Raw genomic sequence first — 57,671 nt, forward strand, 5'->3', positions numbered from 1 at the left:
CATCGTTCGCAGGTACTTGCGTCGTTCATCAATGGTCATCTGTTCGTCGCTGGACATGGTTCCCTCGGTAACATTATCTTTTGAGTGAACCATACCCCCTCGGTAACATTTTGCGTGAAAGAATACGAAGACTTGCCTGCGCTGCTGCCTGTGCTACACTGCGTGGGCAGATTCTGGCAGGGGGATGGTGAGAGCATGTGGCGACAGTTGACGATGCGGCGACTGACGACGGCGATCCTGTTCCTGCTCCTGCTGGCGATGGCTGTCCGCACGCCGGTCGATACCGACATCTGGTGGCATCTCCGCAGCGGTGAATACCAGATCGAGCATCAGACGGTGGTACGAGCTGATCTATTCTCCCACACGCGAGCGGGCGCACCATGGATCAACCACAGCTGGGCTTCTCAGAATGTGCTGTATCTGGTCTACCGCCTGTTCGGGATGGGTGACAGCGGCAGTGCCGGGTTGGCCCTGCTCGCCGGCCTGCTGGCCGTGGGCGGCATGGCCTTCGTCTATGCTGCCAGCGACGCCAGCGTGTACGTGCGCGCGCTGGCGATCGTGCTGGGTGCCGCGACAGCGGCGGTTTTCTGGTCGCCCAGGCCGCAGATGTTCACCTTTTTCTTCAGCACGGTGGTCTACTACCTGCTGTGGCTCTACAAATGGCGGCGCATAGACCGGCTGTGGCTGATTCCAGTGGTTGTGCTCATCTGGGGTAACATGCACGCCGGTTTTGCCACAGCGTTTATCCTGCTCGCTGGCTTCATCGCCGGAGAGGTGGCAGGCAATCTTTTCGGCCCCCGGACAGAAACAGTCGTGGGCTGGCGAGGGATCGGTCGGTTGCTGCTGATCGGACTGATCTCAGCAGCGGCGCTGGTGATCAACCCCTTTGGGTTGGAAATACTCAAAGTGCCCTTTTCTACTGTCAACATCGGCGTGCTGCAGGATTTCATTCAGGAATGGGCCTCGCCGGACTTTCACCAACGGCACACCTGGCCGTTCGTCTGGCTGCTGATCGGCGCACTGGGTTTTGCCGGTCTGAGCAGCGAACATCTCGACTGGACTGATCTGGCGCTCGTCAGCGGAACAGGCTTCATGGCCCTGCTGGCAGGACGTAATATCGCCCTGTTCGCCGTGGTGGCGACACCGGTGCTGGCTCGTCACGCCGATGTCTGGCTGGTCGATCGCGGCTGGCGGATCAGGCTATCAGAGCGGGCTACGCCGGCGATGGCCCGCCTGAACTGGTTGCTGCTGGTGCTGATCGCGCTGGCCGTCGCCGGCAAGATCGCCTATGCGCTCAACCCGACCATGATCCGCGAGGCTCAGAACGCCGTACTGCCCGTCCGCGCCGCCGAGCACATTAACGCCACCCGACCGCAAGGGCTGATGTTCAACAGTTACAACTGGGGCGGCTACCTGATGTTCGCCGCACCGGGTTATCCGGTCTATGTCGATGGCCGTACCGATCTGTATGGCGACGATTTCCTGCGCGAGTATCTGAACATCACCTTTCTGCAGGGCGACTGGCAGGCGGCCCTGGAGCGGCACAACATCAGCTGGATCGTGATCGAAGCGCACAGTGTGCTGGCCAGCGCCCTGCGGCAGGAACCGGGCTGGCGGCTGGACTACGAGGATGACGTAGCAGCCATCTTCGTACGGGAGGATGTGTCATGAGCAACGACAGAGATGCGCCGACAACACTGCTGGGCGACTTCCGCCTGCTACTGTACCTGTTCATCGGCCTGCGGTTGCTACTGCTTATTGTGTACCAGCCGCTGGTTGTAGGGGGCGTGGAGCGCGGTGTGACCGCTGGTGGAGATATGCTCTACTACTACAGCCTGGCCCAGCTCAGTGATGAGGGCCTGTACCCTTATCGCGATTACTGGAGCGAGTTTCCACCGCTCTGGCCCTGGCTTTACGTCAGCCTGTATCGCCTGCTGGCCACCGGTGAGCCATCCTATACCGCCTTTGCCAGCGTGCTGGGCTTAATCCTGCTGGTCTTTGATACCGGCAACTTGATCCTGCTGAACCGCATTGGCAGCCATCTGTATGGGCGCAACACCGGGCTGGCCCTGGCGTGGATCTACGCTGCGCTACTGGCCCCCGCCGTCTTCATCTGGTGGAATTTCGAAGCCATCGTGGCCTTTGCCCTGTTGCTCGGCCTATGGTGGCTACTGATCGGTAGCGATGATCGCTCATCGCTGGCCGTCGCCGCTGGTGGGCTAGTCAAGTTCGTGCCGCTGATCCTGCTACCTGTCGTCTGGCGGATACGGCCCTGGCGGCAGGCGCTGCGCTACACGCTACTCAGTCTGGGGGTATTCGCCCTGGTCTATGCCGGACTGATCGCCGCGACTGGAGAGATGGGCGCACTGTCCCTCGTCGTGCAATTCAACAAGGCCTCCTATGGCACGATCTGGGCGCTGCTGGACGGCAACTATGGGACCGGCGTGTTTGGCGGGCCGGAAATACGAACTGATCCGGCCACAGCGCTGGCGCTGCGCGGCTATCCGCCGGTAGTCCCGCCGCTATTGCGCCTAGCCGTTTTCGGCGGACTGGGACTGGCCGGACTTCTGCGAACCCGTCGCATCGATGACTGGGGTGTTGTCGCCCTGGCCACCTTCACGCTACTGATATTCTTTCTATGGGCACAGGGCTGGAGTGCGCAGTGGTTGGTGTTACTCATTCCGCTCGTCCTGCTGTGCTTTCCCACACGCCTCGGGGTGTTACTTCTGCTGCTGCTTAGCTTCATCGTCTTCACAGAATATCCGCTGCTATTCATCCGCACTGACAACCCTTTCGGTTTGATCACAGGGGCGCTACGCCCGCCATTCATTGCGCTGGTGATCGGGCGGACGATCATCCTGGTCGGGTTGGCCGCATTCCTTTACACCCAGCTGCGCTTAGCCAGTGACAAAGGAGTAACTGGTGAAGACTAGACGCGGCATGGGGCTGCTGATCCTGGCCGGGCTGCTGGCCTTCGCGGCAGTAACCTGGGGAATCTACACCTTCAAGAGCAGACCCTACCCCGGTGCGAACGACTTCTTCTCACGTTGGTCAGGGGTGAGGTCCTTCTGGATCGACAGGCTGGACCCCTACGGTGAAGAAGCCAGCCTAAGCATTCAGGTCGGCATCTATGGGCGACCGGCCCAGGAGGGCGAAGATCCTGGCTACTACGCCTACCCGATGTACACGACTCTGTTGCTGGCCCCCCTGGCGCCGCTGCCGTATGTCTGGGCGGAGGCGATCTGGCTGGCGCTGCTGATCGCGCTCCAGATCGGTGCGCTGGCCCTACTGATCGCTGTCTTTGGTTGGCAACCAGGGCCGTTCCTGCTAGGACTGTCGGTGCTATGGGCGATCTTCTTCTACCCGGCGGCGCGCGGAATCCTGCTCGGCCAGCCCGGGCTGGTAGTCTACTTCCTGGAAGTGTTGGCACTGTGGGCGCTGGCACGCGGAAGGGATGAGCTGGCCGGCGCGGCGCTGGCACTCTCAACGATCAAACCGCAGATGGGGTTCCTGTTTGTGCCGTTCCTGCTCCTGTGGGGACTGCGGGAACGTCGCTGGCGGCTGATCAGCGCGTTTGTCCTGGTCTGGGGCGGACTGATGGCCTGGTCGTTCATCGTCCTGCCAGGTTGGTTCGGCGAATGGTGGGAGCAACTGGCGCGTTATCCCTCCTACACAGCCATCGGCTCGCCGCTGTGGGTATTGACGCGGGTCTATCTGCCGTTCCTCGGCGCGCCGGGCGAAATCATGATCGGCGGCGCGTTATTCGCCCTGCTACTGTGGGCGTGGTGGCGTGTGATCGTCCGGCGACGGGCGACGGAGTTCGGTTGGACGATTGTCCTGACGCTAACCATCACTCATCTGATCGCGGTGCGCACGGCGACACCGCATTTCGTGGTATTCAACATCCCGCTGTTCTTTTACTTCGCAACGCTAACCACTGCCGATCGACAGCGTGGGCCAAGTGTAGTGGCGCTGGCCCAAGTTGTGTTGATCATCGGCCTATGGGCGTTGTTCCTGTGGACTGTGCAGGGCAAGTTCGAGCATCCGGCAATGTACCTGCCACTGCCCTTCGGGATACTGATCCTGCTGCTGATCTCGCGGCGGTTGTGGCTAGACCAGGCGCCCCTCACGCCACTCGGATTCAAGGAGACGGCGGCATGAGCACGGCGGACAGGACCTACGTCCTGCGCCGGCTGGCGCTGATCCTGCTGCTAGCCTTCGGTCTGCGGCTGGTGAACCTGGGTGGGCGGGCGCTCTGGTACGACGAAGCCTTTGCCGTGCTGTTCGCCGAGAAGGGCCTGAGCGCGATGCTCTACGGCACGCTAACGCCGGTGGAAGGCGGCGCTGCGGACATTCACCCCCTGCTCTACTACATCATCCTAAACGGCTGGATGCGCGTCTTCGGCCAGTCACCGGAGATGGTGCGCTTGCTGAGCGTCTTTGCTGGCCTGCTAACAGTGGCGGTAGTCTATCGTCTGACAGCAGGACTGTTTGACCGGCGGGTGGGCATGGCAGCGGCGCTGATCACGGCCCTGGCGCCGTTCCACATCCAGTACTCTCAAGAAACGCGCATGTACGCGCTGCTGGCCTTGCTGCTTCTGTTGGCGACCTGGGCCTACTGGCGAGCATGGCACTCCGAGCGAGCGGTGTGGTGGATCGGCTTCGGGGTACTGGCGGCGCTGGCGATGTACACGCAGCAACTCGCCGCGTTCTATCTGGCAGCGCTGGGTCTGATCCCGCTGCTGGCGCGCGCCTGGCGCAAAATCCTCCCCACCATGGCGGCGGCGGGGCTGGCCGTATTGCTCTACCTGCCCTGGTTGATCAACCTGCCAGGGCAACTGGGCAAGTTGCAGGCGTACTACTGGATTCCGCGTCCGTCGATCCTGCGCCCGCTGTTGACCCTGCGCTCGTTCATCACGGTCAGCCTCGATTACCCGGCGCCGTGGAGCAGCACCGGCTTCGTCATTAGCGTAATACTGACGGTCTTGCTGATCATGCAGATCCGGCTACACTGGCGGCGGATGCATTCCCCAGAGCGGAGGGCATTGCTTGGCGTGATCTGGTTGCTGGCGGGATCGACCGCCCTGCTCTGGCTGGCCTCGCAGGTGCTCACACCGGTCTACCTGGATCGCGCGCTGGTGGCACAGGGAGTGCTGTTGTACATCGCCCTGGCGTGGTTGCTGGTGCGCGGCGGATTACCACGCCCGATCGCTGCGTTGGTCGTGGCTGCCTGGCTGATCGTGGCCAGCGCGGGGTATGTCTTTCAGGTCACCTGGCGGACTTTTCCTAACCCACCGTTTCAGGAAGCAGTCGCCTACCTGCGGGCCAACGCCGCCCCTGGCGACGCGATTGTGCACAGCAACAAGCTGACCATGCTGCCAATGGTCTACTACGACCGTGCCCTGCCGCAGGCCTACATGGCCGACCGGCCTGGCAGTGGAGAGGATACGCTGGCGCTACCCACGCAGGAAGTACTGGGACTGATCGGTGAACACTGCCTGCCAGCAACGCTGGGTGGGGCCGGGCGAGTCTGGCTGGTGATCTTCGCCCAGGAGGAGGAAGAGTATCTCAGCCTGCCGGGTGTAGAAGCCCATCCCCACTTGAGCTGGCTGCGCACCCACTACAATGAAGGACAGGCGGTCGCCTTTGAGGATTTGTTGCTCATCCCCTTCAGCAGCCCGGACGACTACACCCCGCATTGCCCGGAGGAAGCCCCGTGACTCCCATCCCGCGCCGGGTCTGGGTCGCCATCGGCCTGTTGCTGATCGCTGTCAACATACCGTACCTCGTCGGGTACCTCAATGCGCCGGAGGGAGGCACCTTCACCGGCAACGCGTTCGCCCAGACGCGGGTGGATTACAACAGTCACCTGGCCAAGATTCAGCTTGGCCTGCGCGGCGAATGGCTGTATCACCTGCTGTTCACACCGGAGGAGCACCCCGCCGCCCTGCTGCAGACCTTTTACACGGCACTGGGGCAGATCGCCCGTGTGACCGGACTGTCGCCGGTTGCCGCCTACCAGCTGGCCCGGCTGGCAGTGATGGTTCTGATGTGGGTCATGATCTGGCAGTTTGTGGCCCGCTGGCTGCCGGAAGAGCGCGGGCGGTGGTGGGCGTTCCTGCTAGCGACGGTCACAGGCGGCCTGGGCTGGGTGTTGTATCTGGTCACGCCTGCCCAGGCGGCAGATCTGGCTCCGATCGAATTCTGGCTGCTGGACGCCTACACCCTGCTGACGGCGCTAACCTTCCCCCACATGTGCGCAGCCATCGCCACGCTGCTCGGCTTTACCCTCGTCCTGGATCGCTGGTTGGCCGCGCCGTCGTGGCGCGGGACTGGCTGGCTCGCGCTGCTCAGCCTTATTCTGGGGCTGCTCCAGCCGTTTGACCTGTTGCTAACGGCGTTGCTGTCTCTGACGCTGGCGCTGATCGCCTTCGTCCGCCGCAGGCTGGCATTCCGGCAACTGCTGATGCTCACGCCAGTAGCGCTGGTTCACGGGCTGGTGGTCGCCTACGACTGGGCAGCGTTCAACAGTCACCCGGTCTGGCAGGTGTTCGCTGCGCAAAACATCACTCTCTCGCCGCCACCGATCTACTACCTGCTCGCCTACTTCTGGCTGCTGATCCCGGCCAGTGTCGGGCTGGTAAACCTGTGGCAGGTAAGGGACAGGCACTGGTTGCTGCCGCTGGTCTGGCTGATCCTCGTCGCGCTGCTGCTGTATGCGCCACTGCCGACCCAGCGTCGCTTCCTGATGGGTGTCCAGGCGCCGCTGGCGATACTGGCGGCGTCAGGGCTGGAGGAGTGGCGGCAGCGCTGGCTGGCACGGGGATGGCCGATCGCCCGCTGGAGGCTGCTGTTGATTACCGGGCTATCGTTCAGCACGTTGACCCACGCCCTGTTTATCCTTTCCGCCGCGCTGACAGCGAACCCGGCGGACCATCCCACCCTGTTTCTTGACCGCGACACGTTGGCAGCACAGGACTGGCTGCGTGAGCAGCCGGTGACCAGTGTGGTTTTCAGCACATTCGAGCGTGGGGGGGAAATCCCGGCATTCACCGGGCGACGCGTGTACATCGGCCACTGGATCGAGACCAGGGACTTTGCCGCCAGGCAGGCGCAGGTCAAAGCGTTCTTCGCAGCGGAAGGCATGAGCGATGAAGAGCGACTGGTCCTGCTAGAGACAGCAGGGGCTGACTACGTATGGTACGATCGAGCAGCGGCAAGTGAAGGCGTGTGGGGGCCGGAACACGCTGACTGGTTGCGGCCCGCCTTTACGGCGGGGGCGATAACGATCTACGAGGTAAAACCGTGAGCGGGTACACGCCGATGCGCCGGGACTACACCACCGTAGCCGCCATCGCCCTACTGGTTGGCGCCCTTGTGGCTGCAGGCATCCCCGGTCCGACGTACACCGACGCCTACTACTACTACAATGCCGGGACGCGCTTGGCTGGCGGCCAGGGCCTGACCGACCCGTACATCGCCCTGACCTACCTCAACGCGCCAGAAGCACTGCCCGCTCCGGCGCACACCTACTGGATGCCGCTGGCGTCGCTGGTGGTGGCGCTGGCAGGTGGATCCTTCCGGCTGGCGCAGGTGTTTTTCGTAATGATGTGGGCCGCCCTGGCGCTGTTGGCCTTCCGCCTGGGAGCAGCACTGGGCGGCACAGCGCGCCATGCCTGGGGAGCCGGGCTGCTGACCGTGTTCTGCGGGTTCTATGCGCCTTACCTGGCCATGCCGGAGACATTCACGCCATTCGGGCTGGCCGGAGCGCTGAGCCTGGGAGTGATGGGCCTGGGGCGGCAGCGGTGGCAGGGACGCTCCTTTGCGCTGGCCGGAGCGCTGGCCGGGATCGCGCACCTTACCCGCGCTGATGGGCTGCTGTTCATGATTGTGTTGTTTGCAGTCGCGTTTTGGCCGTCGTATACATCGGACAAGGAAGTGCCGCTAACGCGCCGGAAGTGGGCCGCCCTCGCCGGGCTAGCCGGATACGGGCTGGTCATGCTGCCCTGGTTTATCCGCAACTGGCAGGTCATCGGCACGCCACTACCGCTGGGCGGGACGGCGACGATCTGGCTGCGCGGCTACAATGAGCTGGTCAGCTACCCCCCGTCGATGAGCCTGGCGAACTTTCTGGCCTGGGGCGCGGAGAATATCCTCCGCAGCCGGTGGGAGGCGTTCACCAACAACCTGGATACGTTTGTGGCCGTGGAAGGACAGGTAGTGCTGGCTCCGCTGATCCTGCTGGCACTGGCCCGGCGCTGGCGTGATCCGCGCCTGCTACCGGTCTGGGTCTATGCCGTGCTGCTGCACCTGGCAATGACACTGGTGTTCGCCTATCCTGGCTACCGGGGCGGGCTGTTCCATTCGGCGGCGGCGCTGATCCCGTGGTGGATGGCGCTGGGCCTGCTGGGGCTGGATGACGCCGTGGCGTGGGTAGCTCGCCATCGCCGGACCTGGCGACCGGCCCAGGCGCAGCAGGTCTTCACCGTAGCGGCGCTGGTAGCAGCAATAGTCCTGACTATCACGGCGGTGGCCGGGCGTTGGGGCAAGGACGCTGATAGTGCAGGGCTGTTCGCCGCCGTAAAAGCGGTTCTCCCGCCGGATGCCGTGGTGATGTGCAATGACCCGGCGGCGCTATACTATCACACCGGCCTGATGGGAATCGTGGTACCGGACTCCGGCCCGGAAGCGGTGCGCGAACTGGCGGCACGCTATGGCGTGACACATCTCTTACTGGACGAGAACCGCACAGCACCACTGGACGATCTATACACCGGCCGGGTGCAGGTCGATTTTCTGCATCCCATTCGACTGGAAGATCAGCCCCGTGTCCGGCTGTTTGGCGTGTTGCCCTAAAGCGCGGCCAGCAGCCGCTCGCCAAACGCAGGCGGATCGCTGCGCTCGATGACCAGATTGTTGGCGTTGTGAAAGCGCAGGAAATCGCGCATGGCCGCCGCTACATCTGCAACCAGTTCGTCCCCCAGTTCGATTCCTGGCTCCAGGTAAAGCGTGCGCAGAATCAACGTGCCACTCCTGCGCTCCAGCTTGGGATCGAAGCGCCCGATCAGGCGGTCTCCGTGCAGAATGGGCAGGCAGAAGTAGCCCCAGAGGCGCTGCGGCGCGGGCTTGTAGGCTTCCAACGTCTGCTCGAAGCCCCACAATTGCCGGTCACGGCCCTGCGGCCAGAACAGGCTATCGAACGGGCTGAGGAAGGTGGTGCGGCGGGCGGCCAGCGCCCCATCCAGCGCCGCCTCCAGAATCGGGGCGTTATCCCGGTGGAGAACCATTGTCGTTGTCCGGCCATCTGCCAGTTCGGCATTCACTTCCAGGAGTTCACCCGCCTTCAACAGCGCCTCCACATGAGGGCGAGCAGTGGAACGCTTCATATGCACGTAATTGGCGGCCTGCAGCGGCTCGCACAGGCCAAAGGCGCGCACGGCGCGGGTCATCAAGTAGCGGCGCGTTTCTTCCAGAGTTGGCTCGCTGGTGTCCACCCAGTCCGGCAGGACACGCTCGGTCAGGTCATAGACACGCTGGAAATTGACGCGATCGGCCACCATCAGGGTGCCCTCCGTGAAAAGGATTTCCAGCGCACGCTTGGCCGGTTTCCAGCTCCACCAGCTTCCGCCACGATGCCCATCATGCTCAAAATCGGCGGCCCGTACCGCCCCCTGCTCCTTGATGCGCGTCATCACGTAAGTCAGCACAGTCCGTGCCTCCGGAGTAGCCAGCCAGTGGCTGTGCCAGGAGTCGGGCCTTTCGCGATTGCGGCGCTTGTGTGGCAGCGAGTACCGGTATTCACTCAAGGGAATAAGACACGCGGCGTGGAACCAGTATTCAAAAAGCTGGCGGTCGTCTGGATCCGCTCCGCGACCGTAGGCCAGGGCATCCACATCAGCCGGATCGTAACTCCCCAGCCGGCTCCACAGCGTCAGGTAGTGGCTGCGCTGCACCATCTGCAGTGTATCGATCTGGATGGCGCCAAGCTGTTCCACCACGCCAAGGATATCGCGGCGAGTCGGCGGTGGGGCGTCCTGACGAAGCGGATCGGCGAGGCGCTGGGCGTGGAGCGCGACGGTGCGGGCTACGTGGAGAGGAATAAGGGCGGCAAAGCGAGACATCAGGACCTCCTGAACATTGGCCGGGCGAGCTATTGGCGGTAGACTGCACCCAGAGCAGCCAGACATTCTCAATGATAGCACAGATGTTCGCCATAGCGAGAGGAATCATGGTCCACCTGAGGCCAAACCGTCGGGACAGCGTAATCGTGCTGGCAGCGGTAGTCAGCGTGTTCGGGTATATGTTCATTGCTGCAAGCATGGGCGAGGCAGGCTTCCCGCTAGATGACGCCTGGATTCACCAGGTTTACGCCCGCAACCTGGCCCAGACCGGCGTATGGGCTTTCGTGCCGGGTGAGCCATCGGCGGGCAGCACTTCTCCACTCTACACGCTACTGCTGGCGGTGGGCTACTGGCTGGGCATTCCATACCTGATATGGACAACGCTGATGGGAAGCATGGCACTGGCTGGAGCCGGTCTGATCGCGGCACGGCTAGGGGTGCGGCTTGCTCCCTGGATGCCCGGCGTTGGCCTGTGGAGCGGTATGGCGGTAATTCTGGCCTGGCATATGGTCTGGGCGGGTGCTTCTGGCATGGAGACAATGCTGTTCGGGACGCTGACGCTGGGGATGATGGCGCTGGTCTGGCGCGAACTGGATACCGCCAATTGCTCCGCCAGCGCCCTGCTACGGCGAGGCGGGCTGCTGGGATTGTTGGGCGCGGCAGCGATGCTCACCCGCCCAGAAGGGGCCGGTCTGCTGGGTCTGCTCGGCGTGTTGATGTGGCTTGCCCGCCCACAGGGCCACTGGCGCAGCACCCTGCTCTGGTCGCTGGGGATCGGGCTGGGCTGGTTGGCCGGATTCGTGCCGTATGCCTTCTTCAACCTCAATCTGGGCGGCAGCATTTTCCCAGGCACAGCGTCCGCCAAGCAGGCGGAATACGCCATTTTGCTCCAGCGCCCCTATCTCCAACGCATTGCCGACCTGCTGTTGCCCATCCTGGCCGGGGGGCAGGTGATGCTGCTGCCGGGGGCGATCGTCATGGCGGGGACGCTGGCGCAACGGTTGCGTGAGGATCGAGTTGCTGCGCTACTGCTGGCGCCGCTGGTCTGGGCGCTGGCCCTGATCGGACTGTATGCCGCTCGCCTGCCGGCCGCCTATCAGCACGGGCGCTATGTCATGCCTGCGCTGCCACACCTGATCATCATGGGCGTCGCCGGAACCGGTCTGATCTTGCACCGGGCCAGGCAGCAGCAGATGGCCGGGCGCGTCGCAGGGCGGGCGCTGGCACTGGCGACAGTCGTCCTGTACATCGCCTTCTGGGGAATTGGGGCACAACAGTTCGGGGAGGACGTGCGGATTATCGAGACAGAGATGGTTGCAGCAGCCCGCTGGATTGCGGCCAACATCCCGCCGGAAGATCTGCTGGTGGTGCACGATATCGGCGCAGTTGGTTACTACGCGCCGCGCCCGATCCTCGACCTGGCCGGGCTGGTCAGCCCGGAGGTGATCCCGATCATCCGCAACAGCGAGGCGCTCTGGACGCTGATGCAGGCGCGGCAGGCCCGCTACCTGATGGCCTTCCCCGATCAGGTGCCGGGCGGCGACGCAAGCGACGGGCGGCTGTGCCCGGTCTACAGCACCGGCTCACCCTGGGCGATGGCAGCGGGTGGCAGCAACATGACCGTTTACGCCCTGGTCTGGGAGGGCGACTGTCCCTGATCCGGCGCAGGGCCATCCCAGCGCATGACCAGCAGACGCGGTCCGCCAGCTGGCGCGCCCAGATTCATCAGGCAGGCGATGCGGCGGAAATAGGGCGGCATCTCATCCGGTGTGATCGTCCGGAACCCAAAACGAGCGTAATACGTCTGCAGGCCGGCCCGGCAGGTCAGATAAAGCGGGGCGCTGTTGCGGGCCTGGAGCATCCTGACCATGGCGCTACCGATCCCCTGCCCTTGCCGTGAGGATATGACAGCAAGGGAGGCCAGTTCACGGCTGCCATCGGCGTGAGGCTTAATCTGGCCAATAGCGACAATCCGGCCATCCTCCTCTGCCACCAGGAAGCACCGCCAATCCAACCCCAGCGGATTGATCCTGGCGCGGTAGACTATCTGGCGGATGGTTGGCTGGTCAGCAGCGGTCGCGGGGCGGAAGGTTAGGGCGTTCATCACGGTCGGCGGGCGATCCACTCATGGCGTAGCAGTCCAAATAGCAGCATATCATGGCGCTGCCCATCGCGCTCCAGAAACTCGCGGAAGACACCTTCCAGCTGGAAGCCCAGCCGCTCGCACAGCCGCCGGGAAGCAGTATTGTAGCTGAACACGGTCGCGGTGATACGATGCAGATTTAGCTCCTCAAACGCGAAATCCAACGCCAGGCGGCAGGCCTGCGTCCCGTACCCATGACCGCGATGCTCCGCGCTGCCGATGGCCACCCCCAGCCCACCAATGCGATGCGTCCATAGAATACCATCGATCTCCACCAGGCCGATCAGAGCGCCAGTGTCCACCCGGCGGATGGCGAAACTGAAGTCACAGGGCGACTTTTGCTTCTGCGCGATTTCCTCCCCAATCTGGGTCACCGTGCGGGGCGCGGCAGCGCGAGCGTCAAACAGACGCAGGAACCCTACATCCTGGTACCAGGCAACAATAACCGGCAAATCATCCTCGGCGATCGCATTGAGGTAAACGTCCGAGCCGCGCAATAGCGAACGCGACGCGCTCATATCACCGCTCCCTGAGGACGGCGCACCAGCCCGACCGGGACCATTGTGGCCGATCATGAGTGCAGCGGCAAGTTCGGCCAAGGGGGAAACAAAACGTCCGATCAACACAGACCGGACGTCTCATCAGGCGGGGAGGACAGGATTCGAACCTGCGGTCGGCTTTAACCACCGACAACCGCTTAGCAGGCGGCCCCATTCGACCACTCTGGCACCTCCCCGGATATGAGGTTGTCAAGGCGGAGGGAGAGGGATTCGAACCCCCGGAGACCTTACGGCCTCAACGGTTTTCAAGACCGTCGCAATCGACCACTCTGCCATCCCTCCGGGCGACGAGAGGCTCCCACCGCGTGGGCAGTAGTATAGCATGGCGGTCAGGGTGGGTCAATCCTGTTTCAGCGCCCAACCAGTCGCCAGCCAGCCAGGCTAAAGAAGCGGTCCGCAGGTGTACTCATATAGCTGATTTCAATGCCCTCAAAGCGGGCGCTGACGGCATAGGCGTAAACCGGGTAGTACAGCGGCAGCGCCAGCGTGCGGCTGGCAAACACCTGCTGGAATTCAGCGTAATACTCAGCGCGGTGGATACCGTTTGGGTCGCGGCGGGCGCGTTCCAGCAATTCGCTGCTACGCCGATCGTTGATCCCAGCGTAGTTTTGGCCATCCGGATACTGGCCTTGATGCCAGAAGGCGTAGGGGTCAGGATCGACACGGGGACTCAGGCTCAACTCCACCAGCGCCACATCGAAGTCGCCGTCTTCCAGACGGCGGTAAAACTCCTGCAAAGGAACCGCCTCAAGGCGCACTTCCAGGCCGAGCTGCGACCACTGACTGGCCAGATCGGTCATCACAGCGACATGGAGCGGATCATCACTGCACAACAGGCCAAAATCATAGACTGGTGGTGGCTCGGTTGGGGTAAGCGTTGGCTCCACTGTTTCCTCTGGCGCCAGGGTGAGCGTCGGCTCCGGTGTAGGGGTGGGCCGGGCAAAGGTGATTGCGCCGAGGGACTCCCGCACGGCCACCGGATCATAAGCGGGCCAGGCGTCCACCTGCCGGTAGGCCCACGAGCCGGGGATCAGGGGGCTATCCGCCGCGACAGCTTTACCGCTCAACTGGCGATTGACAAGTCCTGTCCGGTCCACGCCGGCGATCAGCGCCTGACGCACCCGCTGGTCGCGGAAGGCGGCGGTATGCGCACTCTCCCAGTTGAACAGCACCACACCGAGAACCGGAGCAAGACTCAGGTGGGTGTGGACAATGCCGGCCTGCTCCAGATCAGTCACGGCCGTCGCATCAACACCACCCAGGCCGTCAATTTCCCCGGCACGCAGGGCAGCCAGAGCATCCTCCTGCGAACGGAACGTCCGGAAGACCAGTCGCTCCATAGCGTAAGTGCCGCGGCCTTCCGGGCGTTGCCGGAAGGCCGGCGCCACCCGCAAACTGACCGCAGTCACGCCTGCGTCGCTGCCACTGACTGCTTCCAGCTGGTACGGGCCAGTGCCAATCGGCGACAGGTTGAACGGGTGGCCGGGCAAGAGCGCCGCCGGCAATCCACCAAAGACATGAGCTGGCAGGATGCCCACCCGCAGATAATCGAGGAATGCCGCCAGCGGCTGAGCCAGCCGGAAACGCACGGTGTACTCGTCCAGGACTTCCAGCTCAACCGTCCGCCAGAAGGCGACCAAGTCCTCCGGCAGTGCGCTATCGGTAGACTGTAGCAGCGCAACCGTCGCTGCAACATCCGCCGCCGTAAATGGCAGGCCATCCTGCCACAGCACATCCTGGCGCAGGCGAAACACATACTCCAGCTGATTGCTGGCGATCAGCCATTCTGAAGCCAACAACGGCTGGTATTCGCCGTAAGCGTTGGTGGTTACCAACCCCTCGAAGATCAGGCGGGTGATGTCGCGGTCAACCGGATTCAGATCAGCATAAAGGGGATTCAGGCGTTGCACCTGGCCCACCACCCCTTCCCGGAATACCACCGGGGAGTCAATCGCCTGGGGTGGTAGTGGGGTCGGCAGGACTGTCGCTGACACAGGAGTGACCGTCGGTGGTGGCAACTGTGGGGGGGCTTCCTCTGGCTGGCCAGGCTGCAGGAGAATGGCCCCTCCCAGCAGGATAATGGCCAGGGTTAGCAGCAAGAGCTGCCACTTCAGTCCTCGCAGCACGCGGCTTCTCCTTTTCTCCTGGCCGGCGTGAAAGATCACGCCTGAGCGGATGGGATGCGGAACAACGGAAGGGGTGTTCTGCACGCGCAAAACACCCCGCCTCGTGCGCCCAGACCCACGGGAAGCTTAGCCGAAGAACGCAACGGTGACGATGGCAATAGTCAAAAAGGCGACCGCCAGGCCAATAGTCAGTTGAAACAGCGTCTTTTCCAGCCCGCGGCGAGTCTTGGTAATCGCCCCGCCTTCGCCGCCGAACAGGCTGCCCAGCCCGCTGCCCTTTGCCTGCAGGATGATCAGGACAATCAGGGCGACAGAAATGATGATCTGCACAATCTGCAGCGCCGTCTTCATGGTGTATGGTCTCCTCGTGTGTGGGCTGCCCGGGGATTGCCAAGCCAGCCATCAGCCCCGCACCGGCTTATTGTAGTCCAGTCAGGCTGCCGTTTCTAGCCCTTTTTGCGGCCAGGGTAGTCCAGGCGGCGGGATTATAGCAGCGCCGTTTCTACGCTGCAACCTGCCTTTTCTCCCCGCGCAGCCCCTGGCGCCCCGCAGCGCACATGCTGTGGAATTGAAAATCGTTCTTGACTTCCATACCCTTTCTCTGTAAAATGCTAGATTGCAGTTTTTCTGCTCTACCTCTTGGAAACGACGCAGCGGACATCACACATCGTCGGCCACTCGGATCGCGTGCTCACACCTTTGGGGAGTCAACTGCATAGAGGAGTGCTCATGAGGCGGCGGCTGGATACTAAGAATTACGCGCGGACGCACGACGTTCACCATTTGCCTTCCCTGATCGAGGTCCAGTTGGCCTCGTTCGACTGGTTCCTCAAAGAAGGGCTGGGCGAACTGTTTGACGAAATCAGCCCGATTGAGAGCTTTAACGGTAACCTGCGGCTCTACTTCCCCGGCAAATCGCCGGAAGCAGAGCAATTTGGCCTGAAGTACTGGTTCGAAGAGCCGAAGTACAGTGAAGAAGTCTGCCTTGAGCGCGACATCACCTATGCCGCACCGCTTTACATCCGGGTAGCTCTGGTCAACCGCGAGGCCGGTGACGAGGTCACCGTTTCCGACATCTTCATGGGGGACTTCCCCCTGATGACGGAAAAGGGCACCTTCATCATCAATGGCACCGAGCGCGTGGTGGTCAGCCAGCTCATCCGCAGCCCCGGTGTGTACTTTGCCGCAGAAGAGGATCGCACGACCGGGCGCTTCCTCTCTACCGCCAAGCTGATCCCCGATCGCGGCGCGTGGATGGAATTCGAAACGCGCAAGAGCGATTACATCACCATTAAGTTCAACCGCAAGCGCACAGTCCCCGTCACCATCCTGCTGCGTGCCCTGGCCGCTGTTGATGATGGCTACAGCCACATCTCCCCGATCAAGACCGGCACTGACGAAGAGCTTCTGGCCATCTATGCCGAGACGGACAACGACCCGGATCACCAGTACCTGCTGGGCACCATGAAGATGGAACCGCAGTGGGACCTGCGGGAAGGTCAGACCATTGCCGAGGCGGCGCTGCTGGAGTTCTACAAGCGGATGCGCCCCGGCGATCCCCCCACCCTGGATAACGCCCGCGAGTATCTGGTCAGCCAGCTCTTTGACCAGCGGCGTTACGATCTGGAGCGCGTGGGACGCTACAAGCTGAACCAGCGCCTGCGGCTGGACGACAAGATCGAACGCACCACCCGCACGGTCACCGCTTATGATCTAGTCGAACTGGTGCGCCGGATGATCCAGATCAACAACGGCGCCGCCAGCCCGGACGACATCGACCATCTGGGCAACCGTCGCGTCAAGACCGTCGGCGAGTTGATCCAGAACAAGTTGCGCGTGGGGATGCGCCGTACTGAGCGCGTCGTCCGCGAGCGCATGTCCATCCGTGAAAGCGAGAGCATCACCCCGGTGACGCTGGTCAACATCCGCCCCATCGTGGCGGCGGTACGCGAATTCTTTGGCTCCAGCCAGCTCAGCCAGTTCATGGATCAGACCAACCCACTGGCCGAGTTGACCCACAAGCGTACCCTCTCCGCCCTCGGCCCCGGCGGTCTGCGCCGGGAGCGCGCCGGCTTTGACGTGCGCGACGTGCATCACAGCCACTACGGGCGCATCTGCCCCATCGAAACACCGGAAGGTCCTAACATCGGCCTGATCGGACGCCTTTCCAGCTATGCTCGCGTCAACGAGTACGGCTTCATCGAGACACCCTACCGCAAGGTCCTGCGAAGCCTGCCCATTGACCACCCGGAACTGCCCGGTCGGCTGCTGGGTGAAGATGTCCTGCATCCGACCACTGACGAAGTGCTGGCGGAAGAAGGCACGCTGATCGACGAAGCACTGCTCAACAAGCTCCGCAAAGCTGGCGTCACTGATATCCCGATCCCGCCCTATGTGAGCAATGAAGTGCATTACCTCTCCGCCGATGAGGAAGACAACTACTTCATCGCTCAGGCCAACGCGTTGCTGGATGAACACGGGCAGTTCGTCGAGACACGCGTCTCTGCCCGGCACAATCAGAAGTTTGTGCGAGCCTCGATTGACCGGATCGACTTCATGGATGTCGCCCCGTGCCAGATCGTCGGCATCAGCGCTTCGCTGATCCCCTTCCTGGAGCACGACGACGCCAACCGCGCCCTGATGGGCTCCAACATGCAGCGGCAGGCCGTCCCCCTGCTCCAGCCCGATGTGCCGATCGTCAGCACCGGTATGGAAGATCAGGCGGCCTACGACAGCGGTCAAGTGCTGGTCGCTGATGTCTCCGGCGAGGTCATGAGCGTTCAGGGCGATCGCATCGTCATCAAGACAGATAGCGGCGAGCGTGTTTACCGCCTGCGCAAGTACAATCGCTCCAACCAGTCCACCTGCATCGACCAGCGCCCGATTGTGCGCAAGGGCCAGTGGGTGGAGGCCGGCACGATCATCGCGGATAGCTCCTCGACCGTCAACGGCAACCTGGCGTTGGGTCACGATGTGCTATGCGCTTTCCTGAGCTGGGAAGGCGGCAACTATGAGGACGCCCTGCTGGTCAGCGAGGCTTTGATCCGCGAGGACAAATTCACCAGCGTCCACATCGAAAAGCACGAGATCGAAGCCCGCGACACCAAGCTCGGCCCGGAGGAGATCACCCACGACATCCCCAACGTGGGCGAAGATGCGCTCAAGAACCTGGATGAGCGCGGCATCGTCCGTATCGGCGCGGAAGTCGGGCCGAATGACATCCTGGTTGGCAAGATCACCCCCAAGGGTGAGAAGGAACTCAGCCCGGAAGAGAAGCTCCTGCGCGCCATCTTCGGCGAAAAAGCGCGGGAGGTCAAGGATTCATCCCTGCGGCTGCCCCACGGCGAAAAAGGCAAGGTCGTCGACGTGCGCATCTTCGACCGGGAAGAGCACCGCGACCTGCCCGCTGGCGTTGACCAGATGGTGCGCGTCAGCGTGGCCCAGCGCCGCAAGCTCACCCAAGGCGACAAGATGGCTGGTCGCCACGGCAACAAGGGTGTGATCTCGCGGGTCGTCGCCATCGAGGATATGCCTTTCCTGGCCAACGGCGAGCCAATCGAGATCATCCTGAACCCGCTGGGTGTGCCGGGCCGGATGAACATCGGCCAGGTGTTGGAAACTCACCTGGGCTGGGCGGCGGATCGGCTGGGCTTCCGCGCTATCACGCCGGTGTTCGACGGCGCCGAGGAAAGCGAGATCGAAGCCGAACTTGGCCGCGCCTGGCTGATCGACGAGGCATGGAAAGACATCACCCGCCGGGCCTGGAACTGGCTGAAGGAACAGGAACACGATACCGAATACCTGGAAGACGACGACCAGGCCCGCCGCCTGTTCATCGAATACTGGCTGGGCCAGAATGGACGCTACGATCCCGAAATGCTGGCCCTCAATGAGGTCTACGCCCGCCGCGCCGTCCTGGCCGAATGGCTGCGCGAACGTGGCTACGACCCGGAGAAAGCCCTTACCTTCCAGATGGAGGGCCTGAGCCTGCGCGAGCGCGAAGAGCGCGATCGCTACGCCCGTGATATCGCCCTGCGCATCTGGCTGGAACAACAGGGCGTCAGCTACCAGCCCGACCTGTGGGGCGATGACCTCAAGGCGCTGGCCGACCGCGTGATGTTCCGGACGGGCGAGCCTGTGCCGATCTACGGCAAGATGTGGCTCTACGACGGCAAGACCGGCGAACGCTTTGACCGCCCGGTCACGGTGGGCTACATCCACATGCTCAAGCTGGCCCACCTGGTCGAGGACAAGGTGCACGCCCGCTCTACCGGCCCCTATAGCCTGGTCACCCAGCAACCGCTGGGCGGCAAGGCCCAGTTCGGTGGCCAGCGCTTTGGCGAGATGGAAGTGTGGGCGCTGGAAGCTTACGGCGCTGCCCACACCCTGCAGGAAATGCTGACCGTCAAATCGGACGATATTCAGGGTCGTGTCAAGACCTACGAAGCCATTGTCAAAGGCGAGCCAATTGAAGAACCGGGCATCCCGGCCAGCTTCCGTGTTCTGGTCAAAGAGCTGCAGAGCCTTGGCCTGGCCGTTGAAGCGATCACCGAAACCGGCGAAACCATCCGCTTTGGCAAGGAAGAAGAAAAGGCCCAGCAGGCCCGCGTGCCGGGTGGGCTGCTCAACCTGCATGAAGCGGAGTAGCCGCCAGCCCAGGCTACAACAATATGCGCTATCGCTGCTGCGCCGGCTCTCCTGGGCCGGCGCAGTCGCTTTGTAGCTGAAAAGTCTATGAGAGTTGCCTGTCTGACGCCGCACTGTCTAGCTATTGATCACGTTTTGTGATATGATACCTCGCATTCAGAGCGCTTTTCACAGGACAGAGACTGACATGGCCAACAACGACGGTCGCCGCCCGATCCTGGTGCAGGTACGAAGCCTGACCAAAATCTACGAACAAGGAGGCCGCCAGCTGGTCGTCCTCGACAATGTCGACCTGGACATCTTCACCGGCGAATTCCTGATCCTGCTGGGCAGCAGCGGCAGCGGCAAGAGCACTCTCCTCAACCTGCTCAGCGGCGTCGACCGCGCCGATCGTGGCGCCATTACCGTCAACGGCACAGATATCACCACCCTCAGCGAACACGAGCGTACCATCTTCCGCCGCGACCAAATGGGAATCGTCTTCCAGTTCTTCAACCTGATCCCCACCCTGACCGTCCTGGAGAATGTTACCCTGCCCTACGAGTTGCGCGGCCTGAATCACCGCCAGGGGCAAAAGCTGGCCCTGGCCATGCTGGAGCGCGTCGGCCTGGCGGAGCGCGCCACCGACTTCCCGGACAGGCTCAGCGGCGGGCAGCAGCAGCGCGTAGCCATCGCCCGCGCCCTGGTGCACGAGCCGATGCTCGTCCTGGCAGACGAACCCACCGGCAATCTTGACGAGGATACCGGCCAAGAAGTGCTTTCCCTGCTCTTGGAACTGACGCGCAACGCGGGCAAAACACTGGTTATGGCCACCCACAACCCCGCCATTGTCCCGCTGGCCGACCGGGTTTGCCGTGTGCAGCATGGCAAGCTCCATTTGGTCGCACCGAGCGCTGAAGCCTTCGCGGCGGTGAGTGAGCGATGATCGCCCGACGCCTGTTGATGTTCCGCCTGGCCCGGCGCTACATCAGCCGCCGCCTGTTGCAGAGCGTGCTGTTCGTTGTCGGCGTGGCTGTCGGTGTGGCAGTCGGCGTAGCCATCGATCTGGCCAACCGTTCAGCCAAACAAGCCTTCACCCTGAGCGCCCAGAGTATCAGCGGCAAGGCTACCCACCAGATCATCGGCGGCCCAGCGGGCCTGTCTACCGCGCTGTATACCCGCCTCCGGCTCGAATACGGTCTGCGTGCCAGCGCCCCGGTCGTGGACGCTTATGTGAGCGCGATGGAACTGGACAATCAGCCTCTGCGGTTGCTTGGTGTGGATGCCTTTGCAGAAGCCCCCTTCCGAGACTACCTGACCACAGCCGCCATTGAAGGCCAGAACCAGGCGGCCTTTGACGCCCTCAACCTCTTTTTGACCCGCCCCGGTGCCGTCCTGCTCAGTGCAACACTCGCCGACCGCTATGGCATCCAGCCAGGCGACAGCCTGACACTGGGCATCAATGCCGGGCAGGTCCGCGTGGAAGTTGCCGGACTGCTCCACCCAGGCGACAGCCTGAGCGCCCAGGCGCTGGACACACTGCTGCTGGCGGATATCGCCACTGCCCAGGAGTTGCTGGGCAAACCCGGCGTGCTCTCCCGTATCGACCTGATCCTCCCACCCGATTACGATGTCGCCGCCCTGACCGCCCTGTTGCCACCGGGCGCCACCCTGACCACGCCCGGCGCCAGAGATAACGCCTTGAGCCAGATGACCGCCGCTTTCGAGCTGAATCTGCGGGCGCTCAGCCTGCTGGCGCTGGTCGTTGGCGCCTTCTTGATCTACAACACAGTCACCTTCAGCGTCGTCCAGCGGCAACCGGTGATCGGGATCATGCGCTCGCTGGGCACCACCCGCCGCCAGATTTTCACCCTGATTCTGGGCGAGGCCATCCTGCTGGGCACGATTGGCACGATTCTGGGACTGGCGCTGGGGATTATCCTCGGCAGAGCCGTTGTCGGCCTGATCGCCCGGACGATCAGCGATCTATACTTCTCGGTGACGGTGCAGCGGGTGACCATCGACCCAGCCACGCTACTTACCGGCGCGATCATCGGCCTGGTGGCCAGCGTGATCGCCGCGCTGATCCCATCCTATGAAGCAACGCGCACGCCCCCCGCCGGGACTATGCGCCGTTCCGAGGTAGAGCGACGCTCGCAGCGTATCACACCGTACATGACGGCTGCCGCGCTCATCCTGGTTGTGCTGGGGATCGCCATTCTGCACGTACCCACCCAGAGCGTGGTCGCCGGTTTCGCTGCCCTGTTCCTGATCGTAGTCGGTAGCGCCCTGCTCACCCCGCTGGTCTTGATCGGGATCATGCGCCTGGTCACGCCGCTGATGACATGGCTGTTCGGCGTAGTCGGGCGTCTTGCCCCCCGCGACGTGATCCGCTCCCTGAGCCGTACAGCGATCGCCGTAGCCGCCCTGACGATTGCCGTCAGCGTGATCGTCGGCGTCGGGATCATGATTGCCAGCTTCCGCCTGACCGTGACTGACTGGCTGAACGTCACCCTCGGCGCGGATATCTTCGTCTCGCCACACACCCTCGGCGGGACCCGTGCTACCGCCGATCTGGACCCGGCTCTGGTTGACCGGCTGGCGGCCGTTGATGGTGTGACGCGGGTCAGCACCGTCCGCAACGTCACCGTCACCGCCCCGGATTACCCGGACCTGCCCCCGGCTAACCTCTCAGCGATCACTCATGACATCAGCCAGCGGCGCTTCGCCTGGAATCTGGCCCCGGATGGCGACTGGTGGCCGCTGCTGGTCGATGGCGGGGTCATCGTGACCGAACCGTTCGCCTACCGGCGTGGCATCACACCGGAGCGTAACACCATCACCCTGTTGACCGATCGCGGGCCGCAGACGTTCACCGTCATCGGCGTCTACTACGACTACACTACCGACCAGGGGACGATCACGATGTATGACGGGGTCTACCGGCGCTACTTCGACGACCCCTTTGTCTCGTCACTGGGTCTGGATGTCGCCCCCGGAGTCGACCCGCAGGCGGTGATCGATACCCTCCGCACGGAGACGCTGGCCGGGCAGAATCTGATCGTCCGCAGCAATAGGGGCCTGCGTGATAGCGCCCTGGAGGTCTTCGAGCGCACCTTCGCCATCACCACCGCCCTGCAACTGCTGGCGACGCTCGTCGCCTTCATCGGCATCCTGAGCGCGCTGATGTCCCTGCAACTGGAGCATGCCCGCGAATACGCCGTGATGCGCGCCAACGGCCTGACCCCGCGCCAGCTCTGGCAGCTCACGCTCACCCAGACCGGCCTGATGGGCGGAGTGGCGGGTCTGCTGGCCGCGCCGATCGGGCTGGCCCTGGCTATCGTCCTGATCGAGGTGATCAATGTCCGGTCCTTCGGGTGGAGCATGCAGATCGCCTTCGTACCGGGCGAATTCGCCGGGGCGTTTGCCGTGGCGCTGGCGGCGGCGCTGCTGGCTGGCGTCTATCCTGCCTGGCGGCTGAGCCGCCTGCCGGTAGCTGAGGGGCTGCGGATGGAGTAAGATCTCCCTCTTATCCTGCGCTTTTGCCCCCCCCTGAGGACAGCCCTATAATGATCCTCAGCGCAGCGCCGTTGGAGAGGTAAGTATGTTCACCAAAGGCAAGGAGTACCGGCGGCGTGATATCCACAAGCTTTACGGCGGTCAGGAACAGGGTGGCATCAGCACACCCGCAAGCCACAACATGGTCTTTCTGTTCCGCAGCCCGCGAGGACAGGAATCCGGCTACGTTGATGGGTGGACCGATCAAGGTACCTATTTCTACACCGGCGAAGGCCAGCGTGGCGATATGGAGTTCAAGCGGGGCAATGCTGCCATCCGCGATCATCTTGCCGCCGGCAAGGAGCTTCACCTTTTCGAGCAGAGTAGACCAGGGTACGTGATCTACGTCGGACAGATGGTGTACCAGGGTTATCACTACCAGCAAGGGCCAGATGCGCAGGGCTATATTCGCCAGATGATCGTCTTTGAGCTTAAGCCGGTCGGCTAAAGCCCCCTTGCCACGCCCCCACCCCGCCGCTACAATCCCCGTTATGAGCAACCCCGCTACCCTCCCGCCCATCGCCCTGCTGAGCGATTTCGGCACGCGCGACGCCTATGTCGGCACGATGAAGGGCGTCCTGCAGCGCGAATGCCCCGGCGTGCCCATGATCGACCTCACCCACGAGATCGCTCCGCAGAACGTACGCCAGGCAGCCTTCGTACTGTGGACATCTTACCGCTACTTCCCAGGGGGGACGGTCTTCCTGGTCGTAGTCGATCCTGGCGTAGGTGGGCGCCGTCGCGCTCTTGCCATCCAGGCCGGGGATTTCCGCTTTGTCGGGCCAGACAACGGCGTCTTCAGCGAGGTGCTGGCTGAATTGCGTGACTGGCAGGCAGTAGCCCTTAACGAAGTGCTGATTGCACCGGAAGGCCTCTCCGCCACCTTCCACGGACGCGACCTCTTCGCACCAGCCGCCGCCCGGCTGGCCTGCGGGCAGCCGCTGGCTACCCTGGGCCGTCCAGTCACTGACCTGATTACCCTGCCCATCCCGGCCCTGTCTGTCACGCCACACGCTTTTAGCGGGGAGATCATCTACATTGACCACTTTGGCAACGCCGTCACCAGCATCGGTACCTGTCGCTGGGGTGCTGACGGCCGTTTGACCCTGACACCGCGCTTGCAGCCGGATGCCGCTCCGATCACCTTTGACCCGACTCGCGTGACCCTAACAGTGGGCGGGCAGCGCTTCACCCGCATTGCCCGTACCTATACCGAAGTCAAACCAGGCAGTCCTGTTCCCCTGATTAACAGCGCCGGTCAGCTAGAGATTGCCGTCAACCAGGGCAATGCCCGCCAGGTGCTTGGCCTGGCCGTCGGTGACAGAGTAACCGTGCTACCCGGCCCATGATCCTGCGCCCCTTTGCCCAGGAGCACATCTATGGAACAATTCGTGATCGAAGGCGGATACCCCCTGCGCGGCGAGATCACAGCTAGCGGTAACAAAAACGCTGCGCTGAAAATGCTCCCCGCCTGTTTACTCACCGATGAGCCGGTCACCCTCCACAACGTACCGGATATCGCCGACGTCCGGATCACTGCCGAATTGCTGGAGCACCTGGGCGCGACCATCGAACGGCTGGACGCGCATACCTGGCGCGTTCACGCGCCCACGATCCGGACAACCGATCTCCCCCCGGAGAAGGCGCGCCTGATCCGCAGTAGTGTTGTACTGGCCGGGCCGTTGCTTGCCCGCGAGGGCCAGGCTACCCTGCCCGGCCCCGGCGGAGATGTAATCGGTCGCCGTCGCCTGGATACACACATCCTGGCCCTGGAGAAGCTCGGCGCACAGATTGACCACGAGGGCGGCACGTTCCACATGCGTACTAACGGCCTGCGGGGAGCGAACATCCTGCTGGACGAAGCCAGCGTCACCGCCACAGAAAACGCCATCATGGCGGCAGTATGTGCCAGTGGCACCACCATCCTGCGCAACGCTGCCTCGGAGCCGCATGTGCAGAACCTGTGTCATATGCTGAATGCCATGGGCGCCCAGATCGAAAACATCGGCTCCAACACACTGACCATCCACGGCGTCAAGCGCCTGCATGGCTGCGAAGCCCGTGTGGGAGCCGACTACCTGGAGGTGGGCAGCTTCATCGGCGCGGCGGCGATAACCGGTGGCGAGATCACCATCCGGGAAGCTGACCCGGAACATCTGGACATGATCGCCCTGGTCTTCGGCAGACTGGGCGTGGAATGGCAGGTGCGCGGGCGGGATATCTTCATCCCCGCCACCCAGGAATTGACTATCCGCAAAGACCTGGGCAACCGCATCCCGGAGATCAAGGCGCAGCCCTGGCCCGCCTTTCCTTCTGACCTGCTGAGCATCGCTCTGACCGTCGCCACGCAGGCTGCCGGTTCTGTGCTATTCCACGAATGGATGTATGACGGGCGCTTCTTCTTCACCGACAAGTTGATTAGCATGGGCGCACGGATCGTGCTCTGCGACCCCCATCGGGCGCTGGTGTACGGTCCTACGCCGCTGCACGCCGTGCCCAGCATCTCCAGCCCGGATATCCGCGCCGGGATGGCTCTGCTGCTGGCGGCGCTGGCCGCTCCCGGTCAGACAACCATCCAGAACATCCGCCAGATCGATCGCGGCTATGAGCGCGTTGAGGAAAAGCTGAGTGCGCTCGGCGCGCACATCACGCGCCTGAACGCCTGACCCACAAAAACAATGGGAGCGGCGTAACCCCGCTCCCATTCGCTGTCACATCTCATGCACCGGGCAGATGCTACCCCACGCCCAACAGGTCGTCATAGATCGCCAGGATTGCTTTGGCGCCCTCACCCATCGAGATCAGCACCTGGTCAGACTTAGCGGTGGTGACATCTCCGGCAGCATAGATTCCGCGCCGGCTGGTCCGGTTCATCTCATCGATCTTGACGAAACCACCCTCATCCAGTTCCACCAGGCCGGCGACCAGCTGCGAATTCGCCTGCAGCCCCTTTTCGACGAACACGGCTTCAACATGAATCTCGCGCACCTCATCGCCTTTGCGCACCACCACCGTATTCACAAAATCCTTACCCTTGACCTCCAGGACCTCATAGCTATCGAGGATGGTGATGTTGCCTTCCGCTGCCAGGTTCCTGGCCAGCTGAATGTCCAGGTTGCCATGGGTAGGCGCGACCAGCGTGACATGGCGGGCGATGCGCTGCAATTCCGCCGTCGCCCGCAACGCCTGAACGCCATCGCCCACAACCAGCACAACCCGATCGATAAACAACGGTGCATAGGTTGCCGTGCTATAGCACAGACCCTTCATTTCAAATTCAGCCTCGCCGGGCACATTGAGCATCTCCCCACGAGCGCCGGTTGCCAGCAGGACCGTCCTGGTCAGGTATTCCTTGCCATCACGGAGGATCACAGCGTAGTTTTCTCCGCGTGGCTCAATGCGGTCTACCGCCGTACGCACGCGCAGAAAGTCCAGGTACTCAATCTGCGATCGGAAGCGGTTGACCATGGACTCGCCGATCAGGACATCGTAGTCTTCCACCCAGGGCAGGAGGAGCTTGCGATTGGTGCGCCCGCCCAACCCCGGCGAAATGAGCAGGACATCCATACGCTTGCGGATAGCGTAAGCGGTTGCCGCCAGCCCGGCTGGCCCCCCGCCAATGATGATCACATCATACATACCGTTTGACTCCTCACTTATTCTTCCGGCGGCTCAGGGATAAAACCGGCGTCCATCAATAGTTTGGTCATGTCGCGCGCCTGGCGGATGATGGTCGACGCCCGCTCGTACTCCTCTTCATAGGTACAAGGCAGGGTTGCCACCCCCTGTTCGACCGCCTTGGCCGCCACCGCTGCTGCTTCGCGCGGGAAGATCTCCCAGTCTTCCATGGTCGGCAGGATGTGCTCCGTCGAGAGCTTCTCCGGCGGGACCATCCCTGCCAGCGCCTCGGCGGCGGCAATGGCCATTTCGTCGGTGATTGTTGTCGCCCGCACATCCAGCGCCCCGCGGAAGATACCGGGGAAGCCCAGCGAGTTGTTGACCTGGTTGGGGAAGTCGCACCGGCCAGTCGCAACGATAGCGGCTCCAGCTTCCTGTGCCTCCCACGGCCAGATCTCCGGGATGGGGTTGGCCGCCGCAAAAACGATTGCGTCTTTGGCCATCGAGCGCACCCACTCCGGCTTGATCACATCCGGGCCAGGGGCGGAGAAGGCGATCACCGCATCAGCGCCGCGCATGGCTTCAGGGATGCCCCCCTGAATCTCTTCATCGTTCGTGATCTGGCACAGATGCCACTGCTGGACAAATTCAGCCTTGCGCAGGGCAATATCGCGGCGGTGCTTCCCCAGAATCCCATCCACATCTACCATCAGGCAGTTGCCTGGCTCGACGCCGTAGGCGAACAACAAGCGCGAACAGGCGACGTTAGCCGCGCCAGCCCCGATGAAAGCGATGCGCATCTCGGAGAGCTTCTTGCCCACAATCTTGGCGGCGTTGATCATCCCGGCCAGAGTCACGCTGGCCGTGCCCTGCTGGTCATCGTGCCAGATGGGGATACGCGCCCGTTCCCGCAGCGTATCCAGAATGCGGAAGCACTTGGGTTGAGCGATATCCTCCAGGTTGATGCCACCGAAAGCTGGCTGCAACATCAGCACCGTCTCAATGATCTTGTCCGGGTCTTTGGTGTCCAGCATAATAGGCACGCAATCGACGCCGCCAAGATACTTGAACAGCAGCGCCTTGCCCTCCATCACCGGCAACCCGGCTTCCGGGCCGATGTCCCCCAGCCCCAGCACCCGCGTGCCATCGGAAATTACGGCCACCGTGTTCCACTTGCTGGTGTATTCATAGACCAGGCTGCGATCCTTGGCGATTGCCTTGCACGGGGCTGCCACACCCGGCGTGTACCAGATCGAAAAGTCATCGATGCTGCGAACACTGGCCCGCAGCGCCGTCTGGATTTTGCCCCGGTAGAACGGGTGCAACCGCATGGCGTCTGCCGCAGGCTTCTTGGCCTGTTCGAGCAGTTCTTCCTTGGTGACCACTTGCTTGGCTTTGTGGGTCATAGCGCTCCCTGTCGACTAACTCCGAGTGCGATGGCTGTGTGTCATCGTACACCACAGTGGCATGGCAAACAAGGTGAGCTTTGGCGCTCACCTTGTATACTCAACATAGCACGCTTTGTGCAATCTATCCTATGACAGATGGCGGCTGAAGTTGTTACGAAAATCACATTTTCGGTCGCCTGTTCCACACGCGCACATCCCCTTCGCGGCGGGTGATCCCCTGCCCATCCAGAAACTCCAGCAGCGCAATCGCATACTTGCGCGTCGTCCCAAACTGATCGCGCAACTCAGCAGCGGAGATGCTGCCGCCAGTGTCAAGCGTCCGGGCTACCGCAGCAAACATCTCCCGGTACACCGGCGTGGTCAGCACCACATCCGGGGCGATGACCACCAGATCGCCGCGCTCCACCAGGTACCGGAACAGATCATCTCCGATCTGCGCCACGGCCTCCTTGACCGAGGGCGGCTGGTATGGAGCGCGGGCAAACACTGCTAGCAAGCCTTCCACCGCCTGCTGCTGAACAGGCGTCAATTGCACCGAGAACCCCTGCATCCAAACCAGGTCTTCGCCGCTCTCCACCCCTTGCACAGCGCTCTCCAGAAGGCGGTCGAAGGCGCTGCGCTCCAGCCCCAGGCGGCTACGGAGTTGCTCGCGGGGCATACCACGGCGCAACGGCTCGGCCCGGTGATAGGCGGCTAACTCCTGCGTCAGACGCTGGCGGATGTTATGGAGCGTGACCGGATCAACATACCAGCCTTCTCCCAACGCCAGAATTACCCCGCCCTGCAACGCCTCCTGCAGGGCAGCCCCGGCAATATCGGCTGGCATCCCGCTGCGCTCCTGCAACGTCTTTTCCCGCAGGGGAACACCCGCCCGTTCAAGTACCTGGGCCAGCAGCTCAGCCGGCGTACCCCGCGCCAGCGCCTCCAATCGGGCAATCACCTCCGGACGCCGGCGCCGCCAGCGGCGACCAGGCGCCGGATCAACCACCACACCGCCGCCGATAGTCTCTCCCGGAGAAGGAAAGCGCAGGATAAAGCGGTCTCCGCGGGCCAGCGGCACAGGCTGCTCCAGCCGGATTTGAATCCAGCCTTCCGCCCCCGGCGCAATGGTTTCTGCATCAAGCAGGCGTACCCGCGCCAGAGCTTCCGCTGCGCCGGAAAAGAACTTGACTTCGGCGTTATGCAGAAGCGGACGACTAGCCTCCGCCAGCAGCCTGAGGCGGCCATCCAGCAACCTGGTGCCGCGTAGCCAGCCGGGCGTCGTCAAGACCTGGCCGCGCATGAGCTGCTGCTTTTCCACGCCGCTCAGGTTAACCGCTGCCCGGCTGCCCGGCCCGATGCGCTCCCGCTTGGTCTGGTAAGCCTGCAGACCGCGTATACGGGCCGTGATCCCGACCGGCGCGATCTCCACCGTGTCGCCCACTGCCAGGCTGCCGCCGGTCAGCGTGCCGGTGACCACCGTCCCGAAACCGCTAATACTGAAAACGCGGTCGATCGGCAGACGCGGATGTCCGCGATCCAGGCGCGGCGGCAGCGCTGTCAGGCGCTCTGCCAGTACCTGCTTGAGGGTGTCCAGACCACGACCGTCGCGGGCGGAAACCGGCACGATTGGGGCGTCTGCCAGAGCAGTGCCGCTGACGATCTCACGGATGTCCAGCTCAACCAGTTCCAGCCATTCCGGGTCCTCGACCGCGTCGATCTTGGTCAGGGCAATGACGCCGCCGGGTATGCCTAGCAGGTCAAGAATCGCCAGGTGTTCCCGTGTCTGCGGCATCACCCCTTCGTCAGCCGCAATGACGAACAGCGCCGCGTCGATGCCCCCCACGCCAGCCAGCATATTCTCGATGAAATCGCGGTGCCCCGGCACATCGACGATCCCCACCGCCAGGTCGCCGGGCAAAGTCAACCAGGCGAAGCCCAGATCGATGGTCATCTCGCGCTCTTTTTCCTCGCGCAACCGGTCCGGATCAATCCCCGTCAACGCTTTGACCAGCGTCGATTTGCCATGATCGACATGACCGGCGGTGCCTATAACATACATCGCTCACTCCTGCGAGGACATGGTGCTCATCCCCACCTGACAAAGAAGGGCGTTCGCTGGAACGCCCCGATCAGCCTGGCAGCCTGGCGAGCCGCGCCGGGTGGCGCGCTAGAACTTGTTGCCACCGTTGTCAGTGGGAGTCTTGGGCGAGACCCGCACATCAAATTCATCCAGCAGGGCCTGGTACTTTTCGCGGTAGAGGGCGAAACGCGCCCGTTCCAGCGCCCACAGCCGCTCGATGCTTTCGCGCAGTGGCGGAATCTGGCTGGCAATCTCCCCCAGCCGGGCGACAAACGTCTCGAATTCCTTGTCATGGCTGCGCCAGGCTTCGTCATTGGTCAGCGTAAACTGCTTCCAACGCTTCTGATCATCCGTCGTCCAGGCGTTCCACTCCTGGCGGAAGCGATCTTCAGAGAGCCGTTGCATCTCCGCCACTTCATTGATCCGCCGATCCAGCCGCTCAGCGATTCGCTCAAAGTCGTCGATGATGCGCTTCATGTTGCGATAGGCTTCCGACCAGGTTTCAAAGCGCTGCATGTAGGCCTGCATCTCTTCGTCATAGTTGCCGATCCGGCTCTCAAAGGCGGCGATCTGCTGATCGCGCTGTTGCAGCAATAGAGTCTGCTGGTCGATGAATTGCTGGATTTGCTCGCGGCGTTCGCGTTCCGTGCTCTGGATCTCCAGGATGCGCTTCTCGTTGCGGAGGGCCATGTCTTCCAGCAGTTCCAGCTTGGGCCGGATGGCGTCGATCTGCTTCTGTTGCTCCGGCAGTTCGGCCTGCACTTCGGAAAGACGGCGCGAATCGGCCCGCCGCTGTTCCTCCAGAAAAGCCAGACGGCGGTCCGGTTCCTCTAGCTTCTTGCTCATATCATCCAGCCGCTGCTGAAGCGCCGGGATCGCTGTCGCCAGGCGGTCCTGCTCCGCCCGGATCGGAGGCAACTGATCCAGGGCGCGCTCCAGCTTATCCAGCCGCTCGCCAAGTTCACGCACCGGACGGATCAGGCTCTCGCGGGAAAGCGCGGCCCTCCGTTCCGCTTCGCGTTCGGCGGCCAGCCGCTTGGCCTCGTTCTGTTCAACCAGCTGCATCATCTCCAGCCGCAACTGGGCCATGATCTCGGCATCTTTACCCGCCGGCAAAAAAGCACCACGCAGCGATGCTTGATCGCTTTCCACCCCGCCGACGCGTCGGGTAAGCTGGGCAATGGTCTCCTGCTGTTGCTGAATGCGCTCTTCGAGGGCGGCGATCACCGCCTTGTCGCGGCGTCGCTCTTCATCCAGCCACTCGATCATCCTGGCAATCTGGTTAATATCCATATTGACTTTCCTCCCACCACCCGCCTCCTGCCGTACCCGGTCTGTCACGCGGGCAGCGGACTCGCGGCGGCTGTCACGTTTCCCCGTCAGGGTTGCCCTGCCGCCGTACATGCTACAGCCGCATTATAACCGATCCGGGGGGTGCATTACAGCCTGTGCCAGGAGGCTGGTTTGTACTCCTTCTTGCGCTATACTCCTGACCATGAGCACCATAGGCATCGACGCGCGACTCCTCTATTACCGGCAGGGTGGCATTGCGGCGTATACCCGCCATCTGATCGAGCAACTGGCCGCCCTGGACAGTACCACACGCTATGACATTCTGCACAGCCGCAAAGACCCGCATACCCTGGCGCCCGGCCCCAACTTTGCCCGCGTCTCCCTGTGGACGCCCAGCCACCACCGTCTGGAATCCTGGGCGCTGGCCGCTGAGATCATCCGTCTGCGGCTGGATGTGCTGCATAGCCCTGATTTCATCCCCCCGCTCCGGGGTGCGCGGCGATACGTGATCACCGTTCACGATCTGAACTTCCTGTACTATCCGCAGTTTCTGACCGCAGACAGCCGCCGCTACTACAGCGGCCAGATCGCTCGGGCTGTCCGCCAGGCCGATCATATCCTGGCCTGCTCCCAGGCCACACGGAACGACCTGATCGAGCGGCTGGGTGTACCGGAATCGCGGATCACCGTGCATCTGGAGGGCGTAGATTCATCCTTCCACCCGCTGCCAGAAGAGGAGATCGCCGCCGCCTGCCGGACGCTGAGCCTGCCACGCGGCTTCATCCTGTTCGTGGGTACTTTCGAGCCGCGCAAGAACCTGGCCGGTTTGCTGGATGCTTACCACCGGCTGCGCGTGTCCCTGTCTGACGCGCCACCGCTGGTTCTGGCCGGACGGCGCGGCTGGCTGTACGAAACCCTATTCGAACGGGTTGCCAACCTGGGACTTGAAGCGCACGTCCTCTGGCGAGAAGATATCCCGCAGCCGCTTTTGCCCGCCCTCTACAATGCTGCCGCAGTGCTGGTGCTGCCGTCGTTCTACGAGGGATTCGGCCTGACGGCCCTGGAAGCGATGGCCTGCGGCACGCCGGTCATCGTCACCAACCGCAGCGCGCCGCCGGAGATCGTCGGAGAAGCTGGATTGTTGATTGATCCCGACCAGCCAGAGGAGATCGCGGCCCGGCTGCAGGAGGTTCTGACCGATAGCGCCCTGTCCGCGCGCCTGCGGCGGGCGGGCCTGGCCCGTGCCGCCATGTTCACCTGGCAGCAGACCGCGACGGTTACCCACCGCGTTTATCAGCAGCTGCTTTCCAGCTAGACACCTTTGCAGGAGAGTCTGTCTTGCGTATCCTGTTCCTGACTTCCGAACTGCCTTATCCCCCTTACGCCGGGGCGCCCATGCGCAATTTTGGGATCATCGAAGGGCTGGCGGATCATGAAATCTGGTTGTTATCCTTTCACAGCAAACGCACCATCGAGCCAGATCGGACTCCGCTGGCCCGCCTCTGTGCAGCCATCACCACGGTATCCACCCCTGTGCGCACCGCGCCAGATCGGTTGCGGACTCTGCTGCTGACCAGCGAGGCCGATATCGCTCGCCGCTTCCATTCGCCAGCATTTGCGGCTCAACTCCGCCAGTGGCTGTCGGCGACCCGGTTTGACGTGATCCAGATTGAAAACCTGGAAATGGCCATCTACCTGCCCATCATCCGGGAGATACAGCCGGGAACCCCCGTGATCTATGATGCCCACAACGCCGAATACGCCCTCCAGCAACGCATCTACGAGACCGAACGTGGCGCCCTGAGCAACCTGCCCGGCGCATTCTATTCGCGCCTCCAGGCGGAACGGGTGCGCCGCCTGGAGCAGAGCGTCTGCCGGAGGGTAGACCACATTATCGCCGTGTCTGAGACAGATGCCGGTCTGCTGCGCACGCTGGCCGCAGGAACGCCGATAACGGTCGTTCCTAACGGCATCTCGGCGCACCTGTACTGCCAGCCAGCCGTCGAACCGGTTGACCTGGAAAAGCCGGCGCTGGTTTTTACCGGCAAAATGGACTACCGCCCCAACATCGACGCTGCGCTCTGGTTCGGCCAGGAAGTCCTGCCGTTGGTCCGCCAGGAATTGCCCAACGCCCACTTCTACGTTGTCGGTCAATCGCCACATCCACGCCTGAATGTACTGCGCGGCCAGTGCGGGATCACGCTCACCGGTCTGGTGCCGGATATCCTGCCATACCTGCAGGCGGCAAGCGTCTTTGTAGTGCCTCTGCGGATGGGCAGCGGCACGCGTCTGAAGGTGCTGGAGGCCATGGCTGCCGGCTGCCCGATTGTCAGCACCACCATTGGTGTACAGGGGCTGGCCATTAAGGATGGCCAGGAAGTCATGATTGCCGATACTGCCAAGGAATTTGCCCGTTCGGTGGTTCGGCTGTACCGCGATTCAGAACAGGCAGGCATGCTGGGCGAAAAAGCCCGCGCCTTTGTACAGGAGCGCTATGATTGGTCCATTTTGCTGCCCCGCCTGCGGGCTGTATACCGGGAATTAGGCGTTGGCTGATCTTACAGAACTGGCCCTGCGCAACCAGGTGTTGGCTGCCCGCCAGCACGCCCGTACCCGCCGCCAGCAACTGCGCGGCACTTTGTTGACGGCGCTGGCACGTTTGCCACTCCCTCCGATCCGCGGGGATGGGCGTACGATCCTGCTCATTCGCCCTGATCACCTGGGAGATGTGCTGCTGACCACCCCGGCCATCCGCGCTCTGGCCGCCGCCCTGCCAGAAGCCCGCCTGGTCGCACTGGTCGGCCTCTGGTCAGCAGGCGTGATCAGCGCCTACCCGGAGATCGACCTCACCCTGACGCTGCCCTTCCCGGGATTCGCCCGCCACCCCGCCCGCGCCTCCGCTCAGCCTTACCTGCTGGCCTGGCGCTGGGCCAACCATCTGCGGCGGTTGCAGGTCGACAGTGCGATCGTCTTCCGCCCCGATCACTGGTGGGGAGCCATGCTGGCTTTCCTGGCCCGCATTCCCCGCCGGATCGGGTTCGCCCTGCCCGATGTCGCGCCGTTCTTGACCGACGCCGTCCCTTTCCGCGCCAGTCATGCTGTGGAGCGCGGCCTGGCGCTCATCCGGGCACTTGGCGTCAGTGTTGATCATCCCTCCATCCTGACCTTCCCCATCCAGGATGAAGACCGGGAGTTCGTGCACCGGCAACTGGCCGAAGCCGGGCTGCCGCCGACGGCCCCCCGTGTCATCATCCACCCCGGCACGGGCACGCGCATCAAACAGTGGCCATCAGCCCACTGGGCGCTGGTAGCGGATCATCTTGCCCGGCGCTGGGGCGCGCCGATTCTGTTCACTGGCAGCGACCATGAGATTTCGCTGGTGCGCAGCATTACCGATCAGATGGCCGCGCCTGCCATCGTGCTGGCCGGGGAAACCACCGTCGGCCAGCTTGCGGCGCTTTATGAGGGCGCGCGTGTCGTTCTGGGACCGGATAGCGGCCCGCTCCACCTGGCCACCGCTGTTGGCGCGCCAACGGTTCACCTCTATGGTCCGGCGGACCCGGCGGAGTTTGGCCCCTGGGGCGACCCCGTCCGTCACATCGTCCTGACCACAGCCATCGCTTGCCGTCCCTGCCGCATCCTGGATTGGCCCGGCGCCGACCCGGCTGATCACCCCTGTGTACGGGATATTGCCCCGGAGGCCGTACTGGAAGCGGCCATCCGTGCCACCGGCGAGAGCTAACGCTGACTTTTCCCCCGGCTGGCTGATCCCCGGCTCAACGCCCTCCACCGTACCCGCCCCCGGCCTGTGCTACAATACGCACAATCACATCAATTGTTATTCAAAAGGATTCGCCGGTCATGTTCATCGAAAACCTTATCGCCAACCTCAATAATCCGCAGTCAGCAGTCCGCCTGGACATTATCCGCGTGCTCGGCATGGTGGAAGAGACGCAGGCGCTCGATCCACTGCGCGAGCGCTACCGTCAGGAGACCGATCCCACTCTCAAGGAGACGGTGCTCTGGGCTGGCCGCCGTATCTACGCGGCCCGGCAAAATGGCTTCAGCACACTGGAGGCCATCTTCCAGCATTTCGGCGTATACCACGAACTGGAACGCCTGGAGCAGGAAGGCGAGGCTGACCTGCTCAAGAGACTGGATGACAACCTGCGCCTGGAAATGATGCGCCGCCAGCGCGACGCCAGCCAGAAGAAAACCAACCTGGCCGTAGCCGCCGGGCTGGCCGGAGCTGTTGTCGGCGGGATGGGCACGACGCTGATGACCTCCATGTTGCAGGCCGGCGCGGAGGTCGCCTCCTCCAACCTGGAACCGCGCCCTGCCATTGGCTCCAGCCGCGCACCGGCGCTCAAACCCACCGATACAGATATCTCCCGCTGGGTCAGGCGGCTGCGCGAAGGCGAGGATACCGCTATCCGCAGGACAGCAGCGCAGGAACTGTTCACCCTCAACAATCCGGCGGCCCTCCCCCACCTGGCCTGCGCCTTCCTGGCCGATCCTGCACCGGAAGTGCGCCAGGCCGCTGAACGTTTCGGCAAGTTCCTGTACTGGAACACCGTGTACTGGGAGATGGAACAGGACGGTTCGCTGGCAACGGAGATCGCCCGGCGTCGGGCCGCAAAGGCAAGCATCGCCCCCTCGCCCACGCCGACGGCGTCTCCGGTGCAGCCTGTCGCTCCGCCGCCCCAGGAAGATGTCGTTGAGATTCTGCGCCGCGCCGAAGAAGCTCGTCGTCGCCGTCTGGAAAAGCGCGGCAAATAGCTGTGGAAAAGCCTGCGAGCAGGCTGTTGGTGTGTCCTCAGACGCTGTTGGTGCGTCTCCTGCTAACAGGGAGGAAAGAATGAAAGAGCAGCCGCTGACCCTGCCGCCGGGCAAACGCTTCCGCCTGAAGGACTTCGATCCCGGCTATACTGGCACATTCGGAAACAAGAAGGAAGCTGCCCAGGAGCTTCAGCAGAATCTGGAGCGTCTGCACAGCCTGCAGGAAATGCTTTACGCACAGGGCAAACACGCCCTCCTGATTGTACTGCAGGCAATGGACACCGGCGGCAAGGATGGCGTGATCGAGCATGTCATGGGTGCGTTCAACCCGCAGGGTGTGCGCGTCACGTCATTCAAAGTCCCCACGGAAGAAGAACTGGCCCATGATTTTCTGTGGCGCATTCATGCCGCGGTCCCACGCCGGGGTATGATCGGCATCTTTAACCGCTCTCACTATGAAGATGTACTGGTGGTGCGGGTCAAGAATCTGGCGCCGGAAGAGGTGTGGCAGCGACGCTACGATCACATCAACGCTTTTGAGCGCTTACTGGCCGACAGCGGCGTGACCATTGTCAAATTCTACCTGCACATCAGCAAGCAAGAACAGAAGGAGCGTCTGCTGGAGCGCCGGAACACGCCGGAAAAGCAATGGAAGTTTGCTCCCGGCGATCTGGAAGAGCGCACGCGCTGGGATGACTACATGGCCGCCTTCGAGGATGCCCTGACCCGCTGCAACCAGGACTATGCGCCCTGGTACGTCATCCCTTCGGACCGCAAGTGGTACCGTAACCTGATCATCTCGCGCGTTCTTATCGAGACGATGGAGAAAATGGAACTGGCTTATCCTACGCCGCCACCAGACATCGAGAAATACGAAATTCCGGATTGAGCCAGTTGTCGGCCATTCAATCAGGTCTCGTTCTCAAGCCCGCGAGGGGTGACTTCGCGGGCAGTTTCATGGCGATAGGTGACCATACCCGGCTTGCCGCCCTTGATCTTGCGCACGTACTTGCGCAGTGTGACGTCGACCAGGACACGCCCCTCCGCCCGCGCTGCGCTGTAGTAGGCAGCCAGTTCCGCTGCCCGCCGGATCACCGCATCCGGCACTGTGCGCCCCTCCGAGCGGATGATCACGTGGGCGCCCGGCACGCCGCGTGCATGCAGCCAGAGGTCTTCCGGGCCGCCTTTGCCAAACGTGACCTGCTCGTTCTGGCGAGCGTTGCGCCCTACCCAGATCGTCAAGCCTTCCGGCGTCTCCACCCGCAGCGGCGCGGGCTTGCCGCCCTGCGGGTGCGCCTGGCGCGGCCCACGCCAGTAGCCGTCGCGCTCCAGCGCATCGCGCACTTCGTCGATCTCCGGCCAGCTTGCCGCCAGCACCAGGTCGGTCTCCAGCTGGCGGAGGAAGGCCAACTCCTGCTCGGCAGCGGCCAGCCGCTCCGGGACATCAGCCAGGGCACGCTTGGCTTTATCATAGCGGGCAAAGTACTGCCTGGCGTTCTCCAGGGCAGAAAGCGCCGGGTCGAGCGCAATAGTGATCGGCGGGCCATCTGGATCGTACTGGGCGGCAAAGGTGGTCGCTCCCGGTGGGATGGTATACTGGTAAGCCAGTAGCAGTTCCCCGGCCTGACGCAGGGCGTCCAGTTCACTCTGGTCCCTAAGCGACCGGCGCATCGCCTCCGCCTTGTGGCTGACCCGCGCTATCGCCTCTTCAAGCTGTTCGCGGACTGGCCGCTTGGCTTCCTCATAGGCTTCCTCGCCGACCGGTGCGCCATAATAGGCCACAAGCGCCTCGCTCATCGACGCCGCCGGTTGCCAGCTATCCCGGTAAGTCAATGGCCTGGGCGCGCAGGCAACAACCCGGCCAGCCTGATCAATAAGACAGCCAGGGTGCCAGTCGCGCTGCAACAGAGGCGCCAGGACATCCTGTAACGCCAGAGCTACTGCCCGCGCGCTGGTATCGCCGGCTCTGGCGTTAGGCTCGCCCGCCGCCCGGAAGATGATCTCCCGCGCCAGCAGTGGGCTGATACCCAGCAACCGTCCCGTCAGCGCCCGCCAGGCCGGCTCGCCGGGATCGGCTTCCAGGCAGTCTTCCAGATCACCCAGAGTCACCATATCGGGCTGAATCCTGCCCGTCTGCCTGGGCGGCGGCACATAATCGCGCCCCGGCAGGCTCACCCGCACCCGGTTCTCTGCCGCCCCTACCCGGCGGATACAGTCCAGAATCACGCCTTCCTGCACCAGCAGGATGTTCGCCCGGCGCTCGATCCCCTCGAAGATCACCTCGCTGACGCCCTCCGGGCTGTCAACATGCAGCGTGAACATGCGTTCCCAGGCCGGCTGGCTGATCGCCTCGATGATCCCGCCTTCGACGTACCGCCGCAGCAACAGGCCAAGCTGGGTGGGGTGTGGCAGGCCACGACGCAGTTTCTCCCCGCTGACCAGCGCATAAGGCCGGGCAGGTGTGGCATCCAGAATCAGGTAGTGCCGTTCGTGGTGGGCGTAAACTTCCAGGCCCACTGCGCTCTCGCTCAAGTCAATGACTTTTTGCACCCGTCCACCGGCAATCCGATCAGTCAGTTCGTCCACCAGGGCGTTGATGGTGAATACGTCGAAGTACATACCTTCTCCCATTCTCCCGTCATGCACGCTTACTATAACGCATCCCGCAAGCTCAGTGGCACGGCGCCGGGCATAATGCTACAATGCGGCCCATGCACAATGGGATTCGAATTGCCATCGGCTCACTTAATCCGGTCAAGCGCGCGGCGGCGCAGGATGTGCTGGCGGAGCTATTCCCCGGCGCCAGCTTCACGGCTGTTGACGCACCTTCCGGTGTCTCCGTGCAGCCCTGGGGTGAGGAAGAAACCCGCACCGGCGCGCTGCACCGGGCGCGCGCCGCCCTAGAACAGACTGGCGCTGACCTTGCCATCGGTTTTGAAGGCGGCCTGATTGAGACCGAATTGGGGCTGATGACCTGCGCCTGGTGCACCGTGATCAGCAGGGATGGGCGGCTTGGCGTCGGCGGCGGTTCGCACATGTTGCTGCCGCCAGCAGTCAGCGAATTACTGGCAACCGGCATGGAACTGGGTTCAGTGATGGATACTCTGACCGGTCAGCGCAACACCAAGCATGACCTGGGGGCGATCGGCATCCTGACCGCCGGTCTGGAATCCCGGCAGAGCGCCTATGCCCATATTCTGCGCTTGGCGCTGGCTCCATTCCTCAGCCCGGCGTACTACAGCAGGGAGCAGTCGTGAGCGAAGCAGCAGTCATTGCCCGCACCGGCAGCCGACCGGTCACCGTCGATACCCTGGTTGAAGACCTTGCCGCTCTGGGCCTCCAGCAGGGCATGGTCGTACTGGTGCATAGCTCCCTCAGCAGTCTGGGCTGGGTTTGTGGCGGGCCGGTAGCCGTCATCCGCGCCCTTGAGACCATCCTGGAGCCAGCAGGAACACTCGTCATGCCGGCTCATTCCGGCGATCTGTCCGATCCAGCGCTGTGGGTCAACCCGCCTGTCCCCCGCGAATGGTGGGAAATGATCCGCCAATCCATGCCAGCCTTTGACCCTGATCTCACGCCAACACGAGGCATGGGCGTGATCGCTGAATGCTTTCGTAAAATGCCTGGTGTGCTGCGTAGTTATCATCCGCAAGTCTCATTTGCCGCGCGTGGTCGGTACGCTGCAATGATCACCGCCAGCCATAGCCTGGCTTACGGCCTGGGCGAAGGATCACCGCTGGCGCGGATCTATGACCTGGATGGCTGGGTGCTGTTGCTGGGTGTCGGCCATGGCAACAACACATCGCTACACCTGGCCGAGTACCGGGCCAGCTACCCCGGCAAGAAGACCATTGTGCAGGGCGCGCCCATCATAGATAACAGCGTGCGTCGCTGGGCGGGGATCCCCGATCTCGATCTGGACTGCGGTGACTTCGAGCAACTGGGAGAAGCCTTTAACGCCACTGGCCAGGTTCGGCAGGGGACGGTGGGCTGTGGCCGGGCCCTGCTCATGCGGCAACGCCCGCTGGTGGACTTCGCTGTCCGGTGGATGGAAGAAAATCGGCAGCCACCGGCAACCGATCAGCAGTAGACAACAGGTATTTGCGCGTGGAGCGCCTGCCCTACGCCGTTTTTGCAGGGGAGCACAGACGATGAAAAAAACTATCAGCGTGATTCTGTTGAGCACCCTCTTCGTCATGGCTGCGTGCACTACCGCGCCGCCCCCAGCAGAGCAAACGGCAGGCACAGGCGCGACGCTGGCGCCAGTGCCCGCCCGGCCTGCCATCCAGCTGAGCAAGGGAGAAACAGTGACGAACGGCCTGGCCGGGGCCTATTGCTGGCTCCAGGCAGCCAATGACATCCGTTGTGAGCCGGACCCGCTGAATATGCAACCTGAGGATGCGCTGGCCGTCAGCCAGGGTGACATCGTCACCTTCACCATTGACAGCGAGCTAGGCCCTCCGGCGCATCTCTACATCCGCCTGCTGGATGATCTTGACACTGGTGGCGCTCCAACGGAGATCGAATTGCCTGCCCCGCCGCCAGCCAGCCTGGACTACCAGGTTGATCTTGAACCGGGCACTCACCGGCTGGCACTGGTGGCGGAATACCCGATCCTGGAAGGTGAAATAGGTTTTGTCTCCACCATCTTTGCGCTGGATGTGGCCGGGGCGGTAGCCGCTGCACCGACCCAAACAGCCGTCATCGAGCCAACTGAGCTGCTTACCCAGCCCCCTACTCTGGAAAAGCCAACGGCCACGCCAGAGCCATCGCCAACAGAACCGTCAGAACCAACCGCCACAACGGCGGTGGAAGTCCAACCTACCGCTACAGCGCTCCCGCCCACAGCTGAACCTGCCACGGCCACGCCGGCCCTGCTGCCCACCGCGGCCCCACAGGTCGCCGCGCCGGAGGTGGTGATCGTACGCGGGCGGACGATCCTGCAACCGTACAGCGTGAGCTTCTGCACCATCGGTCAGGACGGCGCACAGACGTGCAGCGACTTTTCAACGGCTGGCCAAGGCGCAGCGCTGGAGGTCACCAGCGGCGACACCCTCCGTATTGACTCGGCGGCGGGTGGACCGCTCAGCATGACCTTCACGCTGCTCAGCAGCGCGCGCAACCGCGAACTGGGGCGGTTGCAGGTTCCGGGCAACCCGATCGCACTCTATGATGTCATAGCGGAGCCGGACAGCTATATCTTGCGCGTGGAAACGGAATGGCCGGGAGCAACGGCCACCTATGAATTCAGGCTGGATGTGACAGGTTAGGCCCGCACCAGAGGGCCACCCTGTTTGTATGTATTGACATAGCTACCGTACCAACAGTGGAGTGACAGAATGCCAAAGATCACCTTCATTGGCGCTGGCAGCACGGTCTTTGCCAAAAATCTGATGGGCGATATCCTGAGCTTTCCGGAACTGGCCGGGTCGACCATCACCCTGCATGACATTGACCCTGACCGCCTGCACACGTCTGAGATTGTCGGGCATAAAGTGGTGGAGGCGCTCAAGGTCCCCGCGACCATTGAAGCTACCACCGATCGCCGGCGTGCGCTGGACGGCGCCGATTACGTCATCAGCATGTTCCAGGTCGCCGGTTACAAGCCCGGCACGGTGATTGACTTTGAAGTGCCCAAGAAATACGGGCTGCGCCAGACCATCGCCGACACGCTGGGCGTTGGCGGGATCATGCGCGGCCTGCGCACCATCCCAGTCTTCCTGGAAATGTGCCGGGACATGGAGGAACTATGCCCGGATGTTATCCACTTGAACTATGTCAACCCGATGGCGATCCTGTGCTGGGCGCTCAACCGCGCCACGCGGGTCAAAACGGTCGGGCTGTGCCATAGCGTCCAGGGAACCGCCGGGCAGCTCGCCCGCGACATCGGCGTGCCGATCAAAGAGATCAACTACCTCTGCGCGGGCATCAACCACATGGCGTTCTACCTGCGTTTTGAGCGCCGCCTGCCGGACGGAAGGGTTGAAAACCTCTACCCGCGCATCCGCCAGGTTATCGAGGAAGGCCGTGTTCCGGCCTGGAACCGGGTGCGTTACGAGATGTTTAAGCGGCTGGGCTACTTTGTCACCGAGTCCAGCGAGCACTTCAGTGAGTACACGCCCTGGTTCATCAAGCGCGACCGTCCCGACCTGATCGAGAAGTTCAATATCCCGCTGGACGAATACATCGCCCGCTGCGAGGCGCAGATCGCCGGCTGGGAGGGGTTACGCGCCGCGCTGGAAGATCGGAATGAACCATTGCACGTCGAACGGTCGCATGAGTATGGCTCCTATATTATCCACAGCATCGAAACCGGTCAGCCAAGCGTCATCTATGGCAACGTCATGAATGAGGGCCTGATCGACAATCTGCCGCGTGAGTGCTGTGTAGAAGTACCCTGCCTGGTCGACAAGAATGGCATACAGCCCACCCGGGTCGGACGCCTGCCCGCTCACCTGGCCGCCCTCATCCAGACCAACATCAATGTGCAGGCGCTGACCGTCGAGGCGGCCCTGACCGGCAAGCGCGAGCATATCTATCACGCGGCCATGCTTGATCCACATACCGCCGCCGAGCTTGATCTGGAGCAAATCTGGAACCTGGTCGATGACCTCATTGAGGCTCATGGCGACTGGCTACCGGCGTATCACTAGATTTGTCATGCCTACGCGCATGACTCCGACCACCACCACAGAGGACAAACTGGACGTGTCTGGCATCAGCTTTGATCCTACCGAACATCCGCATCGCCGTTTCAACCCACTGACAGGAGAATGGATTCTCGTCTCGCCTCACCGCACCAAGCGCCCCTGGCTTGGCCAGGTCGAACGGCCACCTCAGGAGGAACGCCCGGCCTACGATCCGGGGTGTTACCTGTGCCCCGGCAACGAACGGGCTGGCGGCGCGCGTAACCCCCGTTACGAAAGCACGTTCGTCTTCACCAACGACTTCGCCGCCCTGCTCCCCGATACACCCGACACCGGCGAAACCACCCATCCTCTCCTGCGGGCCGAAGCGGTCCGCGGCACCTGCCGTGTGATCTGCTTCTCGCCGCGCCATGACCTGACCCTGCCGGAGATGGGGCTGAGCGAAATCCGCACCGTGATTGACATCTGGGCGGGGCAAACCGCCGAGCTGGGCCGGGAATACCGCTGGGTGCAGGTCTTCGAGAACAAAGGCGCGATCATGGGCGCCTCCAACCCGCACCCGCATGGCCAGGTCTGGGCTGGTAGCGCCTTGCCCAATGAACCCGCCAAGGAAAATCGCCAGCAACGCGACTACTACACCCGCCACGGTACACCGCTGCTGCTGGATTACGCTGCTGCCGAAGCAGAACAACAGCAGCGTATCGTGGTCGACAACGACGACTGGCTGGCCGTGGTGCCCTACTGGGCGATCTGGCCATACGAGACATTGCTACTGCCGCGCCGCCGTCACATCCGCCGCCTGTCAGAATTGACCGACTCCGAGCGCGACGCGCTGGCCGTCATCCTCAAGCGCCTGCTGACGCGCTATGACAACCTGTTCGAGGTCTCCTTCCCCTACTCAATGGGCTGGCATGGCGCACCGTTTGACAGTGAGGATGGCGATCACTGGCAATTGCACGCGCACTTCTACCCACCGCTATTGCGCTCCGCCACCATCAAGAAGTTCATGGTTGGCTACGAGATGCTGGCCGAAGCCCAGCGCGACCTGACGGCTGAACAGGCCGCCGAGCGCTTACGCACCCTGCCGGAAGTGCATTACCGGGCACAGCGGATTTGAGCCTGCCGGGAAGTATGGTAGAATGCAGCCTGCTTGAGGACGTGTTTGTATGCGCCAGACAGGAACGCCGCCGGTCATGACCCTCCCAACGCCTGAAAAGCGACATCGCCGTGAGGTCTATACTGCCATCGTTCTCCCGGCGGCCGGCGCCCTGTTGCTGCTTGTCGTGTTGCTGGCGCTGGCTATTGGCCTGCTCAACCCGCTGCAGTTCGGGATGGTCGCTGACCTGATGGCGATCATGTTCGTCCTGGTCCCCTGGGCCATCATCTGCCTGATCCCGACCCTGATCCTGATGGCCGCCGCGCTGGGTTTCTGGGGCATGCATGGGAACATCGCGCGTCCGCTGGCCCGGTTGCGGCAGGGAATCATCGGGCAACTTGCTGTCATCAGGCGGGAAGTGCCGCGGGTGAGCGAGCCAGTCATTGCGCTGCAGCATCGTCTGGCTTACTGGGAGCGGTTGTTGAACGTGCCGCGTGCGCGCAGAGGCGAGGAGAAGCGATCCAATGACCGTTAAGCAAAACACATCCACCGAGCGGGTGACGCCCGCCACTGGCGGCCTGAGCTGGAAGGCCAGCGCCTACCTGATCGGTGCGCTGATCGGGCTGTTTCTGGGTATACTGACCGCTTATCTGTACGTCCGCGCCTCCGAAGAGAGCGCCAGCAAAGGGCCGACCAAGATCAAGACTGGCGACGCCATGAAACTTTCGCTGGCGCTGCTGACGCTCATCCGCCAGATCACGGAGATCGGCAGCAAGTCCTGAGCGGTGCCTGCCATGAGTATGCGTAATCGGGTGTCCTGACACCGTCCAGACACCCGATTTTCGTTTGGCCCCGCCTGTTCTGCCGGAGCGGAAATCCGGGGCGCAGGTCGGCTGAGGAGTGATGGGCGATGATGTTCTCGCCGCGAATCTGGGGGGAGTTACGTCTGGCTGGCCTGCCCTGGCGGGTCTGGCGAGCGCTGTTCTTCCGCCTGGCGCTGGTCGCTCTCCTGCTAGCCTTCCTTCGCCCTGCCGCCCCGCGCGCCATCCTGGGACCGCTACAGACCGTGCAGACCACCCAGCCGCTGCTCTGCATGCATACTCGACTGATCGATGAAGTGGAGGAATGGAAGATCCAGCGATCGCTCCAGTTCGTGCGGGAACTGGGCGCGGATACCATCGTTGAGTTCTTCCCCTGGGCTTATATCGAGCCGCAGCCGGGTGACTTTCACTGGGAACAGGCCGATCGCATCATCCGCCACGCCCGCAACCAGGGCCTGCAGGTCATCGCCCGCCTGGGTTACGTGCCCGCCTGGGCACGTCCGGAGACGGAAACTGGCGGGCTGGCGGCGCTGGATGCCGGACGTGGCGCAGACACTACGCTCAACTACCTGGACGAAGCGCACTACCCGGACTTCGCCCGTTATGTCGCCGCTTTTGCTGCGCGGTACGCTGGCTCGGTAGGTTACCTGATCATCTGGAACGAGCCGAACCTGGCCTTTGAGTGGGGCTACCGGATGGTCAGCCCGGCTGGATACGTGGCCCTGCTACAGCAGGCCTACGCCGCCGCCAAAGCCGCCAGCCCGACGGTCGTGGTGCTGGCCGCCCCCCTGGCCCCGACTCTGGAACCGGACGGCAGCCCCTGGGGCCTGAACGATCTGATCTACCTGGAGCGGATGTACCAGGCCGGGGCTGCGCCCTACTTCGACGCCCTGGCCGTCCACACCTACGGCTTTACCTTCCCACCGGAGGCTGAGCCGGGGCCGGAAATTCTCAACTTTCGGCGCATTGAGTTGATCCGGGCTATCATGGAAGCCCATGGCGATGCTGGCAAGCCGATTTACGTCACCGAATCCGGTTGGAACGACCACCCGCGCTGGACCAAGGCCGTGCGTCCCCTGCAGCGCATCCAGTACACCATCGACAGTTACGAGTGGGCAGAGGCGAACATGCCTTATGTGGAGAAGCTGTGCCAGTGGGTGCTGCGCTACCCTGCCCCGACCCGTAGCTACCCGGACAACTTCACCTTTCTCACGCCGGATTTCCGCCCGCGCCCGATCTACGAGTACGTGCAGGCCTACGCCCAGGGCCGGGAGATCGCCCTGCCATGAGCGCCCGGCGACGATTCCCGCTGTCCCGCTGGCCGGTGCTCGGCCTGGCAGTGCTGGCGCTGGCAGGCACCCTGTTCTTCGGGCGGCCAGTACTGCGCTGGGTCTGGGTGACTTTCATCCGCCCACCGGCGGAGAAACCCATGCTGCCCTACGGCGAACTGCGCGTCGGAGTAGACGCCAGTTACCCCCCATTTGCGGTTGATACCGGAGGCGGCCAACTCATCGGACTGGATATCGACCTCGCCCGTGCCGTCGCCGATAGGCTTGACGTGCCGCTGCGCTTCATCAACATGGGCTATGACGGCCTGTATGATGCGCTGCGGGCTGACCAGGCCGACGCGCTCTTTTCTGCCCTGCGCGTTGACCCGCTGCGCCTGCACGAAGCCCGCTACACAATCCCCTATTTTGATGCTGGGCAGGTGCTGGTTCGGCGACCTGATAGCAGCATTGACTCGCTGAAGGACATGGATGGTCGCCGCCTGGCGGTTGAGTTCGGCACGGAGGGCGATCTGGAGGCCCGCCGTTGGGAGCGACGCCTGCACACGCTCAACATCCTGGTCTACGAAACGGCTGCCGCGGCGCTGGACGCCGTCCGCGCCAGAGAAGCGGATGCTGCGCTGGTCGATGCCGTATCCGCCCGGCTGTGGCTGCGCGATCACGATGGACTGGCTCTGGCCACGGCGTACGTCACTTCTGATCCGTATGCGGTTGCCGTACAGGTCGGGAACGTCAAACTGTGGGAGGCGATCAACGCGGCACTGGCGGCGCTGGCTGAAGACGGGACGCTGGATAGCATTATCGCCCACTGGCTGTGAACTGCTGGAGGCACATACGATGACCCACATCAGGCATAAAAACGACTGTTCGCCGCTGGTCAGCCCGCACGGTGAGATCGTCTATGAACTGTTGGGACGCGCCGCTGGCGGCGCGCAACAGCATAGTCTGGCCTGCATTGAACTGCCGCCGGGCAAAGCCTCCCGCCCGCATGTTCATCCGCAAGCTGAGGAAAGCTATTACATCCTGGAGGGCACGGCGCGTCTGGTCATCGACGGTAAGACCAGCACCCTGACGCCCGGCCAGTGTGTCGCCATTGCACCCGGCAGCGTTCACCAGATCTTCAACGACGGTCCGGCCACCCTTCACTTCCTGGCTGTCTGCGCCCCGGCCTGGACGCCCGACAACAGCGTCTATCTGGACGAGTAACCGTATCGCCCTGCACTGTTGGCGTTTACCATGAGGTGGACTGTTCAGTCGCCGCCACCTGGCTCCGGCGGCTTCTCTGGCATGGCTGGCCGGGTAGGTTGCTCATCTTCCGCCTGGCCAGCGCCACGCAACAGGCGGGCCAGCAGACGCAGCACAACGTTCTGGTTGTACCCGGCGACCACGCACAGCACCCATAACAGGAACGGGTACTGCCCAACCACCTCCGGCTGCACCTGTTCCAGAGCGCCCAGGCCGACAGTGGAGACAATCCCCGCGCCAAAGACCAGTGTCATCAACAGGCCCATCACCCCGCCGATGACCGGATTCATGATGTACCAGGACAGATGGGCCGGATCGAAGTCGTGCAACTGCACGGTGTGCTTGTTCAGGGTGAAATATGCCCTCAGAATGGCTCCCAGCACTCCGAACAGCGCCGGATGGTACACGACGCTGACGACCTGCATCCCCAGCCCGGCCCCGAATGATCTGGAGACAACCGGCTCCAGGAGCATCAGAATCGCCCACAGCACCAGCACCAGAATCAGGTAGAGCAACAGCCGGGGCTTGTAGCGCCGGATATCTGCCTCGATCTGCTCGTCGCGGGCCAGGTCAACCTGCAGGCGGGTGATCATCGCCCGCACATCGTCATAGTTGGCGCGGTCCTGTAGCAACAACGCGCTGGCCTGCAGCAATTCCCGCTGGTAAGTGTCCGCGCGCGCGGGTAAGCCCTTCAGACGCTGCGGCAGCGCCGCCTGCAACCGCTCGATGTCCTGCCACAACGCCTCAAGACGTTCGTCGGTCACAAAACGCGCCAGCAATTCCTGGCTGGGAACAATCTCGCGTTCCGCGGCAAACAACTCACCGGACTGTGGACGGGGCCTGCCGCCTGCCGGAGCCAGTTCTCCCGCGTCGATCCGGGCATCCTGCGGCTGGATGACAATCCCGGCCCTGCTGAGATCATCCAGCACGAATGGCTGGCGGGCGATTTGCAGCTGGCCGCCTGCCGCAGCTGCGTCTTCCGCGGCAGGAGCAGGCTCGCCTTCCGGCAGGATTGTTTCCGGCTCCTCCGGTACCAGGGCCTCAACCTCTGGCGGCGGAACATAACCTTCAGATCGCAGCGACCTTGCACCTGCTGTGGTTTCCACCCAGGGGATCGCTTCCAACTCCGGTTCCACCACGACCGCCAGCCGCTGCGGCGGAACCTCCTCGCCTGGCGGTACGATGGGAGCAGGTGGCGGCGAACCGCGTAGCTTGGCCAGCTCCGGCGCAGCCGCCAGTTCCAGCGCGGGCGCGGCCTCAGCGCCTGGCGAGGCTTCCGGAGTCGCCGGTGCCAGCAGCTCGGCTGGCTGCACCGCTGGCGGAGGGGGTTGCCCACGCAGGATTTCCCATCCTCGACCCCGCAGGGAAGCCCGCCGCCCCGGTGTCAATTTCGGACTGATCGTCTGGTCATTCATGAGCCATGATCTCCCCGGCCAGAGCGCGGTAAGCCTGCGCCGCAGGATCATCGGGAGCGTAGGTTAGCACCGACTGGCCGACAACCGGCGCTTCAATGACCGCTTCACTATCGGGAATGACCGTCTGGAACGTCTCCCGGGGGAATACCGTCCGGATTTCCTCAAGCGCCTCGCGGGCGTGGAGCGAATCCGGGCGGTACATGGTCACCAGTACACCCGCCAGGTTCAGCGCCGGGTTGAGACGCTTGCGGACATGGCCAAGGGTATCCAGCAGAGCACGCACGCCCCGCATGGCCAGATATTGCGCCTGCACGGTGATCAGCACTTCATCGGCGGCGATCAGCGCGTTAGCCGTCAGGATGCCCAGGCTTGGCGGCGTGTCGATGATCACATAGTCAAATGGCAACGTGGAGCGTCCAAGCGCTTCCCGCAGACGGAAGACAGCGCTCTGGCCGGTGCCCAGCCGCGACTCCAGGGCTGCCAGTTCCAGGCTGGCCGGGATGACCGCCAGCCCATCGGAGGCGTGCAGCGTCACCTGAGCAGGCGTAACCTCCTGCCGGGTCAGCAAGGCATACATACCACGCCGTTCAGCGTACGGGTCAATGCCCAGCGACGCCGTCAAACCCGCCTGCGGATCTAGGTCAAGCAGCAGCACCCGGCGCCCTTGCTCCGCCAGCGCCGCCCCCAGATTGACCGCGACCGCGGTCTTGCCTACCCCGCCTTTCTGGTTGGCCACCACCAGTTTCCGGACCATAAGCTCCCACCCGAATCGCAGTCAGCCTTACAGGGGATTATAGAGTCAGCCCCCGGCGGGCACAATCAGCCGCCTGGCGAATCACTGTCCTCATCGGGAGCCTGTTGCACGCCACCCTCATCCAGGCTGGTGACAGACAGGCGGCCCACAAAATCGTCCAGGTGCACACTGCCCGGCGTCAGATGAAAGACCAAGTAAGCATCCGGCGGCACGATCAGCGTCAGATCGGCAGAAGCCAGCGCCCCGACCAGCGGGCGACGTTTGAGCACAACATAGATCCCGGCCTCATCCCGTTCGGTCACCCATTCCCAGCCGAACGCCTGGCGCAGTTCGCCCACGATCTGCACATGAGGCTGTAGCGTTCGCCGTACTGTCACCCGGCTATGATCCGCCCGGATATAGACGGTGACCGGCCCCCTGACTTCGTAGGCGGCCACCCGTCGCTGATGGGCCACACGGGGCAACGCCCGCAACGTTGACAGCAGTTCCAGCGCCAGTTCCAGTTTCCGCATGGCAATCGATTTCCCCTCAGAACAGCCTGCCGGGCGCCAGCGAACGCGCCCTCAACCAGCGCAGGATGGCCCCGGCGACCGCCTCCGGCTGCTCCAGCGTGAGCATGTGCCCGCCGCCCGCTACAGCGATCAGTTCCGCGTTGGGCAGTCCCTTCGCCAGCGCCTCGCTGAGCGCCAGCGGTACAATGCAATCAGCCGTCCCGCCGATCACCAGCACAGGGGCGGTGATGCGGCCCAGGGCAGCGCGGACGTCAAACTGCGCACAGGCCGCCAGATCAGCCCGCAGGACGTCCGGTTCGACCGCTGCCAGGCGGGTCAGGCCACGCTGGCGTAGCGCCGCCGGAGCAGTCTCCGCCCACATCCGGGCCTGTAACGCCGTTGCCATCCCCTCGCCACCAGACGCGAGCCAGAGGTCCGGAGCGATCGGCAGGTGCGCGCCTGTCGCGATGAGCACCAGGCCGGCCACCCGTCTGGAATCTTCCAGCGCCATGTGCAGGGCCACCGCCCCGCCCATGCTGTGCCCCACAACCACCGCAACAGGCAGCGCCAGAGCGTCCAGCAAAGCGAACATATCGGCGGCATGCGCCGCAATCGATCGGCGCACCGGCGCTGTGCTGCGCCCGTGCCCGGCCAGGTCGGGGATCAGTCGTGTCGGGCCAGAAAGGCGGCGCAGGGCAGCGGGCCAATCCAGGTGGGAGCCGCCCGCGCCATGCAGGAGCAGCAATGGCGGATGTGCGGTAGCCGACCCTTCATGGCGGGCATACCAGAGTTCTCCATCCGCCAGGACAAGTCGCGGCATGACCTGGCTTACCCCCGCTGCAGACGCTGATACACGGCCGTCATCGCCGCTGCAACCCGTTCCCAGGTAAAACGGTCAGCCACCAGCGCCTGTGCGGCGCGGCCCATAGACTCCCGCTGCGCCGGGTCAGCCAGCACCGGGCCGAGTGCAGCGGCAATGGCAGCAGCTTCTAGCGGCTCCAGCCGCACTCCGGCTCCGGCCTGGATTACTTCCGGCAGGTGGCATTCATCGCTAATGGCCACCGGCAGCCCGGCGACCATCGCCTCCAGCACGACCATCGGCAGCCCCTCTCCTACCGCCGGGAGGGCCAGCACCGTAGCATCGGCCAGGGCAGCCAGCTTATCAACACCGGTCAGCAGGCCAGTGAATACCACCCGATCAGCTACACGGCGTTGCTGTACCAGCGCCTGCAGACCTGCCAGTTCTCCTTCATCCGGCCCGACTACCGCCAGCCACGCCTGCGGTAACAGAGCCAGCATTTCTACCAGCAGATGCACCCCTTTGCGCCTGTGCAACCGGCCCATGAAAAGCACCAGCGGCGCCTGCGATGGTATCCGCCAGCGCTCCCGGAAGCTGCCAGCGGGCGGCAGAACGGCGAATTCCGCTGCGTCTACGCCATTCGGGATGACGCTCACCGCGCCATCTGGCAAAGCAAGTCCAAACTGCTGCCACAGCGCGCGCGCCTCGGCGGCTTCATCCGCCGTTAACGCGGCCACGTGATCGATTCGTCGGGCGCTCCAGCGCCCGGCCAGGGCATCCCAACCACGCTTGATCCAGCGTCGCCCGGCGCCATAGCCCAGCGTGCCATGTGGACTCAGCACCACCGGCGGGCTGCCGTGTCTGGCCAGCATCAGCGCCCACAGATTCTCAACTGTCCGAAACTCATGAAGGTGCAGGATGTCGGTATCAGCCAGAATCGACCGCAACACAGCGCCCATCCCCACTGGCGAGGATAGGTTAAGCTTCCGCAATACCGGCAAGAGGTTGCGGCAACGCAGCACCCGCACGCCATCCAGCATCTCCTCGCGCACCGGCAGGCGTTGCCCGCGGTCCCCGGCGTCGGTGGTCAGCACAGTTACGGCGTGTCCCTGAGCAGCCAGCGCCCCCGCCAGGCCATGCACTGCCCGTACAACACCGCCAAACCCCCACGCCGGCGCATAATAGGGGACAAGATGCAGAACCCGCATAGCCAGCGGCGATCAGCGCCGCCCCCTCCGCAGCAGTTCCCCCAGCGCGGCGCGGCCCGAATAACCGTTAACCAGCCCGACGTACTGCCGCCCACCCACCCGCACTTCAGTGATCCAGGCGGGCAGCATCATCTGGCGCACCCACAGATCGCGCACCATGGTACGGCCAGCCGCCGCCCGGCGCCGCAGGGCGTTGAGCATCCGGGCGTGGGCTTCCTGCCCGGCCACCGGCAGGGAGACGCCCGGCAGTACCGTGAACACGAGCGTATCATCCCGGATCTCCAGCGGGCATGGTTCCGCATTAGCCAACGGGACGCTCGTCAGCAATTGCAGGAGCGGCACTTCCAGCTGGCGGACGCCATAGACCACCAGATCAGTGAAGGACTGGGTGAGAGTCTCCGTTTCCGCCTCGCCGCTTGTCTCGATGACACCCAGCCCCTCAAACAGCCAGATGGGCAACAACACCGGTCGCAGCGGGGCGATCTCCCGCCTACCCTGCAACAGGCGCAGCACACCGCCGACTTCCACCGCTTCCAGGGCGGCCATTGCGCGCGTTTCATCCACCTGGAACGGGAGATAGGTATCAGGAAACGGCGTCCCGACCTCGATCACCTCGAAAACGCTCTGCATGCAGATCGGGCACGGCGTCTCCGGCGGCATGCCAACCGGCAGGAGACTAACCGCCTCGCAGGTCAGACAGTGGCGGGCCGCCTGGCCATCAGGCCAGGGGCGCTCCGGATAAACCCGGTTGATCTCCAGGGTGGGCAGGCGTTCCTCGGTCATCCCGTAACCGCAGAAAATACAGACCATGTTGCCGGTGCGCTCGTCAGGGCGCAGCACCGCACCGCAGCTGGGGCAGCGGTCAGACGGGATAGCGGTCCCTGTAGCGGGCGCTTCCTCCACGGCCATAGAAGGCCCGGCTGCCGGCGCGCTGGCAGCGGCCGGTGGTTGCGCTGGCTGCTGAGCGGCAAGCTGCCGGTCGATCTGGTCAAGCACCTGCCGGGCCTGGGCATGGTTCGGAGCGATAGTCAGCGCCTTCTGCAGCAACAGGCGGCGTTTGTGCAAATCGCGGGTAGTTGCTGTCAGGTACAACCAGGCATCCACATTGCCAGGGTCCAGTTCAGTGACCCTGACCAGGCACTCCCGCGCCAGCCGGACATCGCCAGCACGCAGCGCAGCAACGCCCCGTTCCAGCCACAGCGCGGCCTCCTGTTTTTGCCCTTGGTCAGCCATCTCCGCCCTCCCCGAACAGGATCGCCTCTACGGCCCGGCGATCGGCCAGATCCTCCAGGATCGCATAGGGTTTTTCCCGTGCCACTTCCTCGCGGCTGGCCGGACCGGTCAATACGGCCAGCGCCCGCCCCCTCACCGAACGCGCACAGATGACATCATTGGCGGTATCCCCGACAATCACGATCCGCTCCGGCGGGAAGTCCCGCCCCCAGTAGGCCCGCGCCCGGCTCAATGCCAGCGGCGGCAGGGCATTCCGATCCACGGCTTCGTGTCCATAGGCACCAACCGGGAAGTGCGCCGGGTCAAACCCGGCCGCCCGCAACTTGATCGGCACCGACAGCGCCATATTCCCGGTCACCAGGCCCAGTCGCGCCCGTGGATCAGCGGCCAGAGCTTCAACCAGCGCCAGCGAACCGGGCAGCGCTCGCACCCGGTAACGGGGGATGATGGCCTGCAAATGGCGCGCCAGCGCCTCAGCGAATGCCGGTACACTGGCCGCTACCTCAGCCGGGCTATAGCCCGCCGGCAACAACACCTGTTCCAGAATACGCCAATCCGTCGACCCGGCGAAGCTGATCCCGTCCATCGCATGTGACAGATGGAACAGTTCGGCCAGCGCCAGTTCAAAGGCGGCGCGACCTGCGCTGTCAGAGGCCAGCAGCGTGCCGTCGATGTCAAAGAGCACCAGCGTTGGGCGCTGTTCGTTCATCCAGCTTTACCTTCCATGAGCCGGTCATCACAGCAACCGCCCGGCCTGCGCCTGCAGCGCGGCGATGATCTGCCGGTCCGCCTTACCAAACGCATAATCAGCCATCTCCTCCAGCGTCACCCAGGCAAAATCCGCCACCCCCAGCGGGCGCGGTTCCCCGGCGATATGGCGGCAATGATAGGCGTCGAGCGTGATGCGGAAGTGTGTGAAGGCGTGCCGGACCCGCACCAGAAACTCGCCTACTTCCACGATGATGCCCAGCTCTTCCTTCAGTTCGCGCACCAGCGTTTCCGGCAGGGTCTCACCATCTTCCTGCTTGCCGCCGGGAAACTCCCACAACCCACCCAGCAGACCGCCGGGCCGCCGCCGGGCGATCAGAAAGCGATCTTGCTCCACCCCGGAGATGACCCCTGCCGCCACATTGTAGTGCGGGATCGCGGCGCGGCGGCTCTTTACCGGACGCTGATCCTGTACGCCAGCCCGGTAAGCCTGACAATGGTGTTGCAACGGGCACTGACCACACACAGGACGGCGCGACCGGCAGATCACGCGGCCCAGTTCCATCAATGCCTCGTTGTACGGACCGGCTTCTCCCGGCGGCACCAGCGACCCGGCCAGTTGCCACAACCGCTCCACCGTGGCAGGTTGCGCGACATCATCAGTGATATTGTACAACCGTGTCAGAATGCGGATCACATTCCCATCAAGGACAGGCACATCCTCACCATAGGCCAGACTGGCAATAGCACCGGCGGTATAGCGGCCAATCCCCGGCAGCGTTTGCAGGTCGTGGGCCGTGCGCGGCAATACACCGCCCCAGCGGGCCATCACCTCCTGCGCGGCGCGATGCAGGCTGCGCGCCCGCCCGTAGTAGCCCAGCCCCTCCCACAGCTTCAACACATCGTCCAGCGGCGCGGCAGCCAGGGCCTCCACTGTAGGAAAACGTGCCACAAAACGCTCGAAGTAGCCGATCACGGTCTGCACCTGCGTCTGCTGGAGCATAATCTCCGAAACCCAGACCGTGTACGGATCGCGCACACGCCGCCAGGGGAGGTCCACCCCATTAGCGCGAAACCAGCGCAACAGATCAGCAGAAAAAGGATTCATCATCAGCCCCACCGGGCAGAGCAGCCAGAGCCGCGATCACCGACCATCGGCCATCAGCACGCGGCCACCTACCTCGAATTGTACCGATTGTGACACGGGCGACAAACTGCCCCCGGCGCATCCATCGCCACGATTCACCAAGTGCAACCATGCTACATTGCTGGTGTCCCATTCATCCGGTCCGCCGGGCTTGCCTGCTCGAATCCCCCCAAAGCCATGACAGGGTGGGCTAAATCTGCTATGCTTGCAAGCTAGAAGCGCTTCTTTACACCGGCATGGCTTCGGAGGAAGCCGCGCCGCTGGATGGAGCAGAGATCGATGGCCGAGCCTAAACCCGAAATCCGCTTCAAGACACCGGTGGCACTGGAGCTTCAGCCGGGAACGGACTGGTTTTGCCGCTATGGCAAGTCCCAGGATCAGGTGACGGCTCCCACCGCAAGGAAGGGCTTTTCAGCCCTCTGGAGTTCACCTTCGAGCGCCAGCAGCGGGTCAAGCTGTGTCGCTGTAAGCACACCCCACCTTACTGCGACAAAACGCACCTGACACTGGACTGACGCAGCGCTGATCCACAGGATGCACGCGTCCGCCGGGGAATCCCATGGTCAAACCGGTACAACCGCCTGAGCCAGCCCCTGAACAACCGCAACAGGTGCGCTGGCGTCTTATCGCGATGGCCGTCTATGTAGCGGTTTCCATCGCCCTGTACTTCATCCTGGCCCCGGCCATCGCCGATCAACAACGGCTGCAGAGCAGTATTGAGGCAGCGGGAGCCTGGGGCGTGCTGATCTATGTCGGCCTGTACTGCGCCCAGATGTTTGTTCCGTGGCTGCCGGGCGCGCCCCTGGACATCATCGGCGGGGCGACCTTCGGCTTCTGGGAGACTAACCTCCTCTCCACCCTCTCAGCGTCGGGCAGCGGGCTGATCATCTACCTGATCGTCCGCCGCCTGAGCCTGGAGGAGATCGTCCGGCGTTTTCCTAACCTGCTGGATGCCCCCTGGCGCCTGGTCAAACTGATCAAGCGACAGCCCTGGTCGCTGGTTGCTGTCAACATGCTGACCGGCGACGTGGCCTATTTTGTCGCCGGTTCGGCTGGGGTATCGTTGCCCTTTACCCTGCTCCTGCTCGGTGTGATGCGCATTCCTAGCGTCATGGTTGGCTCGGCCCTCGGCGCGGGCATTATTTCTAATGTTGTTCAGCAAAAACTCGATATAATGGTAGCCATTGCCTCCGTGGTCACCATTGTCGGGCTGTCGATCGGCTTTGCCATCGCCCGCAAGTTGTTGCCCGGCTGGTTGCACCGGCTGGAACAGGCAGCCAACGATTCCGCCGGGCGGCCCTCCGGTGACCAGTAACATCTGCATGGGAGAAATGCGTGTCTTCCAAGATCGACATCAACAACATCACTGATCCCGCCGCAGACGATGAAACCCGGCCAAAGCGCCGCCCTCCCTGGATCAAGGTGCGCGCGCCTTCCGGCGAAAACTACGAGATGGTGCGCCATTTGATGCGCAGCAAGGCGCTGAACACCGTCTGCGAAGAGGCGCTATGCCCGAACATCGGGGAATGCTGGGGGGCGGGCACATCAACCTTCCTGATGCTGGGGGATACCTGTACCCGTTCCTGCGGCTTTTGCGACATTAAAACCGGGCGCCCGGCGGCCATTGACTGGCAGGAACCCAACCGTATCGCCGAGGCCGTCCACCGGATGAACCTCCGCCACGTGGTCATCACCAGTGTCAACCGGGATGAGCGCAAAGACGGCGGTGCGCCGATCTTCGCCATGGTCATCCGCCGCATCCGCCAGGTGCACCCCGGCTGCAGCATTGAAGTCCTCATCCCTGACTTCAAGGGCAATGAAGAAGCCCTGAAGATCGTCATGGACACCCAGCCGGAGATTCTCAACCACAACGTGGAAACCGTGCCGCGCTTGTTCCGCAAGGTTCAGCCACAGGATCGCTACGAGTGGGCACGTGCGACGCTCTGCAACGCCCGCGCCATGGACCCGCTGGTCCTGACCAAGAGCGGGATCATGGTCGGGCTGGGCGAGACCTTTGACGAGGTGGTCGAGGTGATGCGCGACCTCGTCTCCTGGGGAGTTAGCATCCTGACAATCGGCCAGTATCTACAGCCCAGCCGCGAGCACCTACCCATCGAGCGCTACTACACCCCGGAAGAATTCGACCGATTCAAGCAGATCGGTTACGAACTGGGTTTCAAGTGGGTAGAAAGCGGCCCGTTAGTGCGCTCTTCGTACCGCGCTGCCGAGCAGGTGCGTGAACTCAGCAAACTGGACTACATCCACCTGCGGGAAGCCTGACTGCCCCCAATCACCCGAACAGGTTTTCTACCAGCAGCCCTGCGTCACTTCCCCTAGACGCAGGGCTGTGGTATAAATGGAATATGTTGTTTCACGTTACTGTCCATCCCTCGCAGGGCCAGTGGACTTCCGGCGGCTCTGCGCACCGCCTTCCCGGGACGCCGTCAGCCGATTTGCAGGTCTGAGGATTTACTGATAGACAAAGTTCATGAGCGACAAACACCCCCCACTCTGGAACATCCGTTC

General features: G+C 63.2%; 48 protein-coding genes and 2 tRNA genes. 30 read left to right on the top strand and 20 right to left on the bottom strand.

Annotated elements, in window-relative coordinates:
- Positions 1-195: 195 nt before the first annotated feature.
- The 6 genes from HPY64_12150 to HPY64_12175 are packed head-to-tail and all read left to right on the top strand — an operon-like array spanning position 196 to position 8,856.
- The gene (locus HPY64_12150; protein ID NPV67891.1) at positions 196-1,671 is read left to right on the top strand and encodes a hypothetical protein; all 1,476 of its coding nucleotides are present in this window, start codon (positions 196-198) and stop codon (positions 1,669-1,671) included.
- A complete protein-coding gene (locus HPY64_12155) occupies positions 1,668-2,933 on the top strand; it encodes a hypothetical protein (GenBank protein ID NPV67892.1) in 1,266 nt (421 codons plus the stop codon). The genes HPY64_12150 and HPY64_12155 overlap by 4 nt, the downstream gene beginning before the upstream one ends.
- Entirely contained in the window at positions 2,923-4,161 is a 1,239-nt protein-coding gene (locus HPY64_12160; protein ID NPV67893.1) for a DUF2029 domain-containing protein, read from the top strand. Before HPY64_12155 ends, HPY64_12160 begins: the two co-directional genes overlap by 11 nt.
- The gene (locus tag HPY64_12165) at positions 4,158-5,720 is read left to right on the top strand and encodes a hypothetical protein (protein NPV67894.1); all 1,563 of its coding nucleotides are present in this window, start codon (positions 4,158-4,160) and stop codon (positions 5,718-5,720) included. Before HPY64_12160 ends, HPY64_12165 begins: the two co-directional genes overlap by 4 nt.
- Positions 5,717-7,309: a hypothetical protein gene (locus HPY64_12170; protein NPV67895.1), complete on the top strand. Its 1,593-nt coding sequence runs from the start codon at positions 5,717-5,719 to the stop codon at positions 7,307-7,309. The genes HPY64_12165 and HPY64_12170 overlap by 4 nt, the downstream gene beginning before the upstream one ends.
- Positions 7,306-8,856, top strand: coding sequence for a hypothetical protein (locus tag HPY64_12175; GenBank protein ID NPV67896.1), 1,551 nt, complete (start codon positions 7,306-7,308; stop codon positions 8,854-8,856). The genes HPY64_12170 and HPY64_12175 overlap by 4 nt, the downstream gene beginning before the upstream one ends.
- Here HPY64_12175 and HPY64_12180 read toward each other — a convergent pair.
- The gene (locus tag HPY64_12180) at positions 8,853-10,121 is read right to left on the bottom strand and encodes a winged helix-turn-helix domain-containing protein (protein NPV67897.1); all 1,269 of its coding nucleotides are present in this window, start codon (positions 10,119-10,121) and stop codon (positions 8,853-8,855) included. The two genes, HPY64_12175 and HPY64_12180, sit on opposite strands and share 4 nt — an antisense overlap.
- 107 nt (positions 10,122-10,228) lie before the next feature.
- On the opposite strand from HPY64_12180, the gene HPY64_12185 reads away from it, so the two are divergent.
- On the top strand, positions 10,229-11,779 hold the full coding sequence (locus HPY64_12185; GenBank protein NPV67898.1) for a hypothetical protein: 1,551 nt from the start codon (positions 10,229-10,231) through the stop codon (positions 11,777-11,779).
- Here the strand turns inward: HPY64_12185 and HPY64_12190 are convergent.
- From HPY64_12190 to secG, 6 genes are all read right to left on the bottom strand, one after another.
- Positions 11,746-12,228 (bottom strand): GNAT family N-acetyltransferase, encoded by a 483-nt coding sequence (locus HPY64_12190; GenBank protein NPV67899.1) that lies wholly within the window; start codon positions 12,226-12,228, stop codon positions 11,746-11,748. The genes HPY64_12185 and HPY64_12190 overlap by 34 nt on opposite strands.
- Positions 12,225-12,782: a GNAT family N-acetyltransferase gene (locus HPY64_12195; protein ID NPV67900.1), complete on the bottom strand. Its 558-nt coding sequence runs from the start codon at positions 12,780-12,782 to the stop codon at positions 12,225-12,227. Before HPY64_12195 ends, HPY64_12190 begins: the two co-directional genes overlap by 4 nt.
- A 128-nt stretch (positions 12,783-12,910) precedes the next feature.
- Positions 12,911-13,000, bottom strand: a tRNA-Ser gene (locus HPY64_12200).
- 19 nt (positions 13,001-13,019) lie between these two features.
- Positions 13,020-13,106 (bottom strand) — tRNA-Ser (locus HPY64_12205).
- 68 nt (positions 13,107-13,174) lie between these two features.
- Positions 13,175-14,950: a hypothetical protein gene (locus HPY64_12210; GenBank protein ID NPV67901.1), complete on the bottom strand. Its 1,776-nt coding sequence runs from the start codon at positions 14,948-14,950 to the stop codon at positions 13,175-13,177.
- Between the two features lie 126 nt (positions 14,951-15,076).
- The gene (secG, locus tag HPY64_12215; GenBank protein ID NPV67902.1) at positions 15,077-15,301 is read right to left on the bottom strand and encodes a preprotein translocase subunit SecG; all 225 of its coding nucleotides are present in this window, start codon (positions 15,299-15,301) and stop codon (positions 15,077-15,079) included.
- Between the two features lie 378 nt (positions 15,302-15,679).
- Between secG and HPY64_12220 the strand changes: the two genes are divergently transcribed.
- The 6 genes from HPY64_12220 (at position 15,680) to murA (ending at position 25,800) form a co-directional block, all read left to right on the top strand.
- Positions 15,680-19,597: a DNA-directed RNA polymerase subunit beta gene (locus HPY64_12220; protein NPV67903.1), complete on the top strand. Its 3,918-nt coding sequence runs from the start codon at positions 15,680-15,682 to the stop codon at positions 19,595-19,597.
- A gap of 187 nt (positions 19,598-19,784) precedes the next feature.
- A complete protein-coding gene (locus tag HPY64_12225; GenBank protein NPV67904.1) occupies positions 19,785-20,522 on the top strand; it encodes an ABC transporter ATP-binding protein in 738 nt (245 codons plus the stop codon).
- A complete protein-coding gene (locus HPY64_12230; GenBank protein ID NPV67905.1) occupies positions 20,519-23,095 on the top strand; it encodes an FtsX-like permease family protein in 2,577 nt (858 codons plus the stop codon). The genes HPY64_12225 and HPY64_12230 overlap by 4 nt, the downstream gene beginning before the upstream one ends.
- A gap of 85 nt (positions 23,096-23,180) precedes the next feature.
- Positions 23,181-23,582 (top strand): HNH endonuclease, encoded by a 402-nt coding sequence (locus HPY64_12235; protein ID NPV67906.1) that lies wholly within the window; start codon positions 23,181-23,183, stop codon positions 23,580-23,582.
- Positions 23,583-23,625: 43 nt separating this feature from the next.
- Positions 23,626-24,483 carry an SAM-dependent chlorinase/fluorinase gene (locus HPY64_12240; protein ID NPV67907.1) on the top strand — a complete coding sequence of 286 codons (858 nt, stop codon included), beginning with the start codon at positions 23,626-23,628 and terminating at the stop codon, positions 24,481-24,483.
- 30 nt (positions 24,484-24,513) lie between these two features.
- The gene (gene murA, locus HPY64_12245; GenBank protein NPV67908.1) at positions 24,514-25,800 is read left to right on the top strand and encodes a UDP-N-acetylglucosamine 1-carboxyvinyltransferase; all 1,287 of its coding nucleotides are present in this window, start codon (positions 24,514-24,516) and stop codon (positions 25,798-25,800) included.
- A 70-nt stretch (positions 25,801-25,870) separates the two neighbouring features.
- Here murA and HPY64_12250 read toward each other — a convergent pair whose 3' ends face one another.
- The 4 genes from HPY64_12250 to HPY64_12265 form a co-directional block, all read right to left on the bottom strand.
- The gene (locus tag HPY64_12250; protein NPV67909.1) at positions 25,871-26,773 is read right to left on the bottom strand and encodes an FAD-dependent oxidoreductase; all 903 of its coding nucleotides are present in this window, start codon (positions 26,771-26,773) and stop codon (positions 25,871-25,873) included.
- 17 nt (positions 26,774-26,790) lie between these two features.
- Positions 26,791-28,158, bottom strand: a complete 1,368-nt coding sequence (locus tag HPY64_12255) for an NADP-dependent malic enzyme (protein ID NPV67910.1) — start codon at positions 28,156-28,158, stop codon at positions 26,791-26,793.
- Positions 28,159-28,321: 163 nt separating this feature from the next.
- The gene (gene selB, locus HPY64_12260; GenBank protein NPV67911.1) at positions 28,322-30,202 is read right to left on the bottom strand and encodes a selenocysteine-specific translation elongation factor; all 1,881 of its coding nucleotides are present in this window, start codon (positions 30,200-30,202) and stop codon (positions 28,322-28,324) included.
- Between the two features lie 108 nt (positions 30,203-30,310).
- Positions 30,311-31,516, bottom strand: a complete 1,206-nt coding sequence (locus HPY64_12265; protein NPV67912.1) for a hypothetical protein — start codon at positions 31,514-31,516, stop codon at positions 30,311-30,313.
- A gap of 202 nt (positions 31,517-31,718) precedes the next feature.
- Here HPY64_12265 and HPY64_12270 point away from each other — a divergent pair, with 202 nt between their 5' ends.
- The 5 genes from HPY64_12270 to HPY64_12290 all read left to right on the top strand — a co-directional run bounded on the left by HPY64_12270 (position 31,719) and on the right by HPY64_12290 (position 37,184).
- A complete protein-coding gene (locus HPY64_12270) occupies positions 31,719-32,831 on the top strand; it encodes a glycosyltransferase family 4 protein (GenBank protein ID NPV67913.1) in 1,113 nt (370 codons plus the stop codon).
- Positions 32,832-32,854: 23 nt separating this feature from the next.
- Positions 32,855-34,072, top strand: coding sequence for a glycosyltransferase (locus HPY64_12275; protein ID NPV67914.1), 1,218 nt, complete (start codon positions 32,855-32,857; stop codon positions 34,070-34,072).
- Positions 34,065-35,258: a glycosyltransferase family 9 protein gene (locus tag HPY64_12280; protein ID NPV67915.1), complete on the top strand. Its 1,194-nt coding sequence runs from the start codon at positions 34,065-34,067 to the stop codon at positions 35,256-35,258. The genes HPY64_12275 and HPY64_12280 overlap by 8 nt, the downstream gene beginning before the upstream one ends.
- Before the next feature lie 119 nt (positions 35,259-35,377).
- Positions 35,378-36,295 carry a HEAT repeat domain-containing protein gene (locus HPY64_12285; protein NPV67916.1) on the top strand — a complete coding sequence of 306 codons (918 nt, stop codon included), beginning with the start codon at positions 35,378-35,380 and terminating at the stop codon, positions 36,293-36,295.
- A 79-nt stretch (positions 36,296-36,374) separates the two neighbouring features.
- On the top strand, positions 36,375-37,184 hold the full coding sequence (locus tag HPY64_12290) for a polyphosphate kinase 2 family protein (protein NPV67917.1): 810 nt from the start codon (positions 36,375-36,377) through the stop codon (positions 37,182-37,184).
- 20 nt (positions 37,185-37,204) lie between these two features.
- On the opposite strand, the gene HPY64_12295 is transcribed toward HPY64_12290, so the two are convergent.
- Positions 37,205-38,914 (bottom strand): fibronectin-binding domain-containing protein, encoded by a 1,710-nt coding sequence (locus tag HPY64_12295; GenBank protein NPV67918.1) that lies wholly within the window; start codon positions 38,912-38,914, stop codon positions 37,205-37,207.
- A 92-nt stretch (positions 38,915-39,006) separates the two neighbouring features.
- Here HPY64_12295 and HPY64_12300 point away from each other — a divergent pair, with 92 nt between their 5' ends.
- From HPY64_12300 to HPY64_12345, 10 genes are all read left to right on the top strand, one after another.
- The gene (locus HPY64_12300; GenBank protein NPV67919.1) at positions 39,007-39,552 is read left to right on the top strand and encodes a DUF84 family protein; all 546 of its coding nucleotides are present in this window, start codon (positions 39,007-39,009) and stop codon (positions 39,550-39,552) included.
- Entirely contained in the window at positions 39,549-40,385 is an 837-nt protein-coding gene (locus HPY64_12305) for an AAC(3) family N-acetyltransferase (GenBank protein NPV67920.1), read from the top strand. The genes HPY64_12300 and HPY64_12305 overlap by 4 nt, the downstream gene beginning before the upstream one ends.
- Before the next feature lie 61 nt (positions 40,386-40,446).
- Positions 40,447-41,565 (top strand): hypothetical protein, encoded by a 1,119-nt coding sequence (locus HPY64_12310; protein NPV67921.1) that lies wholly within the window; start codon positions 40,447-40,449, stop codon positions 41,563-41,565.
- A 69-nt stretch (positions 41,566-41,634) separates the two neighbouring features.
- Complete coding sequence (locus HPY64_12315) at positions 41,635-42,948, top strand: alpha-glucosidase/alpha-galactosidase (GenBank protein ID NPV67922.1); 1,314 nt, start codon at positions 41,635-41,637, stop codon at positions 42,946-42,948.
- Positions 42,902-44,059: a UDP-glucose--hexose-1-phosphate uridylyltransferase gene (locus HPY64_12320; protein ID NPV67923.1), complete on the top strand. Its 1,158-nt coding sequence runs from the start codon at positions 42,902-42,904 to the stop codon at positions 44,057-44,059. The genes HPY64_12315 and HPY64_12320 overlap by 47 nt, the downstream gene beginning before the upstream one ends.
- Before the next feature lie 49 nt (positions 44,060-44,108).
- Positions 44,109-44,573, top strand: coding sequence for a hypothetical protein (locus tag HPY64_12325; protein NPV67924.1), 465 nt, complete (start codon positions 44,109-44,111; stop codon positions 44,571-44,573).
- Positions 44,563-44,820, top strand: coding sequence for a hypothetical protein (locus tag HPY64_12330; protein NPV67925.1), 258 nt, complete (start codon positions 44,563-44,565; stop codon positions 44,818-44,820). Before HPY64_12325 ends, HPY64_12330 begins: the two co-directional genes overlap by 11 nt.
- Before the next feature lie 128 nt (positions 44,821-44,948).
- Positions 44,949-46,148, top strand: a complete 1,200-nt coding sequence (locus HPY64_12335; GenBank protein NPV67926.1) for a hypothetical protein — start codon at positions 44,949-44,951, stop codon at positions 46,146-46,148.
- The gene (locus HPY64_12340; protein ID NPV67927.1) at positions 46,145-46,963 is read left to right on the top strand and encodes an amino acid ABC transporter substrate-binding protein; all 819 of its coding nucleotides are present in this window, start codon (positions 46,145-46,147) and stop codon (positions 46,961-46,963) included. Before HPY64_12335 ends, HPY64_12340 begins: the two co-directional genes overlap by 4 nt.
- Positions 46,964-46,982: 19 nt before the next feature.
- Positions 46,983-47,351 carry a cupin domain-containing protein gene (locus tag HPY64_12345; GenBank protein ID NPV67928.1) on the top strand — a complete coding sequence of 123 codons (369 nt, stop codon included), beginning with the start codon at positions 46,983-46,985 and terminating at the stop codon, positions 47,349-47,351.
- A 44-nt stretch (positions 47,352-47,395) separates the two neighbouring features.
- Here the strand turns inward: HPY64_12345 and HPY64_12350 are convergent, their stop codons facing one another.
- The 8 genes from HPY64_12350 to mutY all read right to left on the bottom strand — a co-directional run bounded on the left by HPY64_12350 (position 47,396) and on the right by mutY (position 55,109).
- Complete coding sequence (locus tag HPY64_12350; GenBank protein NPV67929.1) at positions 47,396-48,805, bottom strand: hypothetical protein; 1,410 nt, start codon at positions 48,803-48,805, stop codon at positions 47,396-47,398.
- Complete coding sequence (locus tag HPY64_12355; protein ID NPV67930.1) at positions 48,798-49,559, bottom strand: ParA family protein; 762 nt, start codon at positions 49,557-49,559, stop codon at positions 48,798-48,800. The genes HPY64_12350 and HPY64_12355 overlap by 8 nt, the downstream gene beginning before the upstream one ends.
- A gap of 65 nt (positions 49,560-49,624) precedes the next feature.
- Positions 49,625-50,071 (bottom strand): hypothetical protein, encoded by a 447-nt coding sequence (locus HPY64_12360; GenBank protein NPV67931.1) that lies wholly within the window; start codon positions 50,069-50,071, stop codon positions 49,625-49,627.
- 16 nt (positions 50,072-50,087) lie between these two features.
- Entirely contained in the window at positions 50,088-50,870 is a 783-nt protein-coding gene (locus HPY64_12365; GenBank protein ID NPV67932.1) for an alpha/beta fold hydrolase, read from the bottom strand.
- A gap of 8 nt (positions 50,871-50,878) precedes the next feature.
- The gene (locus HPY64_12370) at positions 50,879-52,057 is read right to left on the bottom strand and encodes a glycosyltransferase (protein NPV67933.1); all 1,179 of its coding nucleotides are present in this window, start codon (positions 52,055-52,057) and stop codon (positions 50,879-50,881) included.
- Between the two features lie 12 nt (positions 52,058-52,069).
- A complete protein-coding gene (locus HPY64_12375; GenBank protein NPV67934.1) occupies positions 52,070-53,290 on the bottom strand; it encodes a hypothetical protein in 1,221 nt (406 codons plus the stop codon).
- Positions 53,283-53,999: an HAD family hydrolase gene (locus tag HPY64_12380; GenBank protein ID NPV67935.1), complete on the bottom strand. Its 717-nt coding sequence runs from the start codon at positions 53,997-53,999 to the stop codon at positions 53,283-53,285. The genes HPY64_12375 and HPY64_12380 overlap by 8 nt, the downstream gene beginning before the upstream one ends.
- Positions 54,000-54,026: 27 nt before the next feature.
- On the bottom strand, positions 54,027-55,109 hold the full coding sequence (gene mutY / locus HPY64_12385; protein ID NPV67936.1) for an A/G-specific adenine glycosylase: 1,083 nt from the start codon (positions 55,107-55,109) through the stop codon (positions 54,027-54,029).
- A gap of 595 nt (positions 55,110-55,704) precedes the next feature.
- Here mutY and HPY64_12390 point away from each other — a divergent pair.
- Positions 55,705-56,460, top strand: coding sequence for a TVP38/TMEM64 family protein (locus HPY64_12390; protein ID NPV67937.1), 756 nt, complete (start codon positions 55,705-55,707; stop codon positions 56,458-56,460).
- A gap of 32 nt (positions 56,461-56,492) precedes the next feature.
- Positions 56,493-57,425 (top strand): lipoyl synthase, encoded by a 933-nt coding sequence (gene lipA / locus HPY64_12395; protein NPV67938.1) that lies wholly within the window; start codon positions 56,493-56,495, stop codon positions 57,423-57,425.
- The last annotated feature ends 246 nt before the right edge of the window (positions 57,426-57,671 follow it).

Source organism: Anaerolineae bacterium, assembly GCA_013178165.1.
Lineage (GTDB): Bacteria > Chloroflexota > Anaerolineae > Aggregatilineales > Ch27 > Ch27.

Excerpts from the sequence above, each read along its gene's own strand:
- HPY64_12150 (NPV67891.1), top strand. The coding sequence starts at position 196 with ATGTGGCGACAGTTGACGATGCGGCGACTGACGACGGCGATCCTGTTC.
- HPY64_12155 (NPV67892.1), top strand. The coding sequence starts at position 1,668 with ATGAGCAACGACAGAGATGCGCCGACAACACTGCTGGGCGACTTCCGC.
- HPY64_12165 (NPV67894.1), top strand. The coding sequence starts at position 4,158 with ATGAGCACGGCGGACAGGACCTACGTCCTGCGCCGGCTGGCGCTGATC.
- HPY64_12180 (NPV67897.1), bottom strand. The coding sequence starts at position 10,121 with ATGTCTCGCTTTGCCGCCCTTATTCCTCTCCACGTAGCCCGCACCGTC.
- HPY64_12185 (NPV67898.1), top strand. The coding sequence starts at position 10,229 with ATGGTCCACCTGAGGCCAAACCGTCGGGACAGCGTAATCGTGCTGGCA.
- HPY64_12195 (NPV67900.1), bottom strand. The coding sequence starts at position 12,782 with ATGAGCGCGTCGCGTTCGCTATTGCGCGGCTCGGACGTTTACCTCAAT.
- secG (NPV67902.1), bottom strand. The coding sequence starts at position 15,301 with ATGAAGACGGCGCTGCAGATTGTGCAGATCATCATTTCTGTCGCCCTG.
- HPY64_12220 (NPV67903.1), top strand. The coding sequence starts at position 15,680 with ATGAGGCGGCGGCTGGATACTAAGAATTACGCGCGGACGCACGACGTT.
- HPY64_12225 (NPV67904.1), top strand. The coding sequence starts at position 19,785 with ATGGCCAACAACGACGGTCGCCGCCCGATCCTGGTGCAGGTACGAAGC.
- HPY64_12230 (NPV67905.1), top strand. The coding sequence starts at position 20,519 with ATGATCGCCCGACGCCTGTTGATGTTCCGCCTGGCCCGGCGCTACATC.
- HPY64_12235 (NPV67906.1), top strand. The coding sequence starts at position 23,181 with ATGTTCACCAAAGGCAAGGAGTACCGGCGGCGTGATATCCACAAGCTT.
- HPY64_12240 (NPV67907.1), top strand. The coding sequence starts at position 23,626 with ATGAGCAACCCCGCTACCCTCCCGCCCATCGCCCTGCTGAGCGATTTC.
- murA (NPV67908.1), top strand. The coding sequence starts at position 24,514 with ATGGAACAATTCGTGATCGAAGGCGGATACCCCCTGCGCGGCGAGATC.
- HPY64_12250 (NPV67909.1), bottom strand. The coding sequence starts at position 26,773 with ATGTATGATGTGATCATCATTGGCGGGGGGCCAGCCGGGCTGGCGGCA.
- HPY64_12255 (NPV67910.1), bottom strand. The coding sequence starts at position 28,158 with ATGACCCACAAAGCCAAGCAAGTGGTCACCAAGGAAGAACTGCTCGAA.
- selB (NPV67911.1), bottom strand. The coding sequence starts at position 30,202 with ATGTATGTTATAGGCACCGCCGGTCATGTCGATCATGGCAAATCGACG.
- HPY64_12265 (NPV67912.1), bottom strand. The coding sequence starts at position 31,516 with ATGGATATTAACCAGATTGCCAGGATGATCGAGTGGCTGGATGAAGAG.
- HPY64_12270 (NPV67913.1), top strand. The coding sequence starts at position 31,719 with ATGAGCACCATAGGCATCGACGCGCGACTCCTCTATTACCGGCAGGGT.
- HPY64_12285 (NPV67916.1), top strand. The coding sequence starts at position 35,378 with ATGTTCATCGAAAACCTTATCGCCAACCTCAATAATCCGCAGTCAGCA.
- HPY64_12290 (NPV67917.1), top strand. The coding sequence starts at position 36,375 with ATGAAAGAGCAGCCGCTGACCCTGCCGCCGGGCAAACGCTTCCGCCTG.
- HPY64_12295 (NPV67918.1), bottom strand. The coding sequence starts at position 38,914 with ATGTACTTCGACGTATTCACCATCAACGCCCTGGTGGACGAACTGACT.
- HPY64_12300 (NPV67919.1), top strand. The coding sequence starts at position 39,007 with ATGCACAATGGGATTCGAATTGCCATCGGCTCACTTAATCCGGTCAAG.
- HPY64_12310 (NPV67921.1), top strand. The coding sequence starts at position 40,447 with ATGAAAAAAACTATCAGCGTGATTCTGTTGAGCACCCTCTTCGTCATG.
- HPY64_12315 (NPV67922.1), top strand. The coding sequence starts at position 41,635 with ATGCCAAAGATCACCTTCATTGGCGCTGGCAGCACGGTCTTTGCCAAA.
- HPY64_12320 (NPV67923.1), top strand. The coding sequence starts at position 42,902 with ATGACCTCATTGAGGCTCATGGCGACTGGCTACCGGCGTATCACTAGA.
- HPY64_12325 (NPV67924.1), top strand. The coding sequence starts at position 44,109 with ATGCGCCAGACAGGAACGCCGCCGGTCATGACCCTCCCAACGCCTGAA.
- HPY64_12330 (NPV67925.1), top strand. The coding sequence starts at position 44,563 with ATGACCGTTAAGCAAAACACATCCACCGAGCGGGTGACGCCCGCCACT.
- HPY64_12335 (NPV67926.1), top strand. The coding sequence starts at position 44,949 with ATGATGTTCTCGCCGCGAATCTGGGGGGAGTTACGTCTGGCTGGCCTG.
- HPY64_12340 (NPV67927.1), top strand. The coding sequence starts at position 46,145 with ATGAGCGCCCGGCGACGATTCCCGCTGTCCCGCTGGCCGGTGCTCGGC.
- HPY64_12345 (NPV67928.1), top strand. The coding sequence starts at position 46,983 with ATGACCCACATCAGGCATAAAAACGACTGTTCGCCGCTGGTCAGCCCG.
- HPY64_12350 (NPV67929.1), bottom strand. The coding sequence starts at position 48,805 with ATGAATGACCAGACGATCAGTCCGAAATTGACACCGGGGCGGCGGGCT.
- HPY64_12355 (NPV67930.1), bottom strand. The coding sequence starts at position 49,559 with ATGGTCCGGAAACTGGTGGTGGCCAACCAGAAAGGCGGGGTAGGCAAG.
- HPY64_12360 (NPV67931.1), bottom strand. The coding sequence starts at position 50,071 with ATGCGGAAACTGGAACTGGCGCTGGAACTGCTGTCAACGTTGCGGGCG.
- HPY64_12365 (NPV67932.1), bottom strand. The coding sequence starts at position 50,870 with ATGCCGCGACTTGTCCTGGCGGATGGAGAACTCTGGTATGCCCGCCAT.
- HPY64_12370 (NPV67933.1), bottom strand. The coding sequence starts at position 52,057 with ATGCGGGTTCTGCATCTTGTCCCCTATTATGCGCCGGCGTGGGGGTTT.
- HPY64_12375 (NPV67934.1), bottom strand. The coding sequence starts at position 53,290 with ATGGCTGACCAAGGGCAAAAACAGGAGGCCGCGCTGTGGCTGGAACGG.
- HPY64_12380 (NPV67935.1), bottom strand. The coding sequence starts at position 53,999 with ATGAACGAACAGCGCCCAACGCTGGTGCTCTTTGACATCGACGGCACG.
- mutY (NPV67936.1), bottom strand. The coding sequence starts at position 55,109 with ATGATGAATCCTTTTTCTGCTGATCTGTTGCGCTGGTTTCGCGCTAAT.
- HPY64_12390 (NPV67937.1), top strand. The coding sequence starts at position 55,705 with ATGGTCAAACCGGTACAACCGCCTGAGCCAGCCCCTGAACAACCGCAA.